Origin of the sequence: Streptomyces malaysiensis subsp. samsunensis, from assembly GCF_024519315.1 — a bacterium.
In the GTDB taxonomy this organism is placed as follows: domain Bacteria; phylum Actinomycetota; class Actinomycetes; order Streptomycetales; family Streptomycetaceae; genus Streptomyces; species Streptomyces malaysiensis.
This window is the reverse complement of sequence record NZ_JANIIC010000019.1, coordinates 57275-114945: the sequence shown is the minus strand read 5'-3', so window position 1 is coordinate 114945 and position 57671 is coordinate 57275. Positions and strand designations below refer to the sequence as shown.

Genomic DNA, 57671 nt, shown 5'->3' with positions numbered 1-57671 from the left:
TCGGCCTCTTCGACGATCCGGCCGTCGGCCATGAAGACCACCCGGTTCGCGGCGGAGCGGGCGAAGCCCATCTCATGGGTGACGACGACCATCGTCATGCCGTCCCGGGCGAGCTGCTGCATGACCTCCAGCACCTCGTTGATCATCTCCGGGTCCAGCGCCGAGGTCGGCTCGTCGAAGAGCATCACCTTCGGGTCCATGGCCAGGGCGCGGGCGATCGCCACACGCTGCTGCTGGCCGCCGGACAGCTGGGCGGGGTACTTGTCCGCCTGGGCTCCGACGCCCACCCGGTCGAGCAGCGTGCGGGCCTTCTCCTCGGCGGTCTTCTTGTCCGTCTTACGGACCTTGAGCTGGCCCAGCATCACGTTCTCGAGCACCGTCTTGTGCGCGAAGAGGTTGAAGGACTGGAAGACCATGCCGACATCGGCGCGCAGCCTGGCGAGCTCCCTGCCCTCCTGGGGCAGCGGCTTGCCGTCGATCGTGATGGACCCGGAGTCGATCGTCTCCAGCCGGTTGACCGTGCGGCACAGCGTCGACTTCCCGGACCCGGACGGCCCGATGACGACGACCACTTCGCCGCGGCTGATGGTCAGGTCGATGTCCTGGAGCACATGCAGCGCGCCGAAGTGCTTGTTGACTCCTGACAACGCAACCAACGCGTTCGCCACCGGTGCGGCGTCCTTGGTCACCGATACTTCGCTCATCGGCGTCTCGCTCCGTCCTCCTCGGTTGGGAGGACACTAATAAGCGCCCACGACCAGCGTCATTACATCTGAGCTGAAATTGAGGATAACGATATGGCCGCGACGTGACACTCTGCGTGAACGGGACGATGCTCGCCGTACCGGCTGCATAACGGAAACCAGTGTGTGACCGAATGCGTCTTGACGGCTGCCCGTCGATCGGGGTGGATGCCCTGTGGCCATGTTCATGGCCGCATTCGAAGCCATGGTGACGGGGACGCGTACGGGGCGCGTCCCCCTTGAGACGGGAAGGTGGCGGAGGGGCCGGTGAGACTGCTGCTCGTCGAGGACGACAACCACGTCGCCGCGGCCCTGTCCGCCATGCTCTCCCGGCACGGATTCGAGGTCACCCACGCCCGCAGCGGCGAGGAGGCGCTGCAAGCGCTGCTGCCCGACTCCGGCGCCCCCTTCGGCGTGGTGCTCCTCGACCTCGGCCTGCCCGACCAGGACGGATTCGAGGTGTGCGGCAAGATCCGCAAGCGCACCGCCACGCCCGTGATCATGGTGACGGCGCGGGCGGATGTGCGCTCGCGCATACATGGGCTCAACCTCGGCGCCGACGACTATGTGGTCAAGCCGTACGACACCATGGAGCTGCTCGCCCGCATCCACGCCGTCAGCCGCCGCACCGCCGCGCACGACCCGGGCCATGGCGCCGAGGAGGGCCCGGACGGCCCCCATCCGCCGCTGCGGCTCGGCCCGGTGACCATCGAACTGCCCACCCGCCAGGTCTCCGTCAACGGCACGACCGTCTCGCTCACCCGTAAGGAGTTCGATCTGCTCGCCCTGCTCGCCCAGCGCCCCGGTGTGGTCTTCCGCCGGGAGCAGATCATCAGCGAGGTCTGGCGCACCAGTTGGGAGGGTACGGGGCGCACCCTGGAGGTCCATATCGCCTCCCTGCGCTCCAAGCTGCGGATGCCCGCCCTGATCGAGACGGTGCGCGGGGTGGGCTACCGCCTCGTCGCACCGGCCCGCTGAGCGACCGGGGCTCCCTCGGTGCGCACCCGGCTGCTCCCGCTTCTCATCGTCCTCATGGCGGGCGTGCTGCTCGCGCTCGGCTTCCCGCTCGCCGGGAGCCTGGCCGCCCGCGAACAGCAGCGAGTGGTCGTCGACCGGATCGACGACACCGCGCGCTTCGCCGCGCTCGCCCAGTTCGTCAGCGCCGGGCCGACGGGGTCGGCAGGCCCGGAGGGGGGCGAGCGGCTGGACACCCTGCGCGCCGAGCTCAAGCGCTACCACGAGCTGTACGGCATCCGGGCCGGGGTCTTCTACCGGGAGCGGGACGCACCGCCCATGGCCGAGGCACCAGGCGGCTGGCGGCTGCCGGACACGGGCGAGAGCTCCCAGGCGTTCGACGAGGCCCTCGCCGGGCGCCGCAGCCACGATCCGCCCCAGGTGTGGCCCTGGCAGCGGGGCAGGCTCACCGTGGCCTCTCCCGTCGTCCGCGACGGGGACGTGGTGGCCGTCGTCGTCACCGACTCGCCCACCGGCCAGATGCGGTCGCGCATCCTGCACGGCTGGCTCGTCATCGGCGCGGGCGAAGCCGCCGCGATGCTGCTGGCCGTGGGGGCCGCCGTCCGGCTCACCGGATGGGTGCTGCGGCCGGTGCGCGTCCTGGACGGCGCGACCCATGACATCGCCACCGGGCAGATGCAGTCACGCGTCGCGGCCGCCTCCGGGCCCCCGGAGCTGCGGCGGCTGGCCCGCTCGTTCAACGAGATGGCCGACAACGTCGAACAAGTCCTCGAGCAGCAGCGGGCGTTCGTCGCCGACGCCTCCCACCAGCTGCGCAATCCGCTCTCCGCGCTGCTGCTGCGCATCGAGCTGCTGGCGCTGGAACTGCCGGACGGCCATGAGGAGATCGCCTCGGTGCGCGCGGAGGGCAAGCGCCTGGCCAGCGTCCTGGACGATCTGCTCGACCTCGCCCTGGCCGAGCACTCCGCCGCGGATCTGCGGCTCACCGATATCGCGGAGCTGGCGACCGACCGGGTGGACGCCTGGCTGCTGGTGGCCGAACGGGAGGAGGTCGGGCTCGCCTACACCGGCCCGGCGGCCATCACCGGCTGGGCCGACCCGGTGGCCCTCTCCAGCGCGCTGGACGCCGTGGTCGACAACGCCCTGAAGTTCACGCCGGAGGGCGCGCATGTGGAGGTCTCGGCGCGGACGGAGGGCGACAGCGTCGCGATCGTCGTCTCCGACGGCGGGCCGGGCCTCACCGAGGAGGAACTCGCCCGCATCGGCGACCGCTTCTGGCGCAGCAGCCGCCACCAGAACATCTCGGGTTCGGGTCTGGGCCTGTCCATCACCCGCGCCCTGCTCGCGGCGGGCGGCGGCACGATCCACTACGCCCCCAACGAGCCCCGCGGCCTGTGTGTGACCATCACCGTCCCGAGGACCGGGCCCGGTGAGAAGGTGAAGACCGTAAGGGCGTGAAGGCCGTAAGGGCGTGAGGAGCGCCGTAAGGGTGCGATGGGGGTGCCGTAAGGGTGCGATCGCGCGCCGTAAAGGCGCGGGCGGTCGCGGTAAGGGCGTGAGCGGGCCGCTCAGTCCCGCGGCTTGTGCCAGACGACGCTGTAGCGCCACAGGAGGTGACGGCGGTACCGCGAGCCCGGCAGCAGTCCGGCGGCCAGCGCCCGCATCTCCGGATAGGTCACCGGCGGCGGCCACACGATGGGGGACGGGTGCTCCCAGTATCCCCTCACGGCGCGATGGGCCTTACCGACGGCCACGGCGGCAAGGACGCGCGGCAGGTCCTTGGGCAGGGTGTCGCGGGCGACGCCGACGACGGCCAGGACGCCGCCGGGCCGCAACAGTTCGCGCATGCGCGTCAGGCCGGTCGTGGCGTCCATGTGGTGCAGGGCGGCCACCGAGGCGATGACGTCGAACGAGGCGGGTTCGAACGGGTGGCTGAGGAAATCGCCGAGGACGTAGTCGATATCGTCCTGGTACGCGCGCCCCTGATCGAGGCTGGGCGCGTCGAGGTCGATGGCGGTGACATGCGGCACGGTCCGCCGGAGCGCGCGGGCGAGCATGCCCTCGCCGCAGCCGACGTCGAGGGCGCGCCGGGCGCCGTCGGGGACCGCGCGGAGGATGCGGGGGTGGTAGTGGATGTTGTGGTTCCACCGCCTGCGGTTCTTCGCTGTCATGTGAAGATCCTGCCGGACGTGGGTCCCTGCCGGACGCGGGTTCCGCCGGTCGGCTGGATCGAGACGGCGGCGTTGCCGGGCTACGGCTTGACCGAGCGGTAGTAGCGCGCCGCGCCCTGGTGGAGGGCGAGCGGATCGGTGAAGACGGCGGTGCGCAGGTCCACCTTCTGGGCGGCGTGCACCGTCGCCCCGATGCGGTCCCGGTTCTCTATCACCGTGCGGGTGACGCCCTCCGCCAGATCGGGGTCCACCCGGTCCGTGGTGACCAGGAGGTTCGGTACGGCGATCGTCTTGACCGGCTCCGGCCTGCGTATCTCCTCGTACGCGTCGGCGGGCACGGTGGCCGCCCGGTAGTAGCGCGTCACCCCGCCCTGCCGGTGCAGCGGGCCGGTGAGGTCGCCGAGCTGGACGAGCCGGATCGGGTAGGCGCGGGCCAGGGTGCGCACCGCGGAGGTCGGCAGCCCACCCGACCAGAAGAAGGCGTCCAGCTTGCCCTGGCGCAGCAGCCTCGGCATGGTGTCGATGCCGACCCGCTTCGCCCGGATGTCCCGCTCGAAATCGAGCCCGGCGGCCTTGATCAGCGCCCGGGTGATCAGCTGCACGCCCGAGCCGTCGTCGCCCACCCCCACCCTCAGATGCTTCAGATCGCGGGCCGATCGCACGGACGAGCCCCTGGGCACGACCAGCTGCATGTAGTCGTCGTAGAGCCGGGCGCAGGCCCGCAGCTGATCCGCTCCCTCGCCCTGGTAGGCGGCGACGGCGTCGGTGGCGGCGATGGCGAAGGTGGCCCTGCCCCGGGCCAGCCGTTCGACGTTCTCCGGGGACCCCCTGGACTGTTCCAGCCGCACATCGACATCGGGGAGATCCCGGGCGAGGTCCTGCTCGAGCATCCGGCCGTAGGTGTCGTAGACCCCGGTGGAGACCCCTGTCGCGAACGTCACCCGGCCGCTGGGCGCGGGGCCGCCGCCCGTCGCCAGCAGCCACCACAGCAGCAGCCCGAGGGCGACGAGGCCCGCGGCGGCGGACTGGAGGGCACGGCGCCGGTCCAGGCGCGGAAGGGTGACGGCCATGGCGAGGATCCTGCCAGCCCCGCTTCCGGGAGGGGAGGGGCGAGGCCCACGGGAGGCGAGGAGAGCCCGGGATCCCGTCCGGTGGGCGCCGCTCGATCAGGTGCCGGAGCGCAGGGCCCTCGACAGGCCCAGGGCCGCGGTCCGGACCGCCGGCGCCAGCTGTGCCGGCCGGAAGCGGCCGCGCGGCACGGCCACCGACAGCGCCGCCACCGCCGTCGGTCCGTCGAAGACGGGGGCCGCGATGCAGCTGACCCCCGGAGCCGCCTCTTCCTCCTCGTAGGCCAGCCCCGCGACCTGAGCCTGTTCGACGGCCGTGCGCAGCCGGTCCGGATCGGTGATCGAGTGGGCGGTGAGACGGGGCAGAGGCGCGGCCAGGACCTCCTCGACCAGCTCGGAGCCCGAGAACGCCAGGAGCGCCTTGCCGACGCCGGTGCAGGTCAGGGGCAGTCGGCCGCCGATGCGGGAGGGCAGCCGCAGGGCGTCGTGGCCGTGGATGCGCTCGACGTAGACCACCTCGTGGCCCTCGCGCATCCCGAGGTGCACGGTTTCGTGCGTGGCCTCGAAGAGGTCCTGGAGGAACGGCAGCGCGGCCTCCCGCAGATCGCGCCGGCGCGGCACGAGCGAGCCCAGTTCGAACAGGGCACCGCCGAGCCGGTAGGTCTCGGCGTCACGTTCGAGCAGGCCGAGCCGGACCAGATCGGCGCAGAGCCGGAACACGGTGGTCTTGGCCAGCCCCGTACGCGCCGACAGTTCTGTGAGACGGAACGCGCCGCCGTCGGGCCGGAAGCAGCCAAGGATGGCCACCGCCTTGTCGAGCATGTTGCCCTGGGAGCTGTTCCGTGTCATGGAACCCATTGTGCCCATGGCCGCCCGGCCCACCGTCGGGCAGGGAGGCTTTCCGTGAGCGCCTACCCTTGTCGGGTGACCATCAGCAGCGACCGGAGCCCGGCAGTGGACGTTCAAGCACCCAAGAGCTACGAGATCCGCACCTACGGGTGCCAGATGAATGTCCATGACTCCGAGCGGCTCTCGGGCCTCCTGGAAGAGGCGGGCTACGTCCGCGCGCCCGAGGGCACCGATGAGGGCGAGGCCGACATCGTCGTCTTCAACACCTGCGCGGTGCGGGAGAACGCCGACAACCGGCTGTACGGCAACCTCGGCCGGCTCGCACCGATCAAGGCGCGGCGGCCGGGTATGCAGATCGCCGTCGGCGGCTGTCTGGCCCAGAAGGACCGCGACACCATCGTCAACAAGGCCCCGTGGGTCGATGTGGTCTTCGGCACCCACAACATCGGCAGCCTGCCGGTGCTGCTGGAGCGCGCCCGCGTCCAGGAGGAAGCCCAGGTCGAGATCGCCGAGTCCCTGGAAGCCTTCCCCTCCACCCTTCCGACGCGGCGCGAGTCCGCGTACGCCGCGTGGGTCTCCATCTCCGTGGGCTGCAACAACACATGCACCTTCTGCATCGTCCCGGCGCTGCGCGGCAAGGAGAAGGACCGCCGACCCGGCGACATCCTCGCCGAGGTGGAGGCCCTGGTCGCCGAGGGTGTCACCGAGATCACCCTGCTCGGCCAGAACGTGAACGCCTACGGCTCCGACATCGGCGACCGCGAGGCGTTCAGCAAGCTGCTGCGCGCCTGCGGGAAGGTCGAGGGCCTGGAGCGGGTCCGGTTCACCTCACCGCATCCGCGCGACTTCACCGACGACGTCATCTCCGCCATGGCCGAGACGGAGAACGTGATGCCGCAGCTGCACATGCCGCTTCAGTCCGGCTCGGACACCGTGCTCAAGGCGATGCGCCGCTCGTACCGGCAGGAGCGCTACCTGGGCATCATCGAGAAGGTGCGCGCCGCGATGCCGGACGCCGCCATCTCGACCGACATCATCGTCGGCTTCCCCGGGGAGACGGAGGAGGACTTCGAGCAGACGCTGCACGTGGTGCGCGAGGCGCGCTTCACGCAGGCGTTCACCTTCCAGTACTCCAAGCGGCCCGGGACACCCGCCGCCGAGATGGACGGCCAGGTGCCCAAGAAGGTCGTCCAGGAGCGCTACGAGCGGCTGGTCGCCCTCCAGGAGGAGATCTCCTGGGAGGAGAACAAGAAGCAGGTCGGCCGGACGCTGGAGGTGCTGGTCGCCGAGGGCGAGGGCCGTAAGGACGACGCCACGCGGCGGCTGTCCGGCCGGGCCCCCGACAACCGCCTGGTGCACTTCGCCCGGCCCGAGGAGCCGGTGCGCCCCGGTGATGTCGTCACCGTCGGCATCACCTACGCCGCCCCGCACCATCTGCTGGCCGAGGGCCCGGCCCGGGGCGTGCGGCGCACCCGTGCCGGAGACGCCTGGGAGCGGCGGAACGCGCCCGGGGAGAAGCAGCCCGCGGGCGTGCTGCTGGGCCTGCCGACGGTAGGTGCCCCGCCGCCGCTGCCGGCTACGCCCGCCGCGGGCTGCGGCTGCGACTGAACGCGCGGCTAGGCTCACGATCATGCTGATCGCCGCCGCCGTCTGCTCGTGTCCGCCGCTGCTGGTGCCCGAGGTCGCCGCGGGAGCCGCTCCCGAGCTGGACGGGCTGCGCGCGGCGTGTTCCGAGGCCGTCCGCGCCCTCGCGGCGGCGCGTCCGGACTGCCTGATCGTGGTGGGGCCCGCCGATCGCGCCGGGCGCGGGAAACATGCGCAGGGCGCGGCAGGATCGTTCCGCGGCTTCGGGGTGGAGCTGGATGTGCGGCTTGCGGCGCCGACGGCGGAGGGGACGTCCGGCGGCGGCGATGCCGCGGGGCGGGGACCCTCGCCCGAGCTGCCGCCGTCGCCGCCCACCCTGCCGACCTCGCTTGCGGTCGGCGCCTGGCTGCTGGAGCACGCGGGGTGGGACCCGGCGGTGCCCGTCGAGGGGCTGGGTGTGGGGGAACCTCTCGCGGCCGAGCGGTGTATTGAAGTCGGAAGGGAGCTCGCCGGGCGGGCGGAGCGGGTCGCGCTGCTGGTGATGGGCGACGGCACCGCATGCCGCACGCTGAAGGCGCCGGGCTATCTCGACGAGCGGGCGGCCCCGTTCGACGCCGAGATGGCGCGGGCGCTGGCGGCCGCCGACACCGGGGCGCTGGCCGCGCTCGACGAGGAGTTGGCGTACGAGCTCAAGGCGGCAGGACGCGCGCCGATGCAGGTGCTCGCGGGGGCGGGCGAGGGGGCGCGCCTGAAGGGGGAGTTGCGGTATGACGAAGCGCCGTACGGCGTGGGGTATTTCGTGGCGAGCTGGTTGTCGTAGGCCGCTCGCGGCCGTGGAGCGTGCGCTCCACGGCCGCGTACCGGCGGGGTCGGCCGGTCCGGGACCGGCACCACCCGCCCCCGACGTGTCCGCCCCCGTCCGATGTGCCTTCTTGCGTGCCTTCTTGGCCTGGCCGGCCTTATGCGTCGCCCTTGCGCTTGGGCTTGGGCTCGTCCATGTGCGAGAGGCGGTTGAGGGCGTCCTTCGCCTTGCCCGTGCCAGTCTCGATCTTGGCGCTGTACTTGCCCTTGGTCCTGGTGTCGACCGACTTGGCCGCCTTCTCCAGGCCCCGTCCGATCCTGGCCTCGTGCTGCTGCGCGAAGCCGCCGGCCTTGCCCTTCATCTGACCGGCCTTGGCCTTGAGATTGTCCATCAGGCCCATGTGCCACCTACCCTCGTCGGTTGCCTATGTGCGGGCGCTCTCACCGGTCTCGCTGTCGGCCGCCTCGGCCGCGGACTGCTGCCTGGGGATTCCGGCGCCTTCACCCGCCGGACTCTCCTTCCCGCTCCGCGCGGCCTCATCCCCGTCAGCGGTCCCGGACTCGGTCTCCGCCGTTGCGGCGTCGGCCGCGGCCTGGGCGTCCTGTACGGACGGAGTCTCCTCCGGTGCCCTCTCGGACGATCGGATCGTCCTCTTCGACACACGGTGAGACCTGGAAGAACGTCGAAACCTGGAAAACACGCCCATATCTACTCCATACCTTACTCGTGCGGGCGAAATCCCGTGCCGTTCGGGGTGCCCCCTTGCGCCGCGCGTGGGCACCGAGTCCCCGAACCGGCCCTGGGAACCTCGCAACAGGCAACGAACCCGGCGGTGCCCCGTCACGTCGCTCATTCGAGGAGAGCCCCTGGCATTTGCGAGACTGGCCCGGTGAATATTGCAGGCCACCCGCTGCGAGTCATCGCCGTCGTCGGCCCCACCGCGGCCGGAAAGTCCGACCTGGGCGTCGCGCTCGCCAGACATCTCGGCGGCGAGGTCGTCAACGCCGACTCCATGCAGCTCTACCGGGGCATGGACATCGGCACCGCCAAGCTGACGGAGGACGAGCGGCAGGGGGTGCCGCACCGGCTGCTGGACATCTGGGACGTCACCCAGACCGCGAGCGTCGCCGAGTATCAGCGGCTGGCCCGCGCCGAGATGGACCGTCTGCTCGACGAGGGCCGCACCCCCGTCCTGGTCGGCGGCTCCGGTCTCTACATCCGCGGGGCCATCGACGCACTCGAGTTCCCGGGCACCGACCCCGCCGTCCGGGCCCGGCTCGAGGCCGAGCTGGAGGAGCGGGGTTCCGGGGTCCTGCACGCCCGGCTCGCCGCCGCCGACCCCGAGGCGGCGCGCGCGATCCTGCCCAGCAACGGCCGCAGGGTGGTCCGGGCGCTGGAGGTCATCGAGATCACAGGCCGCCGTTTCACGGCCAATCTGCCGGGGCATGAGGCGGTCTACGACACGCTCCAGATCGGCGTCGACGTCGAGCGGCCCGAGCTGGACGAGCGGATCGCCCTTCGGGTCGACCGGATGTGGGACGCCGGGCTGGTCGAGGAGGTCCGCCGGCTGGAGGCCGCCGGGCTGCGCTCCGGCCGTACCGCCTCCCGCGCGCTCGGCTATCAGCAAGTGCTCGCCGCGCTCGCGGGGGAGTGCGCCGAGGAGGACGCGAAGGTCGAAACGGTGCGCGCCACCAAGCGGTTCGCACGCCGTCAGGACTCCTGGTTCCGCCGCGATCCCAGGGTCCACTGGCTCAGCGGAGCCGCCGACCGCAGGGGGGAACTCCTGGCGAGCGCGCTCGCGTTGGTTGAACGGGCGGTCACAGCCTGATCACGTGATGGCATCGGGACGCTCCGCTCGTCATTGGGGCCCCGGCGGGCATGCCATCATCAAGCTCCGATCGTGCCGTGGTGTCTGGAGTTGGGAGGGCGTGTGGCGATGGAGGCCGGCCCTCGCGACGCATCGCAGCAATCGCCGCACGGAGACGCGCGGTCGCTGACCCCGGACGGCCCCGACGATGAGGCCGGAGCCTTCCATGAACCCGGCGCGGTCCTCGAGGACGGCTCCGAGGACCCGGACGGCGCGGGATCGGTCTCCGGGGAGTCCTTCCGGGAGCTGCGCCCGCCGCGCCGGCTGCGGATCTGGCAGATCGCGCCGATCGTCGCCCTGGCCATCCTCGGCTCGCTGATGTTCGCCTTCCCGCTCGCCTTCGAGTTCGGCGACGGAGGGGCGGTCGTGGCCATGCTCGGCCTGCTGCTGAGCGGCTGTGCGGCGGGCTGGGGCCTGATGGCCGCCCGCCGGGTGGGCTACACCTGGCCGGGCCTTCCCCCCAGAGGCTCCGGGCGCCGCCCGGACTGGCGCTTCGTAGTGCTCTATGTGCTGATCGTCGCGCTGCTGGTCGCCCTCACCTTCTGGCGCGTGGCCCGCCTCCGCTAGGGCCCCTCCGGCGGCTCCTCCCGGGCCCCGGCGCCGGGCACGGCACCTCGCCGGTGCGGGCTCGTCACGGGCTCAGGGCCGCCTGGGCGGCGCCCGCCGGGCACCGGGGGACGGCGCTCGCGGTGCCCCGTAGGATCGAGGGATGAGCACCGCACCACGGCTGTCCTTCGTCAAGGGGCACGGCACCGAGAACGACTTCGTCATCGTCCCCGACCTGGACGGCGGCCTGGAGCTGTCCGCGGCCGCCGTCGCCCGGATCTGTGACCGCCGCGCCGGTATCGGCGGTGACGGGCTGATCCGCGTCGTACGGTCCTCGGCGCATCCCGAGGCGCGGGGCATGGCCGACCAGGCCAAGTGGTTCATGGACTACCGCAACAGCGACGGCAGCGTCGCCGAGATGTGCGGCAACGGAGTCCGTGTCTTCGCCCGCTACCTCCAGCGGGCCGGGCTCGTCGAGGCGGGCGATCTCGCGGTCGCCACCCGGGCCGGGGTGCGCCGGGTCCACATCGCCAAGGACGCCGGTGACGCCGCGCGGCCGGGTGAGGCCACGGCTGGGTCCGACGGCCCGATCACCGTGGTGATGGGCGAGGCCGCACTGCCCGAGCCCGGCCCCGAAGGGGAGATCACGGTCACGGTCGGTGAGCGCTGCTGGCCCGCGCGCAACGTGAACATGGGCAATCCGCACGCGGTCGCCTTCGTCGACGACCTCGCCCAGGCCGGTGATCTCTTCACGGCCCCCGCCGTGCGCCCAGCCTCCGCGTACCCACAGGGCACCAATGTCGAGTTCGTCGTCGACCGCGGCCCGCGCCATGTCGCGATGCGCGTGCACGAGCGCGGCTCCGGCGAGACCCGCTCCTGCGGCACCGGCGCCTGCGCCGTGATGGTGGCCGCGGCGCGCCGTGACGGGGCCGATCCGGCGGTCACCGGCCACCCCGTCACCTACACCGTGGACGTTCCGGGAGGGCGGCTTGTCATCAGCGAACGGCCGGACGGTACGGTGGAGATGACCGGCCCTGCCGTGATCGTGGCCGAGGGGGAGCTGGACCCCTCTTGGCTGGGCACGGACCTCGGCTGACACTTCCCTCGAATGGGTGATCCGTTTCACTCTGGGCGAGAGCCGGTCGGCCGTGCGTGATGGGCTCGATAGCATCAAGCACCGGCCCGGGGGAGTGCCCACGCCGGTTGACGCTCGACGCCGCCGGAGGTGCCCATGAGCGCAGAGGCCACCGACCAGGCCCCGTTCGGTCGCAGGCGCGGCCTCCCCCGCATCGACCTGCGCAATCTCCGCAGGTTCAGCCGGGCGGCCCTGCTCGGTCCGGCCTCGCGCGGCCGGCTGCCGGACGCGATCGAGCATGTGGCCAAGGTCCATCGCGTGCACCACCCCGGAGCCGAGCTGGATGTGCTCCGCAAGGCGTATGTACTGGCCGAGTCCTCCCATCGCGGCCAGATGCGCAAGAGCGGTGAGCCGTACATCACCCATCCGCTGGCCGTCACGCTGATCCTCGCCGAACTGGGCGCCGAGACCACGACCCTGACGGCCTCGCTGCTCCACGACACCGTCGAGGACACCGATGTGACTCTCGATCAGGTGGGGGAGCAGTTCGGCGAGGAGGTCCGCTATCTCGTCGACGGCGTCACCAAGTTGGAGAAGGTCGACTACGGCGCGGCGGCCGAGCCCGAGACCTTCCGCAAGATGCTCGTCGCCACTGGCAACGATGTCCGGGTGATGTCGATCAAACTCGCCGACCGGCTGCACAACATGCGCACCCTCGGCGTGATGCGCCCCGAGAAACAGGCCCGCATCGCCAAGGTCACCCGTGATGTGCTGATCCCGCTCGCCGAGCGGCTCGGGGTGCAGGCGCTCAAGACCGAGCTGGAGGACCTGGTCTTCGCCATCCTCCACCCCGAGGAGTACGCGCGGACCCGCGAGCTCCTCCAGGCCCACGCCGGGCGCCCCGACCCGCTGGCCCGCGCCGCCGGGGACGTACGGGGCGTGCTCCACGAGGCGGGCATCACCGCCGAAGTCCTGGTCCGGCCGCGGCACTTCGTCTCCGTCCACCGGGCCGGGATCAAGCGCGGCGAGCTGACCGGCACCGACCTCGGCCGACTGCTCGTCCTGGTCTCCGACGACGCCGACTGTTACGCGGTCCTCGGCGAACTGCACACCTGCTTCACTCCGGTGATCTCGGAGTTCAAGGACTTCATCGCGGTCCCCAAGTTCAACCTCTACCAGTCGCTGCACACGGCCGTGGCCGGGCGCGACGGCGAGGTCACCGAAGTCCTCATCCGCACCCACCAGATGCACCGGGTCGCGGAGGCCGGAGTGATCGCCCTCGGCAATCCGTACGCCCCGACGGAGGGCGCCGACGCCCCCGAGGGCGAGCGGGCGGACCCCACCCGCCCCGGCTGGCTGTCCCGGCTGCTCGACTGGCAGAGCGCCACCCCCGACCCCGACATCTTCTGGACCTCGCTCCGCGACGACCTCGCCCAGGACCGGGAGATCACGGTCTTCCGCTCCGACGGCGGGACGCTCGGCCTGCCCGCGGGCGCGAGCTGTGTGGACGCCGCGTACTCCCTGTACGGCGACGACGCGCACTCCTGTATCGGCGCCCGGGTCAACGGCCGGATCGCGACGCTGAGCACGGTGCTGCGCGACGGCGACACCCTCCAGCTGCTGATGGCGAGCGACAGCAGGGACGCCGCCTCCCACGGCCCCTCGCCGGAGTGGCTCGACCACGCCCGCACCCCGGCCGCCCGTATCGCCATCAACCGCTGGCTGGCCGCCCATCCGGCGCCGCAGCACGAGTCCCGGGAGGCGGCCCGGGAGACGGAGGCGGAGTCCGCCGCCGAGCTCACCGGGCAGGGCGCGCAGGGCTCCCAGGCCCCGCAGGGCGAGGCCGCCGTCCCCGCGGCCGGTGCGGGCCGCCCCGAGGCGGGCATCGCCGTCGACCTGCCCGGAGCGACCGTAAGGCTCGCCCGTTGCTGCACCCCCGTGCCGCCGGACGCGGTCACCGGCTTCGCGGTCCGCGGCGGGGCCGTCACCGTGCACCGTGTGCGGTGCCCCGGGGTGGCACGGATGACCGCGGCCGGGCGTACGGCCGTCGGGGTGCGCTGGGCGGACCAGGACGACGGGGACGGGGGCGGCGACTATCGCGTGACCCTCTTCGCGGAGGCGTTCAGCAGACCGCATCTGCTGGCCGATCTCACCGAGGCCATCGCCGCGGAGGGTGCGGAGGTGGTGGCGGCCGCCGTCGAACCGCCCCGTGAGCAGCGGGTCCGGCACACCTACACGCTCCAGCTGCCCGACGCGGGCAAGCTGCCGATCCTGATGCGGGCCATGCGCAACGTCCCCGGGGTCTACGACGTGACGCGCGAGGGCCGCAGCGTGGCCGCGGCGCACTCCTGAGCGCCGTCGGGCCGCCTCTGAACTCCTTCGGGTGGATCAAGGCCGGGAGCGACTGCGCGGGTGCCGGGGCGCTGGTAGCCGTAGGGCATGACGCTTTCTTCGGGGCGCCGCCCCTGGCCACCGCGCACCGGGCGCCGCAGGACCGCGCTGGTGGCCGCCGCCATGGCCGCGGTCTTCCTCGCGGTCGGCCCCTCCTCGGCCGCGGGGCCGGTATCCCCCGCGCATCCCACGCCCCTGGGCATCGGTGACCCCCTCTTCCCGCAGCTCGGCAACCCCGGGTACGACGTCACGGCGTATGACCTCGCGTTCGACTACCGCCGTCAGGACCGGCCGCTCGACGCCGTGACCACCATCGACGCCCGCGCCACCGCCCCCCTGCGCACCGTGAACCTCGACTTCGCCCAGGGCGTCGTGCGCTCCGTAAGAGTCGACGGAGCGCGGGCCCGGTTCGCGACGGCCGGAGAGGACCTGGTGATCACCCCGTCCGCCCCGATCCACAAGGGCGCCGCGTTCCGGGTCACCGTCCGCCACACCAGCGATCCCCAGGGCGGTACGAACGGCGGCTGGGTCCGCACTGGCGACGGCCTGGCCATGGCCAACCAGGCCAACGCCGCCCACCGCGTCTTCCCGTGCAATGACCACCCCGCCGACAAGGCCCGCTTCACCTTCCGGATCACCGCCCCGAAGAGCCTTACGGTCGTCGCGGGCGGTCTGCCCGGACCGCGCGTCCGCAAGGGATCGCGGACCACCTGGACGTACCGTCTCGTCCACCCCATGGCCACCGAGCTGACGCAGATCTCCATCGGCCGCTCCGCCGTACCGCGCCGCACCGGGCCCCATGGGCTGCCGGTGCGCGATGTCGTCCCCGTGGCGGACCGCGCACGGCTGGAGAAGTGGCTCGCGCGCACTCCAGGACAGCTGGCCTGGATGGAGCGGAAGGCCGGGCGCTACCCCTTCGAGAACTACGGTGTGCTGATCGCCCACGCCACCACCGGCTTCGAGCTGGAGACACAGACGCTCTCGCTCTTCGAGCGCGACCTGTTCACCAGCGGTCAGCTGCCTCGCTGGTACATCGAGTCGATCATGGTGCATGAGCTGGCGCACCAGTGGTTCGGCGACAGCGTCAGCCCGCGCCGCTGGTCCGATCTGTGGCTCAACGAGGGCCACGCCACCTGGTACGAGGCGCTGTACGCCGATGAGCGCGGTAAGGCGAGCCTGACGGGGCGGATGCGCAAGGCGTACGGGCAGTCCGACGCCTGGCGGGCCGAGGCGGGGCCACCCGCGGCCCCCAAGCCGGCCGACCCCGGCCAGCCGATCGGCATCTTCCGCCCGGTGGTCTACGACGGCAGCGCGCTGGTGCTGTACGCGCTGCGGCAGCGGATCGGCCCGGCCGCCTTCGACCGGCTGGAACGGCGCTGGGTGCTCCGCCACCGCGACGGTGTGGCCTCGACCGCCGACTTCATCCGGCTGGCCTCCGAGGTGGCGGGGCGCGACCTGAGCGGATTCCTCCATCCGTGGCTGTACGGCAGCAGGACGCCGCCGATGCCGGGACACCCCGACTGGAGGTCGACGGCGAAGGAGAGCACCAAGGGCGCCGCGCTGCCCGGCGCGCGGGCGGGCCGGCACGCGGTGCGTTACGCCGTGCCATGGGCCGTGAAACCCGGGTGACGGTCCGGCCGCCGCGTGCGACCATCAAGGGGTCGGCGTCGCGGCCGGCCCGGCGGGGAATCCCGGGGGCCCGCCGAGCGTTGTCGACAGTGACGGTATTCCACGACGTAAGGATTCCTTTGACCCACTCCTCTTCCCTTCCGCAGGACCGGCAGCGAGCCGCCGAGAGCCTTCGGGCCGACGCCCTGATGGAAGAGGACGTCGCCTGGAGCCACGAGATCGACGAGGAGCGTGACGGCGACCAGTACGACCGCTCCGAGCGTGCCGCGCTGCGGCGCGTGGTGGGCCTGTCCACCGAGCTCGAGGACGTCACCGAGGTCGAGTACCGCCAGCTGCGCCTGGAGCGCGTGGTGCTGGTCGGCGTATGGACCTCCGGCACGGTCCGGGACGCGGAGAACTCCCTGGCGGAGCTCGCCGCGCTCGCCGAGACCGCCGGGGCCCTGGTGCTCGACGGTGTGATCCAGCGGCGCGGCAAGCCGGACCCGGCCACCTACATCGGCTCCGGCAAGGCCGAGGAACTGCGTGACATCGTGGTCGAATCCGGTGCCGACACCGTGGTCTGCGACGGTGAGCTGAGCCCCGGACAGCTGATCCACCTCGAGGACGTCGTCAAGGTCAAGGTGGTCGACCGCACCGCCCTGATCCTCGACATCTTCGCCCAGCACGCCAAGTCCCGAGAGGGCAAGGCGCAGGTCTCGCTCGCCCAGATGCAGTACATGCTGCCGCGGCTGCGAGGCTGGGGTCAGTCGCTGTCTCGCCAGATGGGTGGTGGTGGCTCCGGATCCTCGGGCGGCGGTATGGCCACGCGTGGTCCCGGTGAGACCAAGATCGAGACGGATCGGCGCCGCATCCGCGAGAAGATGGCGAAGATGCGCCGCGAGATCGCCGAGATGAAGACCGGCCGCGACATCAAGCGGCAGGAGCGCCGGCGTCACAAGGTCCCCTCGGTGGCCATCGCCGGTTACACCAACGCGGGCAAGTCCTCGCTGCTCAACCGGCTCACCGGTGCGGGTGTCCTGGTGGAGAACGCGCTGTTCGCCACCCTCGACCCGACCGTGCGCCGGGCCGAGACGCCCAGCGGGCGGCTCTACACACTGGCGGACACCGTCGGGTTCGTCCGGCATCTGCCGCACCACCTGGTGGAGGCGTTCCGCTCCACGATGGAGGAGGTCGGCGACGCCGATCTGATCGTCCATGTGGTGGACGGATCGCATCCGGTGCCGGAGGAGCAGCTGGCCGCCGTGCGCGAGGTGATCCGCGATGTGGGCGCGGTCGATGTGCCCGAGATCGTTGTGATCAACAAGGCGGATCTGGCCGATCCGCTGGTCGTGCAGCGGCTGCTGCGGATGGAGCGGCGCGCCTTGGCGGTGTCGGCCCGCAGCGGGCAGGGCATCGACGAGCTGCTCGCGGTGATCGACGAGGAGCTGCCCCGGCCCCAGGTCGAGATCGAGGTGCTGCTGCCGTACACCCACGGCAAGCTCGTCGCGCGCACCCACACCGAGGGTGAGGTGCTCTCCGAGGAGCACACCCCCGAGGGCACGCTGCTCAAGGCGCGGGTGCACGAGGAGCTCGCGGCGGAGCTGCGGCGCTTCGTACCGGCCGCGGCCGCCGGGCAGCGCTAGCCCCGAGGTCGGCGGCGCCGGTCCCGAGAGTCGGCAGCGCCAGGCTCGACAGCCATTCACCACGAGGGCCCGCCATTTCCGGGGGCGGGCCCTCGCCATGCGGTGCGTTAAGGTCGGCGGCTCAGCCGATCACTGGCTTGCGAACTTCTTGCTGACCGCGGTGTAGACGCCCTTCGCCTCCGGGCCGAGGTGCGGTCCCGCCAGCCAGGTCGCGTTGGACGGACCGATTGAGGTGTTGGACACCAGCGACGGCTTGCCGTCCGCGCCCTTGGCGACCCAGCCACCGCCGGAGGAACCCGCGGTCATGGTGCAGCCGATGCGGTACATCGTGGGCTGCTCGGCGTCCAGGGAGAGGCGGCCCGGCTGATCCGCGCACTGGTTCATCTTCTGGCCGTCGAACGGCGGGGCGGCCGGGTAGCCGGTGGCCGTGATCTCGTCGATGGACTTCACCGCCGGGGCGTTGAAGTCGACCGGCAGCGCGCCGCCCACCGTCTCCTCGAGCGACTTGCCGCCGCTGACCTCCGGCTTCACATGCATCACCGCGAAGTCGTACGGAGCGCCCTTACCGCCCACGGCCGCGCCGCTGTCGATCCACTGCGAGGAGGTCTGCGCCCAGTCGGCCCACCAGACACCCTTGGGAGCCAGCTCCTCCTTGGTGGCGTTCTCCAACTCCGCCTGCGACTTGCCCGCGTCGTTGTAGGAGGGCACGAACATCAGGTTCTTGTACCAGCCGCCGCCCTTGCCCGCGTGGACGCAGTGGCCCGCCGTCCACACCAGGTTGGACTTGCCGGGGTGCGCCGGGTCCTCGACCACCGTTGCGGAGCAGACCATCGAGCCCTCGGGGCCGTCGAAGAACACCTTGCCCGCGTAAGGCACATTGGCGCTGTACGGGCTGGCGACCTCCTTGGCCTGGACGGGCTGCGGATCGGGGTCGGTCACACCCTGGTCGTCCGCGATGTCGCTGTCGTCCACCGGCTTGTCGGGCTCCTGCGCGTCGCGCATCCGGTCCGGCTTCCACAGACCCTTGATGATCGGGTTGATGAAGTCACCGGCCTCGCGCAGCCAGTCGTCCTTGTCCCACTTGTTCCAGGCACCGTTCTTCCACTGGTCCAGATCGATGCCGAGATTCTTCAACTTGTCGTTGAGATTGTCGGGCAGCTTGATGTCGTCCACGCCCTGCTGCTCCGACGACGCGGTCGGCTTGGCGTCGGTGTTGTCGTCCGAGGAGTCGCACGCGGTCGCGGTGAGCGCCAGAACCGAGGCTATGGCGGCCACGGCCAGTGCGGGTCGGCGTGAGGATGGCATGGGTGGAACTCCCCCTGAGGTTCTGAGCTGCTCTACGGCCTGTGTGGAATTGTCATGCACCGCCCCGGCAATGGGGTGGAATCCCACTATGCCGGTGCCGCCTACGACGGCTGCGAGCGGGTCCTTGGTTCCCGGCCACAAGGATCTTCGCCGAGCCCGTGATCCGGAGCCCTACGCGTCGTTGGTACGTACGGGGGACAGCCGGAGGGCGTTCAGCAGCAGGAGGACCGAGACTCGTGGCCGTGACCCAGCTCCCGCCGATGGCCCTGGCCGCCGTCCCCGGCGACGGCGGCGCCACACAGGGCATTCTGCGGCGCCAGGCGCTGCGTGAGTCGGCCGCCCGCACCTACGCCCGGGCGTTGCCCATCGTGCCGGTGCGCGCCCGGGGCATGACGGTCGAGGGGGCCGACGGCCGCCGCTATCTCGACTGCCTTTCCGGGGCCGGGGCGTTGGCCCTGGGGCACAACCACCCGGTGGTGCTGGACGCGATCCGGGCCGTTCTGGACTCGGAGGCACCGCTTCAGGTCCTGGATCTGGCCACACCGGTCAAGGACGCCTTCACGGACGAGCTGTTCGCCACCCTGCCGCCCGGACTCGCCTCCCGCGCCCGGGTGCAGTTCTGCGGACCGGCGGGCACGGACGCGGTCGAGGCCGCGCTCAAACTGGTCCGCACCGCCACCGGGCGCGACGGTCTGCTCGCCTTCTCCGGGGCCTATCACGGGATGACGGCCGGTGCGCTGGCCGCCTCCGGCGGCGCCCCGGCGGATGGTGTGATGGCGGCCGGTGTGACCCGGCTGCCCTTTCCGTACGACTACCGCTGCCCGTTCGGGGTCGGCGGGGAGCGCGGTGCCGAACTCGCGGCGCACTGGGCCGAGAAGCTGCTCGACGACCCGAAGGGCGGTGCGCCCCACCCGGCCGGGATGATCCTCGAACCCGTACAGGGCGAGGGCGGGGTGATCCCGGCACCGGACGGCTGGCTGCGCCGGATGCGCGAGATCACCGCGGCCCGCTCCATCCCGCTCATCGCGGACGAGGTGCAGACCGGCGTCGGGCGCACCGGGGCCTTCTGGGCGGTCGACCACAGCGGGGTGGAGCCCGATGTGATGGTGCTGTCGAAGGCCATCGGAGGGGGCCTGCCGCTGGCCGTCGTGGTCTACCGGGAAGACCTCGACGTCTGGCCGCCCGGAGCCCACGCGGGCACCTTCCGCGGCAACCAACTGGCGATGGCCGCGGGCGCGGCGACCCTCGCCCATGTCCGGCAGAACAACCTCGCCGAGCGCGCGGCAACCGTCGGCGGCCGGATGCTGGAGCGGCTGCGCGGATTCGCCGCCGGACGGCCTCAGATCGGCGACGTGCGCGGCCGGGGCCTCATGATCGGCGTTGAACTGGTCGCCCCGGAGGCTGGGTTCGCGGCAGGAGCTGGAGTTGCGCCAACGGGGGCTGGACCCGTCGCGAACCCCGACCACGAGGAAGCCCCGGGCGGCACAACCCCATACGAGGCATCCCCGTACGAGGCATCTCCGGGTGGGGGAGCCCCGTACGAGGCATCCCCGGGTGAGGCAGCCCCATACGCCGATGCCATGCGTACGGCGGCACCGCCCGCCGCTCCCGCGCTCGCGGCGGCCGTTCAGCAGGAGTGCCTGCGGCGCGGGCTCATCGTCGAACTCGGCGGACGCCACGGTGCGGTGATCCGCCTTCTCCCTCCGCTCACCATCACCGATGAGCAGACAGAGGCCGTCCTGGACCGGCTCACCGACGCCCTGGACGCGTCGATCCGCACCGCCGGAACCCACTCCCGTGAACTCCCGCCCACCGCTGCCCCGTTCGGCCCGCCGTCCACCGGAGACCACCGGTGACGCGCCCAGCACCGTACGACCGCACCCCCATCGCACCACCGAAGGAGGCAGGCGCCGGGCCCAGGACGTGAACGCCATGATGCCCGCGCCGCACTCACCATGCCGCATACCCCCGGGGGAACCCCCTTGTCTCCCCGCCCGCAGCCCGTGCCCGCCCAGACCAACCCCGGCGACTCCGCGCGCCCCGGCCCCCCGCCGCCTCTCCCGCACTCGCCCCACACGGCGCCTCCTCCGGCTGAGGAGGCGAGACCGCCCGCCCCGGCCGCCCCGCCCACGGCGGTGTCGGCGGTCAGGGCACCGTCCACCGCCATGACGGCCGCCGGAGAGCAGACAGCGCCCCCGGCACCGCCATCACCGCTCGCGCCAGTGCCATCTGCCCCCACGGCGCCGCTGTCCCCCGCGGCCGTGCCACCGTCCGAGGTGGCGGTGCCACCGGCCCCGGCCCCGGCGCCACAGCCCCCGGCGACGTCGTCCGCCAAGACATCGCCCGCCATTGCGCGGCCCGCCACGGCGCCGCTCCTCAGCGCGGCGGGAGCGGGAGCGGGCGCTGGCGCACCCCAGCCATCCGCCAGAGAGAAACCGCCCACCCCGGAGCCGTCGGCTGAGGAGCCGTCCGCACCACAACTGGCCGCGACGGCCGTACCCCGGCAGAACCGCGACGGCCAGGAGGTGCCCGGCGGCCGCGCCCCTGAGGTCGGCGTGGATCCGCTCGACGACCCCGACCCGCTGACCGCGGCCGACGCCGCGGCCGTCGAGAACCTGCTGCGCTGCTGGGTACGTGAGCGCGGTCTCGCGCGCCCCGACAGGGACACCCTGCGCATCCCCCTCGCCGCCAGCGGAACCGTACTCCTCGTCCCGGTGCGCTATTGGTCGCCCACCGGCTGGCACCGCTTCGGTCCGCCGCTGCTGGAGCACGGCCCCCATGACGCGCCCGCTGTCGGCGCGGTCACCCTCGCGGCCCTGCTCACCCGCGAGGCGGCGTACACCGCGCGGCAGGACGATCCCGACGCGGACGCCACCGAACTTGTCGGCCGTGTCGCGGACTCCGTGCGACGCACCGCCCTCTTCCTCACCCACCGCCGGGCCATGCCCGCCGATCCCGGTGCGGGCACCCCGTTTCTCAATGCCGAACAATCCCTCCTCTTCGGTCACCCCCTGCATCCCACGCCGAAGAGCCGCGAGGGCCTCTCCGACGCCGAATCCACCGTCTGCTCACCGGAATCGCGTGGCTCCTTCCCCCTTCACTGGATCGCGGCGGACCGGTCCGTACTGGCCTGCGAGTCGGCCTGGACGGAGCGCGGCCGGACCGTGCCCGCCGAGCGGCTCGCCCTCTCCCTGGCGGGCAGCGGCCTCCAACTGCCCACCGGTACCGTGCCCCTGCCGCTGCATCCCTGGCAGGCTCGCGAGATCCGGCACCGTCCGGAGGTCGCCGCGCTCTTCGACGCGGGTCTGCTGCACGACCTCGGGCCGTGCGGCGGTGACTGGTATCCCACCTCGTCGGTCCGTACCGTCTACCGGCCCGGCGCTCCCGCCATGCTGAAACTCTCCCTTGGTCTGCGAATCACCAACTCCCGTCGTGAGAACCTCCGTAAGGAACTCCGCCGCGGTGTCGAGGTGCACCGGCTGCTCCGCAGCGGACTGGCCGAGCAGTGGCGGACGGCATTCCCCGGCTTCCCGGGCTTCGACATCGTCCGAGACCCGGCCTGGCTCGCCGTGGACGGATCGGATGGCGAGCCCCTGACCGGCATCGACGTTGTCGTCCGGCACAACCCGTTCGGCCCCGGCGACGACGCCGTCTGCGTCGCCGGACTCCTCGCGGTGCGCCCCTGGCGCGGACAGCCGGTGATGCGCTCCCGGCTCGCCCACATCGTCGCCCGGCTGGCCGCTCGCACCGGCCGTTCCACCGCGGCCGTCGGCGCGGAGTGGTTCCTGCGCTATCTGCACACGGTCGTACGCCCCGTGCTCTGGCTGGACGGGGAAGCCGGGATCGCGCTCGAGGCACACCAGCAGAACACGCTGGTGCTGCTGGACCCGGACGGCTGGCCGGTCGGCGGCCGCTACCGGGACAACCAGGGCTACTACTTCCGTACGTCCCGGCACGCCGAACTCCAGCGTCGGCTGCCCGGTATCGGCGGCCGCAGCGACACCTTCGTCCCCGATGAGGTCATCGACGAGCGGTTCGCCTACTACCTGGGTGTCAACAACGTCCTCGGAATGATCGGCGCCTTCGGGTCCCAGCGACTCGTCGAGGAGCGCGTCCTGCTGGCCGCGTTCCGCCGCTTTCTCACCGAGGTCGCGTCCGGCCCCGGGCGTACCCGCTCACCGCTTCCCGCCCAGCTCCTGGAGGCGCCCACCCTGCGCTGCAAGGCCAATCTGCTCACCCGGCTGCGCGGCCTGGACGAACTGGTGGGACCGGTGGACACCCAGTCCGTCTATGTGACCATCGACAACCCCCTCGCCATGTCTGTCTCTCCTTCCGGCACCCCTGCTGTCCCTCCTATGGCTTGACTCCGCGACCCGCGATCAGGCCCCTCACCCCCCACGTCCCCCTGACGTGCCGAGACCCCCGAGAGGAGAGCGTCGCCGTGCCGCACACCGACTCCAGTGCGAGCTCCAGCACCGACGACACCATCGATCTGCGGCTGCGCCAGAAAGAGGACGTCGCGCCACACATCGACGTGGGCTTCACCGGACCGGAGGCCGACGACCGGCCGGATCTGCTCGACCACATCGTCGAATGGGGGCCCACCAGCACCCCGTTGGGCACCTTCCAGCTTGTCCCGGTGCGCATCGGGCGCGATCTGCGGCTCATCGCCCAATGGATGAACGACCCGTCCGTCGCCGCCTTCTGGGAGCTCGACGGCCCCGAGGAGACCACCGCGAGCCACCTCGGGGACCAGCTCGACGGCGATGGCCGCAGTGTGCCCTGCCTGGGTGTCCTGGACGGCGTCCCGATGAGCTACTGGGAGGTGTACCGCGCCGATCTGGACCCGCTTGCGCGGTACTACCCCGCCCGGCCGCACGACACGGGTATCCACCTGCTGATCGGCCGGGTCAGCGATCGCGGCCGTGGTCTGGGGACGACCCTGCTCCGGGCGGCCGCCGACCTCGTCCTCGAACATCGTCCGTCCTGCTCCCGGGTCGTGGCCGAACCGGATCTCCGCAACACCCCCTCCGTCGCCGCCTTCCTCGGCGCCGGCTTCCGCTTCTCCGCGGAAGTCGAACTCCCCGCCAAACGCGCCGCGCTGATGCTGCGCGACCGTGCCCTGCGACACGTCCTGTGAGCCTCCACAACCATCCGTGCCCCCGTGATCTGTCGGCTTCTGTGAAAGTTCTCTGCGAGCTCTGTGCGAGATTCCACTGTTGATACACCGCTCGCCCGGTCCCGGTTCCCACGAGTGGGGATCCGCCCTCCCACCAAGCGGGGATCCGCCCGTCCCACGAAGGCGGGACGTGTCCCAGCTCCACCCCGGCCGAAACCGTCCGTCACCGACCACACCGACGGGAGTGATGTCGGTGCCGCCCCGTAGGCTGGCTGCCCTATGACTGAATCGTCCTCGCCTCCACTCGCCGATCTGCTGCACGCCGCCGTAACCGCCGTCGGCGGTACCGAGCGCCCTGGTCAGACCGCCATGGCCGAAGCCGTGGCGGAGGCGATTGACGACAGCTCCCATCTGCTGGTTCAGGCCGGTACCGGCACCGGGAAGTCCCTCGGCTATCTGGTGCCCGCCCTCGCCCACGGTGAGCGTGTCGTCGTCGCCACGGCGACCCTCGCCCTCCAGCGGCAGCTCGTCGAGCGCGATCTGCCCCGCACCGTGGAGGCGCTGCACCCGATCCTGCGCCGCCGCCCCGAGTTCGCCATGCTCAAGGGCCGCTCCAACTATCTGTGCCTGCACCGGCTCCACGAGGGCGTTCCGCAGGAGGACGCCGATGAGGCCGGCCTCTTCGACCCGTTCGAGGCCGCCGCGCCCACCAGCAAGCTCGGCAAGGACCTGCTGCGGTTGCGCGACTGGTCGGACGAGACCGAGACCGGCGACCGGGACGATCTGACCCCCGGTGTCTCGGACCGCGCCTGGGCCCAGGTGTCGGTCACCTCCCGGGAGTGCCTCGGCGCGTCCAAATGCGCCTATGGCGCGGAGTGCTTCGCCGAGGCGTCCCGTGAGCGGGCCAAACTCGCCGATGTCGTCGTCACCAACCACGCGCTGCTCGCCATCGACGCCATCGAGGGCGCCCCCGTGTTGCCCAGCCATGAGGTGCTGATCGTCGACGAGGCCCATGAGCTGGTCTCCCGGGTCACCGGTGTCGCCAGTGGCGAGCTCACCCCGGGCCAGGTCAACCGCGCCGTGCGGCGTGCCGCGAAGCTGGTCAAGGAACAGGCGGCGGACGCCCTCCAGACCGCCTCGGAGGGCTTCGAGCGGCTGATGGAGCTGGCGCTGCCCGGCCGCCTTGAGAAGATCCCCGAGGACCTCGGCTATGTGCTGATGGCGTTGCGCGACGCGGCCCGCACGGTGATCTCGGCGCTGGGCGCCACGCGGGACGCCTCGGTCAAGGACGAGGACGCGGTCCGCAAGCAGGCGCTGGGCGCCGTGGAGACCATCCACCAGGTGGCCGAGCGGATCGTCGAGGGCTCGGAGTATGACGTGGTCTGGTACGAGCGGCACGATCGCTTCGGGGCCTCGCTGCGTGTCGCCCCGCTCTCCGTTTCGGGGCTGCTGCGCGAGAAGCTGTTCGAAGACCGGTCCGTCGTCCTCACCTCCGCCACGCTCAAGCTGGGCGGGGACTTCAACGGGGTGGCGGCCTCACTCGGTCTCGCCCCCGAGAGCCCGCAGGATCCGGAGGGCGGCGAGGACACCGCGCCGCGCTGGCAGGGCCTCGACGTCGGCTCGCCCTTCGACTATTCGAAGCAGGGGATCCTCTACGTCGCCAAGCATCTCGCCCAGCCCGGCCGCGACGGCAGCCGCGCCGATATGCTCGATGAGCTCACCGAGCTGGTCGAGGCCGCGGGTGGTCGCACGCTCGGGCTGTTCTCGTCCATGCGCGCCGCCCAGGCGGCCGCGGAGGAGCTGCGTGGGCGTATCGACATGCCCATCCTCCTCCAGGGCGAGGAGACGCTGGGCGAGCTGATCCGCGCCTTCGCCGCCGACGCCAAGACCTGCCTGTTCGGCACGTTGTCCCTCTGGCAGGGCGTCGATGTGCCGGGGCCCAGCTGCCAGCTGGTGGTGATGGACCGGGTGCCCTTCCCCCGCCCCGACGACCCTCTGATGAGTGCCCGCCAGAAGGCGGTGGAGGAGGCCGGGGGCAATGGCTTCATGGCCGTCGCCGCGACCCATGCCGCGCTGCTGATGGCCCAGGGCGCGGGCCGGCTCGTGCGCGCTTCGGGTGACCGCGGCATTGTCGCCGTCCTGGATCCCCGGGTCGAGCGGGCCCGCTACGGCTCGTTCCTCCGCAAGTCCATGCCGGACTTCTGGTACACGACCGACCGCAACCAGGTGCGCCGCTCGCTGGCCGCCATCGACACGGCGGCCAAGGCCCAGGAGGCGTAGCGGGGCGCCGCCCTACGGTCGGCGCATTCGACCACGGCCCGACGGCCGCCATAAACAGCAGGGCCCCGGAACCGGCGCAGTGGTCCCGGGGCCCGGTCGTGGGGCACGCTGAAAGCGCACCTCGATCCGGCGCGCTCAGACGCGCCGCAACACCGCGACCACCTTGCCCAGAATGGTGGCCTCGTCGCCGGGGATCGGCTGGTAGGCGGCGTTGTGCGGGAGCAGCCACACATGGCCGTCCTCCCGCTTGAAGCGCTTCACCGTGGCCTCACCGTCGAGCATCGCGGCGACGATGTCGCCGTTCTCGGCGACGGGCTGACGGCGCACCGTCACCCAGTCCCCGTCGCAGATGGCGGCCTCGATCATGGAGTCGCCGACCACCTTCAGCACGAAGAGCTCACCGTCGCCGACCAGCTGCCGGGGGAGCGGGAAAACATCCTCGACCGACTCCTCGGCGAGGATCGGCCCACCGGCCGCGATCCGGCCGACCAACGGCACATAGGAGGCGGCGGGCTTGCCGGTGGTGTCCGTGGGCTGGGCGCTGGGCTGGTCGGAGCCGCGGACCTCGTAGGCCCGGGGCCGATGGGGGTCGCGTCGCAGAAAGCCCTTCCGCTCCAGAGCCATCAGCTGATGGGCGACGGACGAGGTGCTGGAGAGGCCCACCGCCTGGCCGATCTCCCGCATGGACGGCGGGTAACCACGCCGCTGCACAGAGTCGCGAATGACCTCGATGACGCGCCGCTGCCGGTCGGTCAGCCCTGAGCTGTCCGCCCGGATGCCTGGAGGTCGCCCTGGTAGCGATCGCGTGGGCTTCTGCCCCTCCGGGTTCGTGGCGTCTTCGTTCATCGGGTGGGTCTGGTTCATCGCGTGTGTCTGTTCGAGTCGGCTCTGGGAGCGCTCCTGGGCGGTAATAGTGGCGCTCTCTGCGGTGGTGGTCACGACGGCCCCTCTCGAGATGTTCTCCCTAGTTGGACAACGGTAGTTGCTTTCGAAAGGTTGCGCCAAACACACGTTCGAGTGAAATTTCGCAGATGGGCTGACGTGATCGCAGGCTTAGGTGTATGGGCCGTTTGGTCCGGCCGTTGTGGGGCGCCCTCAGTCTTGCATCCCGACCCCCATGAATCCGGGACGCGCGGGGTTCGCGTAGTCTCGTGCCTGCTCCCGAGTCGTGACACGCCATCCGGGTCGGTTGAGTGCCAGACACCAGATCTAGTGGTTTGATGGATGTAAGCCACCCACAGGTTGTGGTCCCTGGTGGATTTCCTGCCAAGGTTTTCGCTTATGCTTGTGGCCGTCCCGGCGGGCCTCGCGGCCCGGTGGGGGCTAGTCAGGCATGTTCAGGCATGTTCAGTCATGCGCCGTTTTTGAGGGTGAGGGAGGGATCGGAGCCATGCACTGCCCCTTCTGCCGGCACCCCGACAGCCGTGTCGTCGACAGCCGCACCACGGATGACGGCTGCTCGATCCGCAGGCGCCGCCAGTGCCCCGACTGCTCGCGCCGCTTCACGACCGTGGAGACCGCGTCACTGATGGTGATCAAGCGGAGCGGGGTCACCGAGCCCTTCAGCCGCGACAAGGTCATTTCGGGGGTGCGCAAAGCGTGCCAGGGTCGTCCGGTCACCGAGGACGCCCTTGCCAAGCTCGGTCAGCAGGTGGAAGAGGCGGTCCGGGCCACCGGCAGCGCCGAGCTGTCCACCCATGACGTCGGGCTCGCCATACTCGGTCCGCTCCAGAAGCTCGACCTCGTCGCCTACCTCCGCTTCGCCTCCGTCTACCGCGCCTTCGACTCCCTCGAGGACTTCGAGGCCGCCGTCGCGGAGCTGCGTGACCAGCAACGGCCTCCCGCGCACGACCGCGGGTCCGGCGCCGAAGGGGCCGCGGAGGCCCCCGCGCCGGCCATCGCCGCCGACTGACCGGCGGCCCATACACCCGCCCGGGGCGCTTGGCGCATCCGGGTGAAAGACAGACACCGTGCCTGGGGAAGAAATGGGCACATCAGGGCGTTTTCGCCCGTACAGGGAGGCGGAATGACAGAGACGACGAGCGGCCCGGCACGAGGCTCCCGCTCCAAGGGAAGCAAAGCGAACAAGGGTCTGCGCATCGAGCGCATTCACACCACCCCCGGCGTGCATCCGTACGACGAGGTGGTCTGGGAGCGCCGTGACGTCGTCATGACCAACTGGCGCGACGGTTCGGTCAACTTCGAGCAGCGCGGCGTGGAGTTCCCCGACTTCTGGTCGGTGAACGCGGTCAACATCGTCACGAGCAAGTACTTCCGCGGCGCGGTGGGTTCCCCGGAGCGGGAGGCGAGCCTGAAGCAGCTCATCGACCGCGTGGTGCGCACCTACCGCAAGGCCGGTGAGGACAATGGCTACTTCGCCTCGCCCGCGGACGCCGAGATCTTCGACCACGAGCTCACCTACGCGCTGCTGCACCAGGTCTTCAGCTTCAACTCGCCTGTCTGGTTCAACGTCGGCACCCAGCAGCCGCAGCAGGTCAGCGCCTGCTTCATCCTCTCCGTGGACGACTCCATGGAGTCGATCCTGGACTGGTACAAGGAAGAGGGGATGATCTTCAAGGGCGGCTCCGGCGCCGGCCTGAACCTCTCCCGCATCCGCTCCTCCAAGGAACTCCTCTCCTCGGGCGGCAACGCCTCAGGACCCGTCTCCTTCATGCGCGGCGCCGACGCCTCCGCCGGAACGATCAAGTCGGGCGGCGCCACCCGCCGGGCCGCCAAGATGGTCGTGCTCGACGTCGATCACCCGGACGTCGAGGCGTTCATCGAGACCAAGGTCAAGGAGGAGGAGAAGATCCGCGCCCTGCGCGACGCGGGCTTCGACATGGACCTGGGCGGCGACGACATCACGTCCGTCCAGTACCAGAACGCCAACAACTCCGTCCGCGTGAACGACACGTTCATGAAGGCCGTGGAGTCCGGCGCGTCATTCGGGCTGCGCAGCCGGATGACCGGTGAGCCCATCGAGGAGGTCGACGCCAAGTCGCTCTTCCGCAAGATGGCCGAGGCGGCCTGGGCCTGCGCCGACCCGGGGATCCAGTACGACGACACCATCAACCACTGGCACACCTCACCGGAGTCGGGCCGGATCACCGCGTCCAACCCGTGCAGCGAGTACATGCACCTGGACAACTCCTCGTGCAACCTCGCCTCGCTCAACCTGATGAAGTTCCTCCAGGACGACGACGCGGGCAACCAGCGCTTCGACGCCGAGCGCTTCGCCAAGGTCGTCGAGCTGGTCATCACCGCGATGGACATCTCCATCTGCTTCGCGGACTTCCCGACCGAGAAGATCGGCGAGACCACCCGCGCCTTCCGCCAGCTGGGCATCGGCTACGCCAACCTGGGCGCCCTGCTGATGGCCACCGGCCATGCCTACGACAGCGACGGCGGCCGGGCCCTGGCCGGAGCGATCACCTCCCTGATGACCGGCACCTCGTACAAGCGCTCCGCGGAGCTCGCCGCCGTGGTCGGCCCGTACGACGGCTACGCCCGTAACGCGGACGCCCACAAGCGCGTCATGAAGCAGCACTCGGACGCCAATGCCGTGGCCAAGCGCATGGACGACCTGGACACCCCGGTCTGGGCCGCGGCCACCGAGGCATGGCAGGACGTCCTGCGCCTCGGCGAGAAGAACGGCTTCCGCAACGCCCAGGCGTCGGTGCTCGCGCCGACCGGCACCATCGGCCTGATGATGGACTGCGACACCACGGGCGTCGAGCCGGACCTGGCCCTGGTCAAGTTCAAGAAGCTGGTCGGCGGCGGCTCCATGCAGATCGTGAACAACACGGTCCCCAAGGCGCTCAAGCGGCTCGGCTACCAGGAGGAGCAGGTCGAGGCGATCGTCGCCCACATCGCCGACAACGGCAATGTGATCGACGCGCCGGGGCTGAAGCCCGAGCACTACGAGGTCTTCGACTGCGCGATGGGCGAGCGCTCCATCTCGCCGATGGGCCATGTGCGGATGATGGCCGCCGCCCAGCCGTTCCTCTCCGGCGCGATCTCCAAGACGGTCAACATGCCGGAGTCGGCTACCGTCGAGGAGATCGAGGAGATCTACTTCGAGGGCTGGAAGCTCGGCATCAAGGCGCTGGCGATCTACCGCGACAACTGCAAGGTCGGTCAGCCGCTCTCCGCCAAGAAGAAGGAGGAGAAGGAGCAGGCCGAGCCCGAGGTCGAGAAGGTCGTCGAGTACCGCCCGGTCCGCAGGCGCCTCCCCAAGGGCCGTCCCGGCATCACCACCTCCTTCACGGTGGGCGGCGCCGAGGGCTATATGACCGCCAATTCCTACCCGGACGACGGTCTCGGTGAGGTCTTCCTGAAGATGTCCAAGCAGGGCTCGACCCTGGCGGGCATGATGGACGCCTTCTCGATCGCCGTGTCGGTCGGTCTTCAGTACGGCGTGCCGCTGGAGACCTACGTCTCGAAGTTCACCAACATGCGCTTCGAGCCGGCCGGTATGACGGACGACCCGGATGTGCGGATGGCGCAGTCGATCGTCGACTACATCTTCCGCCGGCTGGCGCTGGACTTCCTGCCCTTCGAGACCCGCTCGGCGCTCGGCATCCACTCCGCCGAGGAGCGCCAGCGCCACCTGGAGACGGGGTCCTACGAGGCCGCCGACGACGAGGTGGACGTCGAGGGCCTGGCCCAGTCGGCGCCGCGCCATGTGGTGGAGGCCCCCAAGGGCAGCACGTCCAAGCCGCGGACCACGAACGGGTCGGCGAGGGAGGCCCACAGCTCGACCGAACTGGTCGAGATCCAGATGGGGTTGAACGCGGACGCTCCGCTCTGCTTCTCCTGCGGCACCAAGATGCGCCGTGCGGGCAGCTGCTACCTGTGCGAGGGCTGCGGTTCGACGAGCGGCTGTAGCTGATCGCGTCCTTACGGATGACATCCGGGGCGGGGCGCGGGCCTTCGGGCTCGCGCCCCGCCGCCGTCAGTCTCCATCTGTCTCCATCCACGTTCGTCTTCGGGCGCCGTATGGTGCGATGCCCAAACGGGGGCGGACTCTCCGGTATGTGATGAGGGCCACCGCACCGCCGTAGGATGGCGCGGTGCTGGTCAAGTGGATTCGTTGCACCGTGGTGGACCGCCCGGGTTTCGAGCGGGGGCAGCGGAAGTGGGCGGGGTTGCCCGGCGAACCGGGATTCCGGGGGCAGGGCGGTGGCTGGAGCCGGGGGCGGCCGGATGTGGCGCATGTCTTCTCGTTCTGGGAGAGCCGGGCGTTCTACGACTCCTTCATGGCGCGCTCACACGACCGGCTGGCGGCCGCGCAGTCGGGCACGTACAGGGATATGCAAGTCCGGCTGTTCGAGCACCGCTTCGATGTGAAGGTCGGCTTCGAGCCACGCTTCTCCGACGCGGATGTGGTGCGTGTCGCGCACTGCCGTGTGCGCCCCGACCGGGTGGAACACTTCACGCTGGTGCAGGAGAAGGTGTGGAATCCGGCCATGGCCGGGTCACCCGGAATGTTGCGCGGGGTGTTCGGCGAGGCACCGGGGAACGAGTTCATGGTCCTGTCGCTGTGGGACTCGGCGGCCGAGCACGGAAAGTACCGCGTGGAGCGGGTCGAGCGGCTCGGCCTGCGCGCGCAGACGGAAGCGGATGTGGCGGCGATCACCGGTGACGTCGTTCGGATCGAGTCCGCCTGGACGGTGTGAGGGCGGGACGCGGAACCCTGCCGCTCCCAGGGCGGTCTGGTCAGCGGCGGTCGGGGAGATACGCCCCGGCCCGGACCGCGGTGGCGACGGCGGTCGCCGTCTGGTCGGCGAGCGGCGTGTCGATGGGCTCACGGGTGATGAGTGCCCGGAAGAACAAGGGCGCGGAGACGGCGCGTACGACCGACGCGGCGTCGGTGCCGGATGGGGCCTCGCCCCGGTCGACGGCCCGCCGCACCACGGATTCACACCGGTCGAAGCGCCCGGTGTAGAAGGTGTGCAGCGCCTCGGCCGCGCGTTCGGACTGGAACGCGGCCGCGATGAAGGCGGTCGGCGCGGCGGCGGCCGACGCGCTGCCGAAGGTCTCGGTCACCTCGCGGGCGAGAGCACGTAGATCACCCTCAAGGCTTCCGGTGTCGGGCGGCGTCCAGGCGTCCTCGCCCGCGAGGTCGAGCGCGTCCGCCACGAGCCCCTCGACACTGCCCCAGCGCCGGTAGACGGTCGTCTTGTGGACGCCGGAGTGCTCGGCGACGTACTCCACGGTCAGACCGGGATAGCCGTGCTCGGCGAGGCCGGTGAGCACGGCGTCGCGCACCGCCGAGCGGGTGCGCGCGGTGCGCCCTCCGGGGCGGACGGTGCCCGGCGTCGGGGTGGCGCTTTCTGTGGACAAGTGCAACTCCAGTTGTGTTAGTTGGTTTGCCGTGTCATGGTGAGGGTAATGCAACTTCAGTTGTGTTTGTAGCGTGCGGTTCGGATAGCCGCATGTGGTCGCGTGCTTGGAGGTACGCCCTGTGCCCACACAGATCTCGCTGCGAGGCGTCACGCTGTCCCGGGGTGGCCGGCTGCTGCTCGACGACGTGTCCCTCGCGGTGCGGCCCGGGGAGCGTGTCGGCGTCGTGGGGGAGAACGGAGCAGGTAAGTCCACCCTGCTGCGGCTGCTGGCCGGGAGTGAATTGCCCGACGACGGCCCCGTGGTGACGGTGGCCGACGGCGGCATAGGGCACCTCGGCCAGACGCCCGAGCTGCCCCCGGACCACACGGTGCGCGACGCGGTGGACGCCGCCCTCGCCGAGGTGCGCGCCATGGAGCGCGGGCTGCGCGAGCTGGAGGCGGATCTCGGCGGCGGTGCCCCCGAGGCGCTCGCCGCGTACGGCGATCTGCTCACCGCGTTCGAGGCCCGCGGTGGCTATGAGGCGGATGCCCGGGTGGAGAAGGCCCTGCACGGTCTGGGGCTCGGCGGCATCGGGTACGAGCGCCGGCTCGGCAGTCTGTCGGGCGGTGAGCAGGCCCGGCTCGGGCTCGCCTGCCTGATCGCCGCCGCCCCCGAAGTGATGCTGCTGGACGAGCCGACCAATCACCTCGACGGCGCCGCGCTCAGCTGGCTGGAGGAGGCCCTGCGGGGGCATCCGGGTACCGTCCTCGCGGTCTCCCACGACCGGGTCTTCCTGGAGCGGGTGGCGACCGCGATCATCGAGGTGGACGCGGACCGGCGCGCCCTGGTGCGCTACGGCGGGGGGTACGGCGGATTCGTCGCCGAGCGGATCGCCGCGCGCCGCCGCTGGGAGCAGGCATACGAGGAGTGGTGCGCGGAGACGGCCGCGCTGGCCGAGGCCGCCACCACCGTCGCACGCCGGGTCGCCCCGGGCCGTGGCATGAAGGACGGCAACAAAATGGCCTACGACCGGGATCGGGGACGCGTGCAGTCCTCGGTGTCCAGCAGGGTGCGGAACGCCCGGGAGAGGCTGCGCAGGCTCCAGGAGGACCCGGTGCCGCGCCCGCCGGAGCCGCTGAGGTTCTCGGCGCTGCCCGCCGGGGGCACGGCGGACGGTGTGCTCGTCGATCTCCACGATGTTCGCGTGGGGGAGCGGCTGGCGGTGGACCGGCTCACCGTGGTGGCCGGAGAGAGGCTGCTCGTCCACGGGGCGAACGGCGCGGGCAAATCCACCCTGCTGCGGGTCATGGCCGGGGTGGAGAAACCGGAGGCGGGGCGGGTGGTCCGCCGGGGAAGGGTCGGCTATCTCGCCCAGGAGATACCGGTGGCCCGGCCCCGGGAGCGGTTGCTACCGGCCTTCGGCCGTGGACTGCCGGGGACGCCGGAGGAGCAGGCCACCCTGCTGCTGTCCTACGGGCTGTTCCGCTCGGACGATCTCCATGTCCCGGTGGGATCGCTCTCCGCGGGCCAGCGCCGCCGGCTGGCGCTCGCCCGGCTGCTGGCCCGCCCCGCCGATCTGCTGCTGCTCGACGAGCCGACCAACCATCTCGCCCTCGGCCTGGTAGAGGAGCTGGAGGAGGCACTGGCCCAGTGGACCGGGGCGCTGGTGGTGGTCTCGCACGACCGGCTGCTGCGCAGCCGGTTCACCGGGCGGCGGTGCGAGATACGCGGAGGCCGGCCCATGGCCGAGGAGGGGGGTGAGGCACTGGCCACGGCCTCGATCTAGGGTGGCGCCATGGCTCGACCCCGGCGCATCGTCCTCCTACGGCACGGAGAATCGGAGGGGAATGTCGATGACTCGGTGTACGAAAGAGTGCCCGACCATGCTCTGAAGCTGACCGAGAACGGACTCCGGCAGGCGAAGGAGGCGGGCGAGCGGCTGCGCGCCACCTTCGGCGACGAACAGGTCTCGATCTATGTGTCGCCGTACCGCCGCACCCACCAGACCCTGAAGCTGCTCGATCTGGACCCCTCCCGCACCCGGGTCAGGGAGGAGCCCCGGCTGCGGGAGCAGGACTGGGGGAACTGGCAGGACCGCGAGGACGTGCGGAAACAGATGGCGTACCGCGACGCCTACGGGCACTTCTTCTACCGGTTCGCGCAGGGTGAGTCGGGCGCGGATGTCTACGACCGGGTGGACGCCTTCCTGGAGAGCCTGTGGCGCAGCTTCCAGGACCCGGCACATCCGCCGAACGTCCTGCTGGTGACCCATGGGCTGACCATGCGGCTGTTCTGTATGCGGTGGCTGCACTGGAACGTCGCCGAATTCGAGTCGCTGTCGAACCCCGGCAACGGTGAGACACGGTCCCTGCTGCTCGGCCCGGACGGGCGCTACCGCCTGGACCGGCCGTTCGAGCGCTGGTGCACCCCCGAGCCCTACGGCCGCACCGGTTAGAGTGCGCAACGATGACCGCTGACCGTTTCCACCGGGCTCTCCGGAGTCTGCGCGGGCTGGCCGTGGGCGATGCCCTCGGCTCCCAGTTCTTCGTACCCGCCAACTATCCGTTCCTCAAGCGCCGCGAGCTGCCACCCGCCCCCTGGCAGTGGACCGACGACACCGAGATGGCCTGCTCGATCCTGGCCGTCCTGGTGACCCACGGCCGGATCGACCAGGACGATCTCGCCCGGTCCTTCGCCGACCACCATGATTTCGACCGGGGCTACGGCCCCGCCGTGAACCGGATGCTCCGCCTCGTCAGGGAGGGTGGCAACTGGCGTGACCTGGCCGCCGCTCTGTTCCGGGGGCAGGGGTCGTGGGGAAACGGCGCCGCCATGCGGATCGCCCCGCTGGGCGCCTGGTACGCGGGCGATGTGGAGCAGGCGACACATCAGGCGGAGATCTCGGCGTACACCACGCATCAACACCGCGAGGCGGTGGCGGGTGCCATGGCGGTGGCCGCGGCGGCGGCGCTGGTGGCCGATCCGGCGGGCCACGGCGGGCCGGAGGAGTTGCTGGACCGGGTGGTCGAGGTGGTGCCGCGCAGCGCCGTCCATGCGGGGCTGCGCCGGGCCCGCGACATGCTCGACTACGCGGACGCGGGGACCGTCGCCGCGGTGCTCGGCTGCGGCCGCCGTACCAGCGCCCATGACACCGTGCCGTTCGCCCTGTGGGCGGCCGCCCGCCACCTGGGCTCCTTCGAGGAGGCGATCTGGAAGACGGCCTCGGCCGGAGGGGATGTGGACACCACCTGCGCCATCGCCGGAGGAGTGGTCGCGGCCGAGGCAACCGGCACGCCGCCCGGCGACTGGCAGGACCGCACCGAGGCGCTGCCCGGGTGGGTCCCGGCGCGGGGCGACTGACCCGTCCCATGGGCGGGATGAGGTATGTCGCCCGGTTTGCCCCACCTGTCGAACCGGCCCTCCGCCGCGCCGCGTTGAGCGGAAGCGGCGACCGGGTTCACCAGGGAGGCAACCGCCGGGGGCGGCTGGCGACCGCTGCCGGGATCCGGGTTCCGAATGCGGGTAAGAGCGGCGTAAGGTTGTCCTCGCCATGGCCTATGAACCGCCCACCCACAGTGTCGAGCGCTCGCTTCGAGCCACGACGGGAGCCAAGATCGTCGTCGGTATCGACGAGGTCGGGCGCGGGGCATGGGCCGGTCCGGTGACGGTCTGCGCGGCGGTCACCGGACTGCGCCGTCCGCCCACCGGACTCACCGACTCCAAGCTGCTGAGCCCCAAGAAGCGCACGGCCCTGGCCCGGGAGTTGGACTCGTGGGTCACCGCACACGCCCTGGGTCACTCCTCTCCCGAGGAGATCGACGCCCTGGGGATGACGGCCGCCCTCCGGCTCGCCGCCACCCGTGCGCTGGACACGTTGCCGGTCCGGCCGGACGCGGTGATCCTGGACGGGAAGTACGACTACCTCGGTGCTCCCTGGACGGTTCGTACGGTCATCAAGGGCGATCAGTCCTGTGTGTCCGTCGCCGCCGCCTCGGTGATCGCCAAGGTGCGCCGGGATGCGATGATGGCCGAACTGGGAGCCGACCACACGGACTTCTGTTTCGAGGACAATGCCGGATATCCGTCCCCCACACACCGCGCCGCCCTGCGGGACCTGGGGCCCACGCCCCACCACCGGCTGTCCTGGGCCTATATGGACGGGCTGCCCCGCTGGCGGCACCTGAAGCGGATCCGCAACACCCCCGAACCGGTCGGGCTGGAGGACGAAGGCCAACTCGGCTTCGACTTCTGAGCCAGACCAAGCGGTCAAAACCGCCACCCGCCGATGCGACTCGCACCGACGTTTGATAGACATCAGCCCATGCCTCTCATCCCCGAGGAGCCTCAGATTCACGAGAGTGTCCCGGGTCCCCGCGCGACACCGGCCGCAGGCCGCACCGCGCCGACCCCTCGTCCTGTCCCTGGTCCCGGCCCCCGGCCCGCGCCGCGTCGGCCTGGAAGCCCCGGTCCCAACCGTGGCTCCGCCGGAACCTCGTCGGCCCAGTCGCAGCGCACCACGAGCGATGCGACGAAGCCCCTGCCGACCGCCCCGGCGGCCTCGGCTGCCAAAACAACCGCCGCCAAGGCCACTCCCCAGATCCAGCTGATCCCCGCCACGGTGGAGGGTGCGCTGGACGCGGCGGACGAGGCGGTCGACCTGCTGCTGGATTCCGGCCGGGCCCCGGCCGACATCCTGGTGCTGACCACCGGGGAGCAGCATCCATGGGCGGCGCATGAGCTGTCCTTCGGCGAGGCGTCCTACTGGGCGCAGCACGACGCGGGAGACGATGTCTTCTACGCCGACGCGGGTGCCGATCGAGCCAAGGGCCGCCCTGTCGTGATCGTCGCCGTCAACGGTGGTGCGAACGATGCCGTGGCCCACGCGCTGCCCGAGGCGATGGGCCGTGCCGGGACGCTGCTGATCGTCTGCGGCGACCCGAAGCGGATCAACACCCTTATCGGTCCGGGCGCCTGAGGCCGCACGTCCCCGAACGCCCGGTGTCCGGCAGTCTCTGCCCCCGCGGCGGAGCTGTCCGGCGTCCGGACGGACCAGGGGCCGTGCGTGCTCCGCGGCTGGTCAGACGGCGGCGGAGTGGCTCAGCGCCTTGCGCGCTCCGAGGCGGGGCCGCGGCAGCGCCTTCGCGTCGCCGTCGCCCTCGACCGCCACCCCCACCTCGGTGGGCAGCGAAGCGGAGTTCGGCCGACGGCCGCCCCGCCCCTCGCCGAGGACCCGCCATCCGTCGTGGGTCAGCGTGATGTACGCGCCACAGCGCAGACCGTGCAGGGTGCAGGCGTCGCGCAGCCCCCACATCCAGGCGCCGTCCTCCTCCGTCCACCGGCCCTCGCCCTCGCGGCAGTAGAGCAGCACGGCGGTGCGGATCGGTGTGCGGCGGCGCAGGTCGTGCGGGATCACCCGGCGCAACTGCGCCAGCAGCGCGTTCCGGAAGTCCCAGCCGTCGACGGCGGCGGCGCGGCGGATGAACGAGGCGCTCGCCGTGAGCCGCTCGTCCGGATCGAGGACCGCGACGACGGCGGTCGAGGGCGTGGGCAGATGGCGACTGTGCAGTCCGGTGACCACCTCGCGCGGGTTGCGCAGCAACGGGATTCCCGCTGCCGCCCACTCGGCGGGCTGGAGCATCCGGCCGACCCGGGAAGCGGAACCGGCGGACGGTGGTGGAGCGAAGCCGAAGGTCACGGTCATCCCTTCGTCTGCGCCCACGGTCCGTGCGAAGGGTCGGGCACGGGCGCGGGCCACGACACAGCCCGTCGGTACCACGGACGGACCGGGGGCGGGGAGCTGCTGACAATTCTCGCGGTCGCGCCCGCCCGCGGCAATGCGCAGTTGACGCCACTGACCGTTTTTCCTGGATGTGCGTTCTATATTCCTGACCGGTTCGCGCCCCGCCGCGGCCCGGCCGCCCCTACCCCTGCACGGCCAGGACCAGCGGAAACACTCCGGCCGCTCCGGCCCGGCGGAGCAGCCGGGAGGCGACGGCCAAGGTCCAGCCGGTATCCGCCATATCGTCCACCAGCAGCACCGGCCCACCCGCCTCGGCGAGGGCCGCCGCCAGCGGGGGCGGCACGGTCAGCGCGCCATGCAGCGCCCGCAGCCGCTGGGCGCTGTTGGTGCGCGGCACCCGGGTGTCGATCTCGCCGTCGTGGTACGCCACGCTCCCGAGCAGGGGCAACCGGCCGACGGCGGCGATCCGTTCGCCCAGTGTCCGGATCAACTGCGGACGGGTGCGCGAGGCGATCGTGACCACGCCCACCGGGCGGTCCGGGGCGTCCGGCGCGCCCGAGGCCCAGCCGCCGGGGCCCTTGGCCCAGTCGGCGAGCACCGTCACCACCGCACCGGCCACATCGTCGGGCACCGGGGCGTCCGGGCTCTGCGGGGCCAGCAGCGGCCGCAGCCGGTTTCCCCAGCCGATGTCGGACAGACGGCCCAGGGCCCGGCCCGGAGCGGCCTGCTCACCCGCCGCGATGCGGCCCTTGAGATCGACGCCCACCGCGGGCAGCCCGGTCGGCCACATACGGCGCGGCTCCACCTCGACACCGGGCCGCCCCAGCTCACCGCGCGCCGCGTCCAGCGAGGCGGCGGACACCTCGGCGGTGAACCGAGCCCCCGCGCAGTTGTCACAACGGCCGCACGGCGCCGCCTTCTCGTCGTCCAGCTGCCGCCGGAGGAACTCCATCCGGCAGTCGGCCGTCGTGGCGTACTCCCGCATGGCCTGCTGCTCGGCCTCCCGCTGGCGTGCCACCCACGCATACCGCTCCGCGTCGTACGCCCAGGGCTGACCGGTGGCCGTCCAGCCGCCGCGCACACGCCGCACCGCGCCGTCCACGTCGAGCACCTTGAGCATGATCTCCAGACGTGACCGCCGCAGCTCGACCTGGGGCTCGAGCGCGGGCAGCGACACCGGCCGGTCCGACGCCGCCAGCACATCGAGGGTGCGGCGCACCTGCTCCTCGGGCGGGAAGGCGAGCGAGGCGAAATACCGCCAGATCGCCTCGTCCTCACGGCCGGGCAGAAGCAGCACCTCGGCGTGCTCCACACCGCGCCCGGCGCGTCCGACCTGCTGGTAGTAGGCGATGGGGGAGGACGGTGAACCGAGATGCACCACGAAGCCGAGATCCGGCTTGTCGAAGCCCATGCCCAGCGCGGAGGTGGCGACCAGCGCCTTGACCCGGTTGGCCAGCAGATCCTCCTCGGCCTGCTGACGATCCGCGTTCTCCGTCTTGCCGGTGTAGGAGGCCACGGTGTGGCCGCGCTGCCGCAGAAACGCGGTCACCTCCTCGGCCGCGGCGACGGTGAGGGTGTAGATGATCCCTGAGCCCGGCAGCTCATCGAGGTGGTCGGCGAGCCAGCCGAGCCGATGCGCGGCGTCCGGCAGCGGCAGCACGCCCAGCCGCAGGCTCTCCCGGTCCAGCGGGCCGCGCAGCACCAGCGCTCGCCCCGTGCCCTCGCCGGTGCCCAACTGCTCGGCCACATCGGCCGTGACCCGTGCGTTCGCGGTCGCGGTCGTGGCGAGCACGGGCACGCCCTGGGGCAGATCGGCGAGCATGGTGCGCAGCCTGCGGTAGTCGGGCCGGAAGTCATGGCCCCAGTCGGAGATGCAGTGTGCCTCGTCGACGACCAGCAGACCGGTGGCGGCGGCTAGCCGGGGCAGCACCTCGTCGCGGAAGTCGGGGTTGTTCAGCCGCTCGGGGCTCACCAGCAGCACATCCACCTCGCCCGCGGCGACCTCCGCCTGGATGGTGTCCCACTCCTCGGTGTTGGCGGAATTGATGGTGCGGGCGTGGATACCGGCGCGCGCGGCGGCCTCGACCTGGTTGCGCATCAGCGCGAGCAGGGGGGAGACGATCACGGTCGGACCGCTGCCGCGCTCGCGCAGCAGCGCGGTGGCGACGAAATACACCGCCGACTTGCCCCAGCCCGTGCGCTGCACGACCAGTGCCCGGCGGCGCTCGGCGACCAGCGCCTCGATCGCCCGCCATTGATCCTCCCGGAGCCGGGCGGAGCCGGTGGTGTCCCCGACGAGGCGGGCCAGGACGCGGTCGGCCGAGGTACGCAGATTTTCGTCGCTCATGCCCCCATGCAACCCGATCCCGCCGACATCGCGCCAACGCCCCCGGCAGCCTGTGGATAAGGTTATCCACAGGGGTGGCGGGGCCGCCGGGGCTGAGGGACCGTCGGGCCATGACTCGACACAACGAAGCGGCCGGGCTGCCCGGCGAAGAGCAGGTCACCCTCCGCAGTCCGGCCGAGCTCGCCGATGCCCTGCCCTATGTCCTGGGTTTTCAGCCGGACGACAGCATCGTGATGATCGCGCTGCACGGCTCGCGCGGCCGGTTCGGCGGCAGGCTGAGGCTCGGCATTCCCCGGGTCCCGGAGGAGTGGCCCGAGGTCTGCGACCAGCTCGCCGAATGCCTGATCAGCGGCTGTGAGCGGCGTGGCGGACGGCCGGAGGGGGTCGTTCTGTTCCTGTGCCAGGAGCCGGCCGAGGGCGAGTCCGGGCAGGAGGCGATGGAGCGGCTGCGGCCCCTCGCCCAGCGGCTGCGCATCGCGTGCGGCGGGTTGGATGTGCCGGTGTTCGAGGCGCTCTGCATCTCCGGCGGCCGGTTCTGGTCGTATGTCTGCCCCGACCGGCGCTGCTGTCCGCCGGAAGGCGTTCCGCTCGCCCTGCCCGGCACCTCGGTCATGGCCGCTGCGGCGACGTTCGCGGGGGTCCAGGTGCGCGGCTCGCTGCGCGAGATGGAGGCCAGGCTCGCCCCGCTCGGCGCGCCTCGGGCCGATGGGCAGGAGCGGGCGCTGGACGCGGCCGGGGTCGAGCTCGTGCCCCGGATCCTGGATGGTGGTGGCTCCGCGACGGTCCGTGCGCAGACCCTCGGTCTGCTGGGCCGGATGCTGGACGAATTCCAGGCCGAGACACCGGTCGCCGATGCCTGTACGGCCGATCTCAGCGATGACGGTCTGCTCGACGACCGGGAGGCTGCCGCAGTGATCATCGGGCTCCAGGACCGGCGCACCCGGGACCGGGTGGCCGGGTGGATGGAGGAAGTGGACGCCGACGCGGCGCTGCGGCTGTGGCGCGCGCTGGCCCGCCGCTGTGTCGGCTCGTACGGGGAGCATGCGGCGGCGCCGCTCACCCTGGCGGGGTGGGTCGCCTGGTCGGCGGGTGATGAGCTCATGGCACGGGTGGCGTTCGGCCGTGCCCTGCGGGTCGATCCCGACTATCTCTTCGCCAGGCTGCTGCACCAGGCGTGCAATGAGGGGGTCCATCCGAAGCTGTTGCGTCAATGCCTGCGTCGGGAGAGCTCCGACGGCGTCGACGGTTCCGAGCGCGTCGACGGCTCTGACGGGACCGTTCGCGCCGACCGGGCTGACCGTGCCGACCGGGCCGTGCACGCCGCGGTGCACGCGGAACTGGAGCGGCTCGGCGATTTGGCGGCCGCCGAGCCGCAGGAGGCCGCTGGAGCCCCCGCCGAAACGGTCGAGACGGCTGGACCGGTCGAGTCGGCTGATCTCACCGAGGTGTCCGCCCCCGCGGGAGTGGAGGAGCCGGGGGAAGCGGAGGAACAGGCGGAAGCGGAAGCGGAGGCGCCGGGGGAGGCGGAGGACCGGAGGGAGCGGCAGTCGGCGCGGGAGCGGCCGGGCGGAACGGCGGGCTCGGGTGGCAAGGGAGGACCGGCCGGGGCGGGCACCCCGGGAGGCACGCGCCGTCCGGAAGGACGGCCGCGCGCCCGGCGCCGGACCGGTGGACGGGGGGCGCGCAGCCGCCGCTGACCCGGACCGGGCCAGGGAGCCCGAGCGCGGCGGCCAGGGGCGGACGGCGGACGATGGACGGCAGGGCAGGCAGGGTGGGCCGAGGCGCGACGACCTGGGGTGCGGGGCGGCTCGGCGGCATTCGGAAGGGGGTTCGGGAAGCGTGTGGGCAAGCGGTTGAGAGAGCGGTTTCACGAACATCGGGGATCATGCTCAAGGGCCTGATTATCGTCAGGCAGACGACTATGATCGCGTCATGCCCTACGACCCATCGGCCTTTCCGGCATTCGCGGTCACCGTTGATCTGGTCGTGCTCACCGTGCGGCGGCATTCGCTGTGTGCGCTGGCCGTCCGCCGCGGGGAGCCGCCCTTCAAGGGGCGGTGGGCGCTGCCCGGCGGTTTCGTGCGGTCCGATGAGGATCTCGCCGCCGCCGCTGCCAGGGAGCTGGCCGAGGAGACCGGGCTGCTCGCCCATGACCCCACGCTTCCGGTCCCGCCGAACGCCGCCCATCTCGAGCAGCTCGCCACGTACGGCGATCCCAATCGGGACCCCCGAATGCGAGTGGTCAGCGTGGCGCACCTCGCGCTGGCGCCCGATCTGCCCGCGCCCCGGCCCGGAGGTGACGCGCACAGCGTGCGCTGGGCCCCGGTCGAATCGCTGCTCGAGCAGGACGGGACCTTCGGCCGGGACAGCGATCTGGCCGCCCCGCTCGCCTTCGATCACGCCCGCATCCTCGCGGACGGGGTCGAGCGTGCCCGCTCCAAGATCGAGTACTCCTCGCTGGCCACCGCCTTCTGCCCGCAGGAGTTCACGGTCGGCGAGCTGCGCCGGGTGTACGAGGCGGTGTGGGGCGTGGCCCTGGACCCGCGCAACTTCCATCGCAAGGTCACCGGCACCCCGGGCTTCCTGGTGCCCACGGGTGGTACGACGACCCGTCAGGGCGGCCGTCCCGCCCAGCTGTTCCGGGCCGGAGGGGCGACGCTGCTCAACCCGCCCATGCTCCGTCCCGAGGTGTGACGGCCATGACACGACGAATTCCCGGAAGGTGCATGTAGCGAAGAAATAGGACATAGCGGGTTAATGTTCTCCGGTACGCCGCCAGTCCCCACGTGCCGTCGAGCGGTTCCATGCCCCGCGGGAGAAGCCATGATCCAGGCCACCGGACTGACCAGCACCCCCCGCCGCAACCACCCTCCCGTCGTGGACGACCTCACCTTCGAGGCCCCGGCGGGTAGGGTCACCGCACTGCTCGGCGCCCCCGGCGCGGGCAAGACCACCGCGCTGCGGCTTCTGCTACAGCTTGACCGGGGCCATGGCTCCGCCTTCTTCCGGGGCCGCCCCCTGCATCGCATCCGGCGCCCGGCTCATGAGATCGGCGTTCTCCTCGAGGACGTCCCCGGTCACCCCGGCCGCACCGTGCGGGGGCATCTGAGGATGCTCGGTGCCGCGGCCGGGGTGGCCGCCGCACGCGCCGATGTGGTGCTCGACGTGGTCGGTCTCACCGATCTGGCGGACGAGCGTCTCGGCGATCTGTCGACCGGGGCCGAGCGTCGCCTCGGGCTCGCCACCGCTCTGCTCGGGGACCCGCACACGCTGGTCCTCGATGAGCCCGCACGGGGCCTGTCGGCCCGCGAGACCGCCTGGCTCCATGGGCTGCTGCGCCAATTCGCCGCCCACGGTGGCGCCGTCCTCGTCGCCACCGAGGACGCCGAGGGCGTCATCCGCCTCGCGGACCAGGTGCTCACCCTGGAATCGGGCCGGCTGGTGGCCGATCAGTCGGTGGACGAGTTCGCCCGCACCCGGCTGCGCCCCCGTGTCGTGGTCCACTCGCCGCTCGTCGGCCGGCTCGCCGCCGTCCTGGAGGAGGAGGTCGAAGCCGCACGGCAGTTGGCCGAGGCCAGGGCGGAGGAGGAAGCCCGGGCGGCGGCCGAGCTCGCGGCCAAGGCGGGGGCCGCCGAGCCCGACGCTGTCCAGTCCGACGTCGCCGACGGGGGCGACGTCGTCAAGGGCGAGGGCGCCGGGCCCAAGACCAGGAAGCGGACAATCTGGCGCAAGGTCAGGAAGGCCCGGCCCGTCGCCCCGGGCGCCGCTGCCCGGGCCGAAGCGAAGAAGGCCACCGCGGAAGCCGTGGCTGACGACCAGGCGAGCCGGCCCGACAAGACGAGCAAGGTCGGCCAGGCGAGCAAGGTCGGCAAGCCCGACAAGGCCGTCCCTGTCCCTGCCCCCGTCCCCGCGCCTGCCCAGTCCCCCGCCCCCGACTCCGAAGCGGCCGGCGCGCGCACCGGGGCCGCTGCTGGTACCGCCACCGGTACCACTACCGCCACCGGTTCCGGAACCGAGGTCGAGGAAGAGCCGGTCGCCGCCGTCGCCGACCCGTTCTCCGTGGTGCGGGACGACGAGACCCACATCTCCGTCTACGGTCTGTCCCCCGCAACCGTCGGGGAGACCGCCTACCGCCACAACATCGTGGTCCACCGGCTGGTCGAGGAGACCGCCGATCTGGGCCCGGGGACCGTCGCGGGCGCCCGTGCCCGCGACCCCGAGGCGCCTCCGCTGCGTCTGCTGCCCAAGCTCCGCTTCCCCGGCCCCGCCTGGCCGATGCGCTATGAGTTGCGCCGTGCCATCGGTGTACGGACCGGTTGGCTGATCGGCGTCGCCTCCATCGTCGCCTCCCTCCTCGCCTCGGTGCTGCTCGCCCGTGCGGGCGCCACCGGGGAGCTGCACCGGCTCACCGGCTGGCCCGCCGACCTCCCGCTGCCTCCCGTCGCCATCGCGGCCGGCCTTCTGGGAGCCCTCGCCTTCGGGGACGAGTTCCGCTACCCGGCACTGGCCGCGACCCGGGACGCGGTGCCCCGCCGAATCGGGCTGCTGGCCGCCAAGTTCGCCATCTGCGCGGCCGGTGCGGTCCTGCTGTCGCTCGGCGTCATCGTGCTCGACAGTGCGGCGCTCCTGCTGCTCGTCGGCGGTAACGCGGTACCGCTGCCGGGCGACTGGCCCGAGCTGGTGGTCGGCGTCTTCGGCCTGACCATCGGCTCGTCATGGGCCGGGCTGCTCGCCGCCGGGGTCTTCCGGTCCACCGCGCTCGGGCTGGCCACCCTGCTCGCCGTGCCGATCCTCGCGGTGCCCATCGTCCAGCGTGCGGCGCAGGATCCGTCGCTGCGTTCGCTGGTCATGCTGCCGCACCGGCTGCGCGCCGCGACGCTGGAGCGGCCGCCCTCCATGATCGACCGAGGGCTTGCGGTCGCGCTGCGGCTCGCGTCCCAACCCGTCGGACAGGCCCTGATGTTGTCGGTCGCCGTCCTGCTGTGTGCCTACGCCCTCACTGGTCTGCGTGGCAGGAGTACCCGCCAATAGCACCCGCCAAAGCACCCACCCACCAGCCCCGCGCCGGGCGGCCGGGCCCGACCCATCGGCCGCCCGGTCCGCGCCGGTCGCTCAGCCCGCCGACCGACCGGCCCGTCCGGAGCCCGTGGATCAAGCCCGAAGCGGATTCGCACACTCATCGCGCGATCTGCTCGCAACTCCCCGAAGGATGCTTCTTTCTGTCCGATTGAGCGTCAATTATGAGGTAATGGGCGATCACCCTTTCGTGTGCTTTTCACCAAAGACCTCAAGGGCTTCCGAGGCGTCGCCGACAAAGGATGCGTGAGTACCCTTGCGCACACCACGATGACCGCGGCTCGCCCCGCCGACTCCGGCCTGGCCGGTTCGGGCGAGCTTGACCGCTACTCCTACGCCGACACCCCCGGCGCCGACCGCGGCAGCGCCCCCGCCTCCTGGGACGGTGCCGAGGCGGAGATCGGCCGGGTGGGCCGGCGCGCGGCCGGCAACCGGGGCCGCGGGCTGCACGGCCAACTCGTTCAGCAGCTGGGCCAGATGATCGTCTCCGGTGACCTGGGTGCGGACCGTCCGCTCGTCCCCGAGGAGATCGGCCAGCGCTTCGAGGTCTCCCGCACGGTCGTCCGGGAGTCGCTGCGCGTCCTCGAGGCCAAGGGCCTGGTCAGCGCCCGCCCCAATGTGGGCACCCGGGTCCGTCCGGTCAGCGACTGGAATCTGCTCGACCCGGACATCATCGAGTGGCGTGCCTTCGGCCCGCAGCGCGACGACCAGCGACGTGAGCTGTGCGAGCTGCGCTGGACCATCGAGCCGCTGGCCGCCCGTCTCGCCGCCGGTCATGGCCGCGAGGAGCTGCAGCAGCGGCTCGCCGACATGGTCGAGATCATGAACCATGCGCTGGCGCAGGGTGACAGCCTCACCTTCTCCCGCGCCGACGCCGAGTTCCACGCGCTGCTGCTCCAGGTCGGCGGCAATCGGATGCTGGAGCACCTGGCGGGCATCGTCGCCGCCGCGCTCCATGTCTCCGGGGCCCCGATCTCCGGCTGTGACCGCCTCACCGAGGCGGGCGTCGCCCACCACCGCCGGATCGTCGAGGCGATCGGCGAGGGCGACGCCACGGCGGCCGAGGCGGCGATGCGCCAGCTGCTGACCGTCCACCCGGATCTCGATCATGCCGAGGTCGGGGTGCCCGCGCCGCGCGAGCACTGATCCGCGGCGCGTCCGGACCCCGGATCGCCGGGTGTCCGGAGCGTGCGGCGTACGACGTACGGCAAGGCGGTGTCAGTCGGCGGTGAGCACCGGCCCGATGGATGCCGTACGGCGTACGAGAGGGCGCCGCCGGATCCCGCGCCGCGGGTTCGGCGGCGCGGCGCGATCGATCGATCAGCGCCGTGCGACTCCCGTCGGTGCGCGACCGGGAGTTTTCTGTCCCGTTGGATGGGCATTAAGACCGTTATGGGGTGTGACTCGGGCCACGAGTATTGGGCGTAACGCTCTTTGAGACAGCGCGATGATTAAAGAGGTGGCAGCCGCGGAGGGAATACGGATGTCGCTCGTAAACGCTGTACTCCTCCGCACTCCGCCCGCGCCGTCGGTTCATCCCTGCCGGCGGTCGTCGGCTCCGGTCCCCACCGGACTGAGCCGGAAGCCGTTTCCAACGTTCCGAGAGGTTGTTCGTGTCGGCCAGCACATCCCGTACGCTCCCGTCGGAGATCGCCGAGTCGGAGTCTGTCATGGCGCTCATCGAGCGGGGAAAGGCTGAGGGGCAGATCGCCGGCGACGATGTGCGCCGGGCCTTCGAGGCTGACCAGATTCCGCCAACCCAGTGGAAGAACGTACTGCGCAGCCTCAACCAGATCCTCGACGAGGAGGGTGTGACGCTGATGGTCAGTGCCGCAGAGGCGCCCAAACGCACCCGTAAGAGCGTCGCAGCGAAGAGCCCGGCGAAGCGCACCGCCACCAAGACCGTCGCGGCCAAGACGGTCACTGCCAAGAAGGTCCCCGCCGCCCCGGCCGCCCCCGCGGCGGACACCGGCGCCGCCCCGGTCGGTGAGACCACCGCGGTCCCCGCGAAGAAGGCCGCAGCCAAGAAGGCCACGGCCAAGAAGGCGGCTGCCAAGAAGACCACCACCGCCGCCGCCAAGAAGACGGTCGCGAAGAAGACCACCGCCACCAAGAAGGACGTCACCGACGAGCTTCTCGAGGGCGAGGACGTCATCGAGGAGACGCCGGGCAAGCCCGGTCCCGAAGGCGCCGAGGGCGAGCCGGAGAACGCGGGCTTCGTGCTCTCCGACGAGGACGAGGACGACGCCCCCGCGCAGCAGGTCGCCGCGGCTGGTGCCACGGCCGACCCGGTCAAGGACTACCTCAAGCAGATCGGCAAGGTCCCGCTGCTCAACGCCGAGCAGGAGGTCGAGCTCGCCAAGCGCATCGAGGCCGGTCTGTTCGCCGAGGACAAGCTCGCCAACTCCGACAAGCTGGCCCCCAAGCTCAAGCGTGAGCTGGAGATCATCGCCGAGGACGGCCGCCGTGCCAAGAACCACCTCCTGGAGGCCAACCTCCGTCTGGTGGTCTCGCTGGCCAAGCGCTACACGGGCCGCGGCATGCTCTTCCTGGACCTCATCCAGGAGGGCAACCTCGGTCTGATCCGCGCGGTCGAGAAGTTCGACTACACCAAGGGCTACAAGTTCTCCACGTACGCCACCTGGTGGATCCGTCAGGCGATCACCCGAGCCATGGCCGACCAGGCCCGCACCATCCGTATTCCGGTGCACATGGTCGAGGTCATCAACAAGCTGGCGCGCGTCCAGCGCCAGATGCTCCAGGACCTGGGCCGTGAGCCCACCCCGGAGGAGCTGGCCAAGGAGCTCGACATGACCCCCGAGAAGGTCATCGAGGTCCAGAAGTACGGCCGTGAGCCGATCTCGCTGCACACCCCCCTGGGCGAGGACGGCGACAGCGAGTTCGGTGACCTCATCGAGGACTCCGAGGCGGTCGTCCCGGCCGACGCGGTCAGCTTCACCCTGCTCCAGGAGCAGCTGCACTCCGTGCTCGACACGCTCAGCGAGCGTGAGGCGGGCGTGGTCTCGATGCGCTTCGGCCTCACCGACGGCCAGCCGAAGACCCTCGACGAGATCGGCAAGGTCTACGGCGTGACGCGTGAGCGCATCCGCCAGATCGAATCCAAGACGATGTCGAAGCTGCGCCACCCGTCCCGCTCCCAGGTCCTCCGCGACTACCTGGACTGATACGGACCACCGCCTCGTAACGGAGGCGGTGCCGCGCGAAGGCCGGGCCCCCTCGGGGAGCCCGGCCTTCGCGCTGTCGCGGCGAAATGTTCCCCGCTTGGCCCACTCGGGATGCACTTCGGGGCGGAGGGGGTAACGCTGAGTGTGCGACTCGTTCCGTATGGTCAGGAGGCTATATGCCTAAGTCGCCCCGCGCGCTCCTCGTCGCCCTGGCGGTACCGCTGGCCGCCGCGCTCGCCATCGTGCTCATCGCGCCTGGTCCGGCGACGGCCGACCGTGTGGTGATCGGCGGGCATCCGGCCCGTACGGTCGAGGCGCCCTGGGCGGTGGCCGTGGCCAGCCGTGCGCTCTTCGGCGACAAGAGGTCCGGCCAGTTCTGCGGCGGGGCGGTGGTGACCCCCACGACGGTCGTCACGGCGGCCCACTGCCTGAGCCGTGGGGTGCTCGGCAAGGACTGGCGGGAGGTGCGGGACCTCCGGGTGATCATCGGTCGCAACGATCTGCGGAAGACCGACGGGGTGGAGTACCCGCCGGCGCGGGTGTGGGTCAATCCGGCGTACGAGGGCGACAACAGGGGCGGGGACATCGCCGTGCTCACCCTGGGGGTCGCGGTGCCGGCGGCTTACACGATCCCCATGGCGCGCACCGGCGACCTGGCGTACAAGGCGGGTGAACGGGCCGCGGTCTACGGCTGGGGCGATACGGAAGGCGATGGCAGCTACGCCTCGGCGCTGCGCACCGCGACGGTGAAGGTGCTGGCCGACACCGTCTGCAAGAGGGCCTACCCGGGGAACGCGGAGGGGGACTACGACCCGCGGTCCATGGTCTGCGCGGGGCTGCCGGACGGCGGACGGGACGCCTGTCAGGGCGACAGCGGAGGGCCGCTGGTGGCCCGGGGGCGGCTGGTGGGCCTGGTGTCCTGGGGCAGCGGCTGCGCGGTGGCCGGGCGGCCCGGCGTCTACACGAGGATCTCGGCCGTGGCCGATCTGGTGGCCGCCCATGGCTGACGCGGAGGCCGGGGTGGCGGTGGAGCCCGGAAGGACCGGGGTGAAGCCTGGGACGAGCCCCGGAGGGCCCGTGGGGTCATGCGGAAAAGCCCGCGATACGAGCGTGGGCGGCCGCCCCGCTCAGGGGGCAGACCGCCCGGAACCCGGCCCTGGGCCGGCGTCGCTCGTCGTCGTGGGTGTGAGGCGTCAGCGTTCGTCGTTGGACGCGGACGCCGGAGCGGCGGTGAGCCGCTCGGTCTCGTCCTGTATTTCCGCGGCGATCTTCTTGAGTTCCGGCTCGAACTTGCGCCCGTGGTGGGCGCAGAAGAGCAGTTCACCACCGCTGATCAGCACGACGCGCAGGTACGCCTGGGCGCCGCAGCGGTCGCAGCGGTCAGCGGCCGTCAACGGGCTCGCGGGGGTCAGAACAGTAGTCACGTCGCCTCTTCTCTAGCTCGACGAGCTGTCGTACCAGGGTCAACATCCAACCAGCCTGAAATCGTTCCCGCTCGTGGCTTTTTCTCAAAAATTGCTTCTGAGTAGGCCGGATGGTGACGTTTGGCGGCGAATGAGCCGTATTGCCTAGCTTTGATGTTTCGCGTCGATTGTCTGGTTTGCCCTCCCGGCCGGGTTGCCGGTTGTGAATGAGGACGTGCCCGGAGCCTAAATGGTTCATGCCTGAAAGGGAACGTGATCTGTGCGTCACCGCCATGAGGTATCGAACGTACGAGCGAAACGGTGGCTGGTGCGACTAGCATGGACGTTTCAACGGGTGGCGGCACAAAGGCTCTATCAAGCCTCGGTACGCTCTGACGGGCGAACATGCCACCATCGTGCCCACAGCTGGGCCAAGAGAAATTCAGCGAGGAGCGAACCGCGTGACCGCCGACACGTCCGTGCCGTCCACTGCGCTGCTGACCGGGGCAGACCGGGGCGGCTCCAACTACACCGCGCGGCACCTTCTCGTCCTCGAGGGGCTCGAGGCAGTGCGCAAGCGCCCCGGCATGTACATCGGCTCGACCGACAGCCGTGGCCTCATGCACTGCCTCTGGGAGATCATCGACAACTCGGTGGACGAGGCCCTGGGCGGCTTCTGCGACCACATCGAGGTGATCCTCCACGACGACGCCTCCGTGGAGGTGCGGGACAACGGCCGGGGTATCCCGGTGGACGTCGAGCCCAAGACGGGGCTGTCCGGCGTCGAGGTCGTGATGACCAAGCTGCACGCCGGCGGGAAGTTCGGCGGCGGCTCGTACGCGGCCTCGGGCGGTCTGCACGGCGTCGGCGCCTCCGTGGTGAACGCGCTGTCCGCCCGTCTCGACGTGGAGGTGGACCGCGACGGCAAGACCCACGCGATCAGCTTCCGCCGCGGCGTCCCGGGGATCTTCACCGAATCCGGGCCGGACGCCCCGTTCGACCCGTCCAGCGGCCTCCTCAAGGGCAAGAGGGTCCCCAAGACCCGCAACGGCACCCGCGTCCGCTACTGGGCGGACCGCCAGATCTTCCTCAAGGACGCCAAGCTCTCCCTGGAGACGCTGCACGCCCGTGCCCGGCAGACCGCCTTCCTGGTCCCGGGGCTGACCCTGGTCGTCCGGGACGAGCGGGGCCTGGAGGGGCAGGAGGGGCCGGTCGAGGAGACCTTCCACTACGACGGGGGGATCAGCGAGTTCTGCGAGTACCTCGCGCAGGACAAGGCCGTCTGCGATGTGCTGCGGCTGTCCGGGCAGGGCACCTTCAAGGAGACCGTGCCGGTCCTGGACGAGCGCGGCCATATGACGCCCACCGAGGTCACCCGTGAGCTGGGCGTCGACATCGCGCTGCGCTGGGGCACCGGCTACGACACGACCATCAAGTCCTTCGTCAACATCATCGCCACCCCCAAGGGCGGCACCCATGTCTCCGGCTTCGAGCGCTCGATCGCCAAGACCGTGAACGAGGCGCTGCGCGCCGCCAAGCTGCTGCGCGTCGCCGAGGACGACGTCGTCAAGGACGACGCCATGGAGGGCCTGACGGCGGTGGTGACCGTCCGGCTGGCGGAGCCGCAGTTCGAGGGCCAGACCAAGGAGGTGCTGGGCACCTCGGCGGCCTCCCGCATCGTGGCCAATGTGGTCGCCAAGGAGCTCAAGGCGTTCCTGACCTCCTCCAAGCGGGATGCCAAACAGCAGGCCCGCGCCGTCCTGGAGAAGGTCGTGGCCGCGGCCCGTACGCGTATCGCGGCGCGCCAGCACAAGGAGGCACAGCGCCGTAAGACCGCGCTGGAGTCCTCCTCGCTGCCCGCGAAGCTGGCCGACTGCCGCAGTGACGACGTGGGCCGCAGCGAGCTGTTCATCGTCGAGGGGGACTCGGCGCTGGGTACGGCCAAGCTGGCCCGGAACTCCGAGTTCCAGGCGCTGCTGCCGATCCGCGGCAAGATCCTCAACGTACAGAAGTCGTCCATCGCCGACATGCTCAAGAACGCCGAGTGCGGCGCGATCATCCAGGTGATAGGGGCCGGATCGGGCCGGACCTTCGACATCGACCAGGCGCGCTACGGCAAGGTGATCTTCCTCGCCGACGCCGATGTCGACGGTGCCCACATCCGCTGTCTGCTGCTGACCCTCTTCCAGCGCTATATGCGGCCGATGGTCGAGCAGGGGCGGGTCTTCTCGGCGGTGCCGCCGCTGCACCGGGTGGAGCTGGTGAACCCCAAGCGGGGGCAGAGCAAGTACCTCTACACCTACTCCGACCAGGAGCTCCAGGAGACGCTGCTGGACCTCCAGCGCCGGGAGGTCCGCTACAAGGACGGCATCCAGCGCTACAAGGGTCTCGGTGAGATGGACGCCGACCAGCTCGCGGAGACCACGATGGACCCGCGCCACCGCACCCTGCGGCGTATCAACATCAGCGACCTGGAGGCCGCCGAGCGCGCCTTCGACCTGCTCATGGGCAATGAGGTCGCGCCCCGTAAGGAGTTCATCACCAATTCGGCGGCGACCCTGGACCGGTCGCGTATCGACGTCTGACGTCCGGCATGCGGCTCGCCGGCAGGGCCGGTTCGGCGGGGTCTCCCACCCGGGAGGCCCCGCCGTCGTTTACCGCCCGGCCCGCTTCCGGGGTGCCCCTTCTGGGGCGCCGTTTCCGGGCTGTTCATCACCTGAGTCACCTGATGGGGTGAACGTCCGGTATTGAAGGGTCCTGGATCTTTCTGATCTGCCCATCCTTGGTCACGGGGCGAATGCGGTAGTGAACAAGGAGTGTTCGGGGTGGACATGCACAACGCGCGCGCTACGGGAGCGGCGCGCCTGGAGGACCCGTGGTACGACGCGCTCGCGTCCGGCTGGGGCGAGGCGGACGACACGGACAGCGGACCTCGTCGCGCGCGTCCGCCCGCCGCCCGCGAGGTCTACACGGAGGTGCACGGCAGCGCCGCCTTCCAGGAGGTGCGCCGGCGCTACCGCCGGTTCGCGTTCCCGGCGGCCGCCGCGTTCCTCATCTGGTACCTCGCGTATGTCGTCGCGGCGACCACCGCGCCGGATCTGATGGCCCGCCCGGTGGTGGGCGCGCTCAATGTGGCGATGGTCGCGGGGCTCGCGCAGTTCGCCACCACCTTCCTGCTGGCCTGGGCATACGCCCGGCACGCACGGCTGCGCAGGGACCGGGTCGCGCTCGAACTCCGCTGGGTGACACAGGAGATGATGCGGGGGCGCGGGCGGTGACCGGCAATCACCAGAGCCTGGCACTGCTGCTCTTCGGCGTCTTCGTGGCGGTCACCCTGGGGATCACCACCTGGGCGGGGCGTCGGCGGCACGGCTCGCCGGAGGAGTTCTACGCGGGCGGGCGGCTGTTCTCCCCGATGGAGAACGGCTTCGCCATCGCGGGGGACTATCTGTCGGCCGCGTCCTTCCTCGGGATCTCCGGTCTCATCGCGCTGTTCGGCTATGACGGGGTGCTCTACTGCGTGGGCTTCTTCGTGGCCTGGCTGGTGGTCCTGCTGCTGGTCGCCGAACTCGTCCGCAACTGCGGCCGGTTCACCCTGGCCGATGTGCTGGCCGCCCGGATGCGGGAGCGCCGGGTCCGGATCGCCGTGGGTGTCTCCTCGGTCACGGTCTGTGTGCTCTATCTGGTGGCCCAGATGGTCGGCGCGGGCAGTCTGATCGCCCTGCTGATCGGGGAGACGGGCGGCCGCGCCCGCGCCTGGACGGTGATCGGCGTGGGCACCCTGATGGTGGTCTTCGTGGCGCTGGGCGGGATGCGCGCCACGACCTGGATCCAGATCGTGAAGGCCGTGCTGCTGATGGGCGGGGCGATCGCGCTGACCGCCCTGGTGCTCGTACGCTTCCGCGGCGATCTCGACGCCCTGCTCGGCACCGCGGCGCGGAACAGCGGCCACGGCGCGGACTTCCTCGCCCCCGGGCTCACGTACGGCGGCGACTGGACCGCCCGGCTGGACTTCGTGAGCCTCGGCCTCGCCCTGGTGCTGGGCACCGCCGGGCTGCCGCACATCGTCTCGCGCTTCTACACGGTGCCCACCGCCCGCGCCGCCCGCCGCTCGGTGATCTGGGCCATCGGTCTGATCGGCGGCTTCTATCTGATGACGATCGTGCTCGGCTTCGGCGCGGCCGCCGTGCTGGGCTCCGATGCCGTGCGGACCTCCGGTGCGGCCGGGAACACGGCCGTTCCGCTGCTCGCGCTCGACCTCGGCGGCGGCGCCGGATCGACCGGGGGCACGGTGCTGTTCGCGGTCGTCGCCGCCATCGCCTTCGCCACCATCCTCGCCGTTGTCGCGGGCATCACCCTCGCCTCCTCGGCCTCCGTCGCCCATGACCTCTATGGCTCGCTGCGCCGGCGGGCGCACCGCACGCCGCGCGGTGAGGTGGTGGTCGCGCGGATCGCCGCGGTGGGGATCGGGGCGGCCGCGATCGGACTCGGACTGCTCGCCGAGGACCTCAATGTGGCGTTCCTGGTGGGGCTGGCGTTCGCAGCCGCCGCGTCGGCGAACCTTCCGGTGTTGCTGTACTCGCTGTTCTGGCGGCGGTTCACCTCGCGCGGCGCGGTGTGGTCGGTCTACGGCGGGCTGCTTCCGGCGGTGGTGCTGGTGGTGCTCTCCCCGGTGGTCTCCGGCGGCCCGGACGCGATCTTCCCCGGGGTGGACTTCCACCTGTTCCCGCTGCGGAACCCGGGCCTGGTCTCGGTGCCCCTCGGGTTCCTCGCGGGCTGGCTCGGAACGGTCACCTCACCCGCGCCCGCGGACGTCCCCGGCCATGCCGCCAAGCACGCCGAGACGGAGGTGCGCGCCCTCACCGGAGCGGGCGCGGCCTAATGGCCTCATGGGCGGGCACGGCCTCATGAGCGCGAGGGCAGGGCTCAGACCCACACATAGCGGTGTTCGGGGCGGCCGGTCTCGCCGTATTTGAGGCTGAGCCGCACCCGGCCCGTGCTCTCCAGCAGCTTCAGATAGCGCTGGGCGGTCTGTCGGCTGAGCGAGGAGCGCTCGGCCACCTCCTGCGCCGACAACGGGCCCTCGGCGCCCCGCAGCACCTCCCGTACGAGATCTGCGGTGAGCGCCGAATGGCCTTTGGGCAGCTCGGCGGGGCCGGCCGAGGCCCCGCCCAGGGCTCCGAAGATCCGGTCCACCTGGTCCTGACCGGCCTCGCCGTCGCCCTCCAGCGCACGGCGCAGCGCCGCGTACCCCTCCAACTTGGCGCGCAGCCCCGCGAAGGTGAAGGGCTTGACGAGGTACTGGAGCGCCCCATGGCGCATCGCCGCCTGGACGGTCGCGATATCGCGGGCCGCGGTCACCATGATGATGTCGTTGTGGTGGCCGAGCTGACGCAGCCGCCGCACCAGCGACAGTCCCGTCTCATCCGGCAGATAGTGGTCGAGCAGCACCAGGTCGACGGGGGTGTTCTTCAGGAAGGCCAGCGCCTCGGTCGCGCTGTGCGCCTGCCCGGCGACGCGGAAGCCGGCCACCTTGCCGACGTACGCGGCGTTGACCCGGGCCACCCGGACGTCGTCGTCCACGACCAGCACCTCCAGGTGCCCGCCCGGTCCGGTTCCAAGGGTCATCGTGGCTCTCCTGTCGCGGTCAGCGGCGCCCCGGCCGGCTGTTCGGCCAGCGCCTCGGGGAGGACGACGGTGAACTCCGCGCCTCCGCCCTCGCGGTCGGACACCCGGACGCTGCCGCCCTGGCGTTCGGCGAGGCGGCGGACCAGCGCGAGCCCTATGCCGCGCTTCCCGTGCGCGGGCGGCTCCTTGGTCGACCAGCCCTCGGTGAAGACGACATCGCGCCGGTCGGCGGGGATCCCGGGGCCGGTGTCGGAGACCCGCAGCAGCACCGTACGGTCGTCCGCGCACAGGGTCACCTCGACCCGTGGCTCCCGTGAGCCGACCGCCGCGTCCAGGGCGTTGTCGATGAGATTGCCGACGATCGTCACCAGGCCGGGCGGATCCACCAGCCGGTTGGGCAGCAGACTGTCCTCGGCGACAAACAGCGCCACCCCGCGTTCGGTGGCGACCGTGGCCTTGCCGACCAGCAGGGAGGCCAGCAGCGGATCGTGCACCCGCTCGGTGACCTGCTCGGCGGTGGCCCGGTGCACTCCGATCGTCTCGGTGATGAACTCCATCGCCTCGTCGTGGAGTTCGAGTTCGAGCAGGCCCAGGAGGGTGTGCATCCGGTTGGCGTGCTCATGGTCCTGTGCCCGCAGGGCGTCGATCAGCCCCCGGGTGCCGTCCAGTTCACGGCCCAGTCGCTCCAGTTCGGTGCGGTCGCGCAGGGTGACCACGGCGCCGCCGTCGTCCGTCGGCATCCGGTTGGCGACCAGCACCCGGCCGCCGCTGACGGTCAGCAGATCGGCGCCGGTGGCCCGCCCGGACAGCACATCGGTCGTACGGCCCGGGGGCAGCACCGCCTCCAGGGGCTGCCCGGTGCCCTCGGGGCGCAGCTCCAGCAGCCGCTGCGCCTCATCGTTGACCAGCCGGATACGGCCGTGGGCGTCGAGGGCGACGACGCCTTCCCGGATGCCGTGGAGCATCGCCTCGCGCTCGGCGAGCAGTGCGGAGATATCGGAGAAGGCCAGGTCATGGGTGCGTCGCTGAAGCCGGCGGGCGACCACATACGCCGCCAGGGCGCCGACGGCGAGCGCGCCGCCCGCGTAGGCGAGCATCTCCGGGACCGAGGCGACGAGCCGGGCGCGCACGCTCTCGTAGGCGATGCCCACCGAGACGGCGCCGACGATACGGCCGTCCCCGGCGCGCAGCGGCACCTTGCCGCGGGCCGACCGGCCGAGCGTGCCATCGTCGATCTCCATGACCTCCCGGCCCTGGATGGCGTCGGTGGGGTCGGTGGAGACATGCTTCCCGATCTCGCCCGGGGAGGTGTGCGACCAGCGCACCCCGTGCCGATCCATGATCACGACATATTCGGCGCCGGTCGCGCGGCGGATGCGCTCCGCCTCGGTCTGCACCGGCCCGCCGGGTGCCGGCCGGGTGTGCTGGAGCGCCTCGGCCAGCCGGGGCTCGGCGGCCGTGGTCTGGGCGATGGCGAGGGCACGGCGCATGGCCTGGTCGTCGAGGTGGTCGCTGAGCGGAGCGAGGAAGAGGCCGGTCGCGAGCACGGTGACACCCGTGGCGATGGCCAGCTGCATCAGCAGGACCTGGGAGAAGACGCGTCGGGGCCAGCCGATGCGCCACCGTGTGGCCGCGGCTGACCGCCCCGGCGGTATCGCGGCGCTCATGGCAACGAAGCGTAACCAAGGGCGGGCTGGGGGAACCGCGCCAGGACCCGGGAGAGGGGCCGGGGAGCGGCGGTCCCGGGGCGCTACGGGGCCGGGGGCGTGGGCCTTACGGAGCGCGGCCCGGGCCCTACGGCGTGGTTCCCATGGTGCCGGGCCCGGGTCTTACGGCGTGGTTTCTACAGAGCCGGGCGCGGGTCTTACGGCGGGGTCTTCGGCGTGGTTCCTACGATGCCGGGCCCGGGACTTACAGCGTGGTTCCCATGGGGCCGGGCC

At 71.4% G+C, this 57671-nt stretch carries 44 protein-coding genes (1 of these 44 cut by a window edge); 31 read left to right on the top strand and 13 right to left on the bottom strand.

The genetic code is table 11. The features are described 5' to 3' along the window. Window positions 1-704 carry the 5' portion of an amino acid ABC transporter ATP-binding protein gene (locus NQU54_RS18245; protein WP_069867888.1) on the bottom strand. The gene continues 73 nt to the left of window position 1, outside the view, so 704 of the gene's 777 nt are visible here — the first part of the coding sequence; the start codon lies at window positions 702-704; its stop codon lies beyond the left edge, outside the window. 306 nt (window positions 705-1010) lie between these two features. On the opposite strand from NQU54_RS18245, the gene NQU54_RS18240 reads away from it, so the two are divergent. Next, window positions 1011-1721, top strand: a complete 711-nt coding sequence (locus NQU54_RS18240) for a response regulator transcription factor (protein WP_069867887.1) — start codon at window positions 1011-1013, stop codon at window positions 1719-1721. 18 nt (window positions 1722-1739) lie between these two features. Further along, the gene (locus tag NQU54_RS18235) at window positions 1740-3176 is read left to right on the top strand and encodes a sensor histidine kinase (protein ID WP_257631981.1); all 1437 of its coding nucleotides are present in this window, start codon (window positions 1740-1742) and stop codon (window positions 3174-3176) included. Window positions 3177-3286: 110 nt separating this feature from the next. On the opposite strand, the gene NQU54_RS18230 is transcribed toward NQU54_RS18235, so the two are convergent. The 3 genes from NQU54_RS18230 to NQU54_RS18220 all read right to left on the bottom strand — a co-directional run bounded on the left by NQU54_RS18230 (window position 3287) and on the right by NQU54_RS18220 (window position 5778). Next, window positions 3287-3889, bottom strand: a complete 603-nt coding sequence (locus tag NQU54_RS18230; RefSeq protein ID WP_257631980.1) for a class I SAM-dependent methyltransferase — start codon at window positions 3887-3889, stop codon at window positions 3287-3289. Window positions 3890-3969: 80 nt separating this feature from the next. Next, entirely contained in the window at window positions 3970-4959 is a 990-nt protein-coding gene (locus NQU54_RS18225; protein WP_206333450.1) for a TAXI family TRAP transporter solute-binding subunit, read from the bottom strand. Between the two features lie 96 nt (window positions 4960-5055). Then, on the bottom strand, window positions 5056-5778 hold the full coding sequence (locus NQU54_RS18220; protein ID WP_257631997.1) for an IclR family transcriptional regulator: 723 nt from the start codon (window positions 5776-5778) through the stop codon (window positions 5056-5058). Window positions 5779-5880: 102 nt separating this feature from the next. On the opposite strand from NQU54_RS18220, the gene miaB reads away from it, so the two are divergent. Continuing rightward, the gene (gene miaB / locus NQU54_RS18215) at window positions 5881-7413 is read left to right on the top strand and encodes a tRNA (N6-isopentenyl adenosine(37)-C2)-methylthiotransferase MiaB (protein ID WP_257631979.1); all 1533 of its coding nucleotides are present in this window, start codon (window positions 5881-5883) and stop codon (window positions 7411-7413) included. Between the two features lie 22 nt (window positions 7414-7435). Continuing rightward, window positions 7436-8209, top strand: coding sequence for a class III extradiol dioxygenase subunit B-like domain-containing protein (locus tag NQU54_RS18210; RefSeq protein ID WP_257631978.1), 774 nt, complete (start codon window positions 7436-7438; stop codon window positions 8207-8209). 139 nt (window positions 8210-8348) lie between these two features. On the opposite strand, the gene NQU54_RS18205 is transcribed toward NQU54_RS18210, so the two are convergent. After that, the gene (locus NQU54_RS18205; RefSeq protein WP_069867881.1) at window positions 8349-8591 is read right to left on the bottom strand and encodes an antitoxin; all 243 of its coding nucleotides are present in this window, start codon (window positions 8589-8591) and stop codon (window positions 8349-8351) included. Window positions 8592-9080: 489 nt separating this feature from the next. Here NQU54_RS18205 and miaA point away from each other — a divergent pair, with 489 nt between their 5' ends. The 6 genes from miaA (at window position 9081) to hflX (ending at window position 17321) form a co-directional block, all read left to right on the top strand. Continuing rightward, on the top strand, window positions 9081-10019 hold the full coding sequence (gene miaA, locus NQU54_RS18200; RefSeq protein WP_257631977.1) for a tRNA (adenosine(37)-N6)-dimethylallyltransferase MiaA: 939 nt from the start codon (window positions 9081-9083) through the stop codon (window positions 10017-10019). A gap of 108 nt (window positions 10020-10127) precedes the next feature. Beyond that, on the top strand, window positions 10128-10625 hold the full coding sequence (locus NQU54_RS18195; protein ID WP_173963201.1) for a hypothetical protein: 498 nt from the start codon (window positions 10128-10130) through the stop codon (window positions 10623-10625). 142 nt (window positions 10626-10767) lie between these two features. Next, window positions 10768-11700: a diaminopimelate epimerase gene (gene dapF / locus NQU54_RS18190; protein WP_257631976.1), complete on the top strand. Its 933-nt coding sequence runs from the start codon at window positions 10768-10770 to the stop codon at window positions 11698-11700. A 135-nt stretch (window positions 11701-11835) separates the two neighbouring features. Beyond that, complete coding sequence (locus NQU54_RS18185) at window positions 11836-14031, top strand: RelA/SpoT family protein (protein WP_257631975.1); 2196 nt, start codon at window positions 11836-11838, stop codon at window positions 14029-14031. Window positions 14032-14118: 87 nt separating this feature from the next. Beyond that, window positions 14119-15699, top strand: coding sequence for a M1 family metallopeptidase (locus NQU54_RS18180; protein WP_257631974.1), 1581 nt, complete (start codon window positions 14119-14121; stop codon window positions 15697-15699). A 119-nt stretch (window positions 15700-15818) separates the two neighbouring features. Further along, entirely contained in the window at window positions 15819-17321 is a 1503-nt protein-coding gene (gene hflX, locus NQU54_RS18175) for a GTPase HflX (RefSeq protein ID WP_069867876.1), read from the top strand. A 129-nt stretch (window positions 17322-17450) separates the two neighbouring features. On the opposite strand, the gene NQU54_RS18170 is transcribed toward hflX, so the two are convergent. Next, the gene (locus NQU54_RS18170; protein ID WP_079259211.1) at window positions 17451-18626 is read right to left on the bottom strand and encodes a trypsin-like serine peptidase; all 1176 of its coding nucleotides are present in this window, start codon (window positions 18624-18626) and stop codon (window positions 17451-17453) included. Between the two features lie 236 nt (window positions 18627-18862). Between NQU54_RS18170 and NQU54_RS18165 the strand changes: the two genes are divergently transcribed. The 4 genes from NQU54_RS18165 (at window position 18863) to NQU54_RS18150 (ending at window position 26025) form a co-directional block, all read left to right on the top strand. Next, window positions 18863-20482, top strand: coding sequence for a diaminobutyrate--2-oxoglutarate transaminase family protein (locus tag NQU54_RS18165; protein ID WP_372505925.1), 1620 nt, complete (start codon window positions 18863-18865; stop codon window positions 20480-20482). Between the two features lie 309 nt (window positions 20483-20791). Continuing rightward, window positions 20792-22990: an IucA/IucC family protein gene (locus NQU54_RS18160; RefSeq protein ID WP_257631973.1), complete on the top strand. Its 2199-nt coding sequence runs from the start codon at window positions 20792-20794 to the stop codon at window positions 22988-22990. Between the two features lie 77 nt (window positions 22991-23067). Beyond that, on the top strand, window positions 23068-23766 hold the full coding sequence (locus NQU54_RS18155) for a GNAT family N-acetyltransferase (protein WP_257631972.1): 699 nt from the start codon (window positions 23068-23070) through the stop codon (window positions 23764-23766). A gap of 258 nt (window positions 23767-24024) precedes the next feature. After that, a complete protein-coding gene (locus NQU54_RS18150; RefSeq protein WP_257631971.1) occupies window positions 24025-26025 on the top strand; it encodes an ATP-dependent DNA helicase in 2001 nt (666 codons plus the stop codon). A gap of 135 nt (window positions 26026-26160) precedes the next feature. On the opposite strand, the gene lexA is transcribed toward NQU54_RS18150, so the two are convergent. Beyond that, complete coding sequence (gene lexA / locus NQU54_RS18145; protein ID WP_069867872.1) at window positions 26161-26964, bottom strand: transcriptional repressor LexA; 804 nt, start codon at window positions 26962-26964, stop codon at window positions 26161-26163. A 451-nt stretch (window positions 26965-27415) separates the two neighbouring features. Between lexA and nrdR the strand changes: the two genes are divergently transcribed. The 3 genes from nrdR to NQU54_RS18130 all read left to right on the top strand — a co-directional run bounded on the left by nrdR (window position 27416) and on the right by NQU54_RS18130 (window position 31703). Further along, window positions 27416-27937 carry a transcriptional regulator NrdR gene (gene nrdR / locus NQU54_RS18140; RefSeq protein WP_030842751.1) on the top strand — a complete coding sequence of 174 codons (522 nt, stop codon included), beginning with the start codon at window positions 27416-27418 and terminating at the stop codon, window positions 27935-27937. 114 nt (window positions 27938-28051) lie between these two features. Further along, entirely contained in the window at window positions 28052-30916 is a 2865-nt protein-coding gene (locus NQU54_RS18135) for a vitamin B12-dependent ribonucleotide reductase (protein WP_069867871.1), read from the top strand. Between the two features lie 181 nt (window positions 30917-31097). Further along, window positions 31098-31703: a YdbC family protein gene (locus NQU54_RS18130; RefSeq protein ID WP_069867870.1), complete on the top strand. Its 606-nt coding sequence runs from the start codon at window positions 31098-31100 to the stop codon at window positions 31701-31703. Between the two features lie 40 nt (window positions 31704-31743). Here the strand turns inward: NQU54_RS18130 and NQU54_RS18125 are convergent, their stop codons facing one another. Then, window positions 31744-32370: a TetR/AcrR family transcriptional regulator gene (locus NQU54_RS18125; protein ID WP_257631970.1), complete on the bottom strand. Its 627-nt coding sequence runs from the start codon at window positions 32368-32370 to the stop codon at window positions 31744-31746. Window positions 32371-32491: 121 nt separating this feature from the next. Between NQU54_RS18125 and NQU54_RS18120 the strand changes: the two genes are divergently transcribed. The 5 genes from NQU54_RS18120 to NQU54_RS18100 all read left to right on the top strand — a co-directional run bounded on the left by NQU54_RS18120 (window position 32492) and on the right by NQU54_RS18100 (window position 37327). Further along, on the top strand, window positions 32492-34138 hold the full coding sequence (locus NQU54_RS18120; protein ID WP_308408495.1) for an ABC-F family ATP-binding cassette domain-containing protein: 1647 nt from the start codon (window positions 32492-32494) through the stop codon (window positions 34136-34138). A gap of 9 nt (window positions 34139-34147) precedes the next feature. Continuing rightward, entirely contained in the window at window positions 34148-34807 is a 660-nt protein-coding gene (locus NQU54_RS18115; protein ID WP_257631969.1) for a histidine phosphatase family protein, read from the top strand. 11 nt (window positions 34808-34818) lie between these two features. After that, complete coding sequence (locus NQU54_RS18110) at window positions 34819-35712, top strand: ADP-ribosylglycohydrolase family protein (protein WP_257631968.1); 894 nt, start codon at window positions 34819-34821, stop codon at window positions 35710-35712. Window positions 35713-35902: 190 nt separating this feature from the next. Further along, window positions 35903-36604 (top strand): ribonuclease HII, encoded by a 702-nt coding sequence (gene rnhB, locus NQU54_RS18105; RefSeq protein WP_257631967.1) that lies wholly within the window; start codon window positions 35903-35905, stop codon window positions 36602-36604. Between the two features lie 69 nt (window positions 36605-36673). Further along, window positions 36674-37327, top strand: coding sequence for a hypothetical protein (locus tag NQU54_RS18100; RefSeq protein WP_257631966.1), 654 nt, complete (start codon window positions 36674-36676; stop codon window positions 37325-37327). Between the two features lie 102 nt (window positions 37328-37429). On the opposite strand, the gene NQU54_RS18095 is transcribed toward NQU54_RS18100, so the two are convergent. Both NQU54_RS18095 and NQU54_RS18090 read right to left on the bottom strand, forming a co-directional pair. Further along, window positions 37430-38047, bottom strand: a complete 618-nt coding sequence (locus NQU54_RS18095; RefSeq protein ID WP_093706234.1) for a hypothetical protein — start codon at window positions 38045-38047, stop codon at window positions 37430-37432. Window positions 38048-38273: 226 nt separating this feature from the next. Then, window positions 38274-40439, bottom strand: coding sequence for a RecQ family ATP-dependent DNA helicase (locus tag NQU54_RS18090; RefSeq protein ID WP_257631965.1), 2166 nt, complete (start codon window positions 40437-40439; stop codon window positions 38274-38276). Between the two features lie 110 nt (window positions 40440-40549). On the opposite strand from NQU54_RS18090, the gene NQU54_RS18085 reads away from it, so the two are divergent. The 6 genes from NQU54_RS18085 (at window position 40550) to NQU54_RS18060 (ending at window position 49707) form a co-directional block, all read left to right on the top strand. Further along, window positions 40550-42136 carry a DUF4192 domain-containing protein gene (locus NQU54_RS18085; protein WP_257631964.1) on the top strand — a complete coding sequence of 529 codons (1587 nt, stop codon included), beginning with the start codon at window positions 40550-40552 and terminating at the stop codon, window positions 42134-42136. 235 nt (window positions 42137-42371) lie between these two features. Next, complete coding sequence (locus tag NQU54_RS18080; RefSeq protein WP_257631963.1) at window positions 42372-43133, top strand: NUDIX hydrolase; 762 nt, start codon at window positions 42372-42374, stop codon at window positions 43131-43133. Window positions 43134-43262: 129 nt separating this feature from the next. After that, window positions 43263-45470: an ATP-binding cassette domain-containing protein gene (locus tag NQU54_RS18075; RefSeq protein ID WP_257631962.1), complete on the top strand. Its 2208-nt coding sequence runs from the start codon at window positions 43263-43265 to the stop codon at window positions 45468-45470. Between the two features lie 237 nt (window positions 45471-45707). Continuing rightward, a complete protein-coding gene (locus NQU54_RS18070) occupies window positions 45708-46661 on the top strand; it encodes a FadR/GntR family transcriptional regulator (RefSeq protein ID WP_308408494.1) in 954 nt (317 codons plus the stop codon). 461 nt (window positions 46662-47122) lie between these two features. Next, on the top strand, window positions 47123-48700 hold the full coding sequence (locus NQU54_RS18065; protein WP_257631960.1) for an RNA polymerase sigma factor: 1578 nt from the start codon (window positions 47123-47125) through the stop codon (window positions 48698-48700). Between the two features lie 176 nt (window positions 48701-48876). Beyond that, a complete protein-coding gene (locus NQU54_RS18060) occupies window positions 48877-49707 on the top strand; it encodes a S1 family peptidase (RefSeq protein ID WP_093704857.1) in 831 nt (276 codons plus the stop codon). A gap of 186 nt (window positions 49708-49893) precedes the next feature. Here NQU54_RS18060 and NQU54_RS18055 read toward each other — a convergent pair whose 3' ends face one another. Continuing rightward, the gene (locus tag NQU54_RS18055) at window positions 49894-50124 is read right to left on the bottom strand and encodes a DUF7455 domain-containing protein (protein WP_069867857.1); all 231 of its coding nucleotides are present in this window, start codon (window positions 50122-50124) and stop codon (window positions 49894-49896) included. A 440-nt stretch (window positions 50125-50564) separates the two neighbouring features. Here NQU54_RS18055 and NQU54_RS18050 point away from each other — a divergent pair, with 440 nt between their 5' ends. The 3 genes from NQU54_RS18050 (at window position 50565) to NQU54_RS18040 (ending at window position 54985) form a co-directional block, all read left to right on the top strand. Further along, window positions 50565-52688 carry a DNA gyrase/topoisomerase IV subunit B gene (locus NQU54_RS18050; RefSeq protein ID WP_257631959.1) on the top strand — a complete coding sequence of 708 codons (2124 nt, stop codon included), beginning with the start codon at window positions 50565-50567 and terminating at the stop codon, window positions 52686-52688. Window positions 52689-52928: 240 nt separating this feature from the next. Next, on the top strand, window positions 52929-53381 hold the full coding sequence (locus NQU54_RS18045; protein WP_174884461.1) for a DUF485 domain-containing protein: 453 nt from the start codon (window positions 52929-52931) through the stop codon (window positions 53379-53381). Continuing rightward, on the top strand, window positions 53378-54985 hold the full coding sequence (locus tag NQU54_RS18040) for a monocarboxylic acid transporter (protein ID WP_257631958.1): 1608 nt from the start codon (window positions 53378-53380) through the stop codon (window positions 54983-54985). The genes NQU54_RS18045 and NQU54_RS18040 overlap by 4 nt, the downstream gene beginning before the upstream one ends. Window positions 54986-55029: 44 nt before the next feature. Here NQU54_RS18040 and NQU54_RS18035 read toward each other — a convergent pair whose 3' ends face one another. Further along, the gene (locus tag NQU54_RS18035; RefSeq protein ID WP_257631957.1) at window positions 55030-55731 is read right to left on the bottom strand and encodes a response regulator; all 702 of its coding nucleotides are present in this window, start codon (window positions 55729-55731) and stop codon (window positions 55030-55032) included. Continuing rightward, on the bottom strand, window positions 55728-57398 hold the full coding sequence (locus NQU54_RS18030; protein ID WP_257631956.1) for an ATP-binding protein: 1671 nt from the start codon (window positions 57396-57398) through the stop codon (window positions 55728-55730). Before NQU54_RS18030 ends, NQU54_RS18035 begins: the two co-directional genes overlap by 4 nt. Window positions 57399-57671: the final 273 nt, after the last annotated feature.

What these genes read in the sequence shown, in the direction of transcription:
- NQU54_RS18230 (WP_257631980.1), bottom strand. Translation starts at nt 3,889, where the DNA reads ATGACAGCGAAGAACCGCAGGCGGTGGAACCACAACATCCACTACCAC.
- NQU54_RS18225 (WP_206333450.1), bottom strand. Translation starts at nt 4,959, where the DNA reads ATGGCCGTCACCCTTCCGCGCCTGGACCGGCGCCGTGCCCTCCAGTCC.
- NQU54_RS18220 (WP_257631997.1), bottom strand. Translation starts at nt 5,778, where the DNA reads ATGCTCGACAAGGCGGTGGCCATCCTTGGCTGCTTCCGGCCCGACGGC.
- NQU54_RS18210 (WP_257631978.1), top strand. Translation starts at nt 7,436, where the DNA reads ATGCTGATCGCCGCCGCCGTCTGCTCGTGTCCGCCGCTGCTGGTGCCC.
- NQU54_RS18205 (WP_069867881.1), bottom strand. Translation starts at nt 8,591, where the DNA reads ATGGGCCTGATGGACAATCTCAAGGCCAAGGCCGGTCAGATGAAGGGC.
- NQU54_RS18195 (WP_173963201.1), top strand. Translation starts at nt 10,128, where the DNA reads ATGGAGGCCGGCCCTCGCGACGCATCGCAGCAATCGCCGCACGGAGAC.
- dapF (WP_257631976.1), top strand. Translation starts at nt 10,768, where the DNA reads ATGAGCACCGCACCACGGCTGTCCTTCGTCAAGGGGCACGGCACCGAG.
- NQU54_RS18185 (WP_257631975.1), top strand. Translation starts at nt 11,836, where the DNA reads ATGAGCGCAGAGGCCACCGACCAGGCCCCGTTCGGTCGCAGGCGCGGC.
- NQU54_RS18180 (WP_257631974.1), top strand. Translation starts at nt 14,119, where the DNA reads ATGACGCTTTCTTCGGGGCGCCGCCCCTGGCCACCGCGCACCGGGCGC.
- NQU54_RS18170 (WP_079259211.1), bottom strand. Translation starts at nt 18,626, where the DNA reads ATGCCATCCTCACGCCGACCCGCACTGGCCGTGGCCGCCATAGCCTCG.
- NQU54_RS18160 (WP_257631973.1), top strand. Translation starts at nt 20,792, where the DNA reads ATGACGGCCGCCGGAGAGCAGACAGCGCCCCCGGCACCGCCATCACCG.
- NQU54_RS18150 (WP_257631971.1), top strand. Translation starts at nt 24,025, where the DNA reads ATGACTGAATCGTCCTCGCCTCCACTCGCCGATCTGCTGCACGCCGCC.
- nrdR (WP_030842751.1), top strand. Translation starts at nt 27,416, where the DNA reads ATGCACTGCCCCTTCTGCCGGCACCCCGACAGCCGTGTCGTCGACAGC.
- NQU54_RS18135 (WP_069867871.1), top strand. Translation starts at nt 28,052, where the DNA reads ATGACAGAGACGACGAGCGGCCCGGCACGAGGCTCCCGCTCCAAGGGA.
- NQU54_RS18115 (WP_257631969.1), top strand. Translation starts at nt 34,148, where the DNA reads ATGGCTCGACCCCGGCGCATCGTCCTCCTACGGCACGGAGAATCGGAG.
- NQU54_RS18110 (WP_257631968.1), top strand. Translation starts at nt 34,819, where the DNA reads ATGACCGCTGACCGTTTCCACCGGGCTCTCCGGAGTCTGCGCGGGCTG.
- rnhB (WP_257631967.1), top strand. Translation starts at nt 35,903, where the DNA reads ATGGCCTATGAACCGCCCACCCACAGTGTCGAGCGCTCGCTTCGAGCC.
- NQU54_RS18100 (WP_257631966.1), top strand. Translation starts at nt 36,674, where the DNA reads ATGCCTCTCATCCCCGAGGAGCCTCAGATTCACGAGAGTGTCCCGGGT.
- NQU54_RS18090 (WP_257631965.1), bottom strand. Translation starts at nt 40,439, where the DNA reads ATGAGCGACGAAAATCTGCGTACCTCGGCCGACCGCGTCCTGGCCCGC.
- NQU54_RS18085 (WP_257631964.1), top strand. Translation starts at nt 40,550, where the DNA reads ATGACTCGACACAACGAAGCGGCCGGGCTGCCCGGCGAAGAGCAGGTC.
- NQU54_RS18080 (WP_257631963.1), top strand. Translation starts at nt 42,372, where the DNA reads ATGCCCTACGACCCATCGGCCTTTCCGGCATTCGCGGTCACCGTTGAT.
- NQU54_RS18075 (WP_257631962.1), top strand. Translation starts at nt 43,263, where the DNA reads ATGATCCAGGCCACCGGACTGACCAGCACCCCCCGCCGCAACCACCCT.
- NQU54_RS18060 (WP_093704857.1), top strand. Translation starts at nt 48,877, where the DNA reads ATGCCTAAGTCGCCCCGCGCGCTCCTCGTCGCCCTGGCGGTACCGCTG.
- NQU54_RS18035 (WP_257631957.1), bottom strand. Translation starts at nt 55,731, where the DNA reads ATGACCCTTGGAACCGGACCGGGCGGGCACCTGGAGGTGCTGGTCGTG.
- NQU54_RS18030 (WP_257631956.1), bottom strand. Translation starts at nt 57,398, where the DNA reads ATGAGCGCCGCGATACCGCCGGGGCGGTCAGCCGCGGCCACACGGTGG.